The following is a 45,010-nucleotide window of genomic DNA, read 5'->3' as shown; positions in this document are numbered from 1 at the left end:
TCGCTGACAGCCCTCAGTCATTTAGAAAGCAACTTTATTGCTTCTGCATAAAAAAATTACTGGGGATCCCTCAGCCCCGTGGGAGAGGGTCAGGGTGAGGGCATCAGCCTGCACGAGACGGCAGAGATCACTTACTCTTAATATCGAAAATATCCGTCCCCAGATGGTTATAGTCAACTTTCTGTAACGTAAAGTTGGTAATGTAAACTGGTGGGCCCTTCTTCCCGGAGATAAACGGGTAATCATTTTTTATCTCTTTCGCCTTAATCCCCGTCCACTGTGAGAAGAATTTCAGGAAATCGTTCGCGGAACGGCGCGCTTTGATGATGCGATGCGTTTTGTCATCACTCGACAGCACCATAAACGGTACCTGGAAGTTCTGCTGAAACTTGTCATCGTGGGCCAGATACTGCACCTCTTTACCGCGCTCCTTAAACGCCAGACCGTGGTCAGAGAAATAGACCATCGAGAAGCTATCGCCGCTGTTGCGCAGCTGCGCGTACAGCTTGCTGAGCAGATCGTCGGTTTGCGTCATGGTGTACAGATAACACGAGGTCTCTTTGGATTGCACAAACTCCGCATATTTTCCCCCGGTACGATCGCATGCCTGCGGGTGTGACCCCATCAGGTGCAGGACGATCAGCTGCGGCTGGGTGCGCTGAGTGGCAAAGACCTGCGCGGTCATTTTTAGCAACGCTTCATCTTTTGTGTTTTTATCGGCTTCGAAATCACCGCTTTTCAGGAACTGTACCTCGTCGGCACGCTTCGCGATGCTGGCAATGGCGGTATCATACTCGCCGATCTGCCCCTGGTTGGAGAACCACCACGTCTGAAAACCTGCCCGGTTGGCCAGGGTGACAAAATTATCCTGAAACTGCGGTTTTCCATCCACGACACGGTTGAGCGTCAGACCGAGAGATTTCTGCGTCGAGCCGCTGGCCGCCACGTAATCGGTAAACAGCGTACCGTTGACGGAGCTGGCAAACGGCGTGTTATCCCAGTGACCGCCAAACGCGCCGAGCGCATCGCGACGCGCGCTTTCACCGATCACCACCACATAGGTGTGATACTTCGGTTTCACCGCCAGCACGTTCCAGGTATCTTTCATGGTGGAAAGCTCGGCCATACGCGCCTGCTCGTCGAGCACTTCCTCGTTATTCACTACCACGTCTTTAACGAAGCGAAACACCGGATACCCGGTATCTTTAAGCTTAAACACGCCGCCCCAGGCCAGATTTTGTACCGGCGCAACAAAAAACGTCACTACGCTAAAGGCCAGGCACAGGCTTTCAATTTTACCCCATGTTTTTTTCCCGACCTGCTTACGGCGAACCGCAATCACGCCGAGAGCAAAAATGAAAAGGCCAACCACGTAGTTGTACCACGGGAAGATCGTCAGGATCTCTGTAGACTCTTCCATATTGGTGGAGTGGAGCGCCAGCAGGGTATTAAAGTTCGGCGCGCCATAGGCCTGGCCGAACGGGAAATAGGCGGCAGCCACCAGAGAACAGATCCCGATAAGCACTTTCTGCATGCGCGGTGCGCTTCGCCATAGCAGGTGAAGAATGCAGGTGAACCCGACGGCATAAAGCAGGCTAAAGGGGTAGCCAAGAGCAAAGTTAATCAACAGCGATTGCAAAAAATAGAATCCCGTCCACGGGCTTAGGGCCCGGCTGCGGGTAACAAGTGTATCAATCAGGGTTACGTTCATAGATCACTATCACGAAAACGCCATGTGCTCACCCTGGCGTCAAGGGTCAAAGCCTGCCGGACAGTGCGTGGAAAGGGAATGGAGGTCCGCTTCAGCGAGCCGCAAATTGTGCAGGGCTGCAAGAAGATAGTGCGAGCGTGAATCAAGGTCAACAGTTGCTAAACAGATGTTTTGCGAAGGGGGCTGCAAATCCGCAAAAATAATCAGGAAAAAGCGAGTTTACAACGAAAGTGTGACAGGAAAATGAAGCGGCGTGCCGCGACGCCGCTTAGTGAGAAGATTTGTCGTCCTGATGCGGTTTGGCGTTAAACATATCGCACAGCATGTTCAACAGCATTAGACGCACTTTAAAAGGAGAGTGGGTAAACACGTTCATACACCTCTTGAATTCATTCATAAGACCTCCTGATTCATGATCCCTTCGATCCGTGAAGGGTGACTGCATTACATACAGATATAGCACAGGCTATATTGTATAGCTATGGCTAATTCGTTAATTTTTTGTGCTTGTAGAGCTATGGTTTACAATGTGCGCTCCGTTACAGGGCGCTGGAAGCGTCAACCCATTGAGGAAGCACAATGAACCGTCGCGCAGGTAAGCCAACAACAAAAAAAACGACGCAACTGGTGAACGTTGAAGAGCATGTGGAAGGCTTCCGCCAGGTGCGTGAGGCGCACCGCCGGGAGCTGATTGATGATTATGTCGAACTGATCTCCGATCTGATTCGTGAAGTTGGAGAAGCGCGCCAGGTGGATATGGCCGCACGCCTGGGGGTGTCGCAGCCAACCGTTGCCAAAATGTTAAAACGTCTGGCGTCGGTCGGGCTGATCGAGATGATCCCCTGGCGCGGGGTGTTTCTCACCGCTGAAGGCGAAAAGCTGGCGCAGGAGAGCCGCGAGCGCCATCAGATCGTCGAGAATTTTTTACTGGTGCTGGGCGTCAGCCCGGAAATCGCCCGTCGGGATGCCGAAGGTATGGAACACCACGTCAGCGAAGAGACGCTGGTGAAGTTCCGCGAATTTACGCTCAAATATGGCCCCGCCGCTGAATGAACATCCCCGGCTTGCAGGCCCTGAAACGCGATCGTTTTTTCCATCTTTTACTTATCACTGGCGTTGGGCTCAGCGTCTTTGTGCCCTTCACGCCGCACACCTGGCCGGCGGCCATAGACTGGCGCACCATTATTACCCTGAGCGGTTTGATGATGCTCACCAAAGGCGTAGAGCTGAGCGGCTATTTTGACGTGCTGGGGCGCAAAATGGTGCGCCGCTTCGCCACCGAGCGCAAATTAGCTCTGTTCATGGTCTTTTCGGCGGCGCTGCTGTCGACGTTCCTCACTAATGACGTAGCGCTGTTTATCGTGGTGCCGCTTACGCTCACGCTGCGTAAGCTGTGCGAAATACCGGTTACCCGTCTGATTATCTTTGAAGCGCTGGCCGTCAATGCAGGCTCGCTGCTCACGCCGATCGGTAACCCGCAGAACATTCTGCTGTGGGGACGCTCCGGCCTGTCGTTTACCGCATTTACCTGGCAGATGGCGCCGCTGGCGCTGGCGATCGTGGCGACGCTGCTGGTGGTGGGCTGGTTTGCTTTCCCGAATAAATCGTTGCAGTACCAAAGCGGTACCACCGGCCCCCAGTGGCAGCCGCGTCTCGTCTGGAGCTGCCTGGGACTGTATATCGTTTTCATTACCGCGCTGGAGTTAAACCAGGCGCTGGCGGGCGCGCTGCTGGTGGCGTGTGGCTTCCTGTTCCTCGCCCGGCGGGTGCTGGTGAGCGTTGACTGGACGCTGCTGCTGGTGTTTATGGCGATGTTTATTGACGTGCATCTGCTGATCCAGCTCCCGGTATTGCAGACCGTTCTCCATAGCGTCAGCGGTCTGTCGCAACCGGGACTATGGCTGACGGCGATTGGTCTCTCGCAGGTGATCAGTAACGTGCCGTCCACCATTTTGCTGCTTAACTATGTTCCCCCAACGGTACTGCTGGCGTGGGCGGTCAACGTCGGCGGCTTTGGGCTGCTGCCCGGCTCGCTGGCCAACCTCATCGCCCTGCGGATGGCCAACGATCGCCGCATCTGGTGGCGCTTCCATTTATGGTCAATCCCAATGCTGCTCTGGTCTGCGGCGGTCGGTTTCGGACTATTCCTTCTCATATAGTGCGCAATTTGTCAGTTTTTCCTGGCAAATGTATAGCAACGTCCTAGCTTTAGTGAACGGCATAGTGTGATGCCGCTCACTGACAGGACCGTTGCTGAACTATGGCAGAAGATCAAAATCCACCTGCTGACGGGCAGGATCAAAACAATAACGAGCGCAAGCGCCCGGGCAAAAAACCGTTAATTATCCTTGGCATCGTGGTCATCGTGATGGTGATTGTGGCGCTGGTCTGGTGGTTTTTGACCCGTAACGAAGAGACCACCGACGACGCCTTCACCGACGGCGACGTAGTGACCATTGCCCCAAAAACGGCAGGCTACGTTACCGAACTTCGCGTGCGGGATAACCAGCGTGTAAAGAAAGGGGATGTGCTGGTGGTGATCGATCCGCGTGATACCACCGCCCAGCGCGATCAGGCTCAGGCCCAGCTTGGGCTGGCGGTTGCGCAGTTGCATCAGGCGCAGGCGCAGCTGGCGCTCTCGAAGGTGCAATATCCCGCCCAGCGCGATGAAGCCAAAGCCCAGGTACTGAAAGCCCAGGCGGATATGGCCAACGCTCAGGCGGAGTACCGCCGTCAGCGCGGCGTTGACCCCCGCGCGACCACACAACAAAGCATCGATGCCGCGAACGCTCAACTGCGGAGTGCACAGGCGGGTCTGGCCAGCGCGCAGGCGCAGCTGGAGGTGGCGGAGCAGGTCCAGCTGCAAATCCGCCAGCAGGAGACTAACGTCGAAGCCCGCGAACGGCAGGTCGATCAGGCCAGAGCGCAGTTGGAAACCGCCAACCTGAACCTCTCTTATACCGAAGTCCGCGCCCCGTTCGACGGTTTTGTCACCAAACGCAACGTCCAGCCTGGTACGCTGGTGCAGGCAGGCACGGCACTGTTCTCGCTGGTTTCCCCGAACGTGTGGGTGGTGGCGAACTTCAAGGAGTCGCAGCTTGAACGTATGAAGCCGGGCGACAAAGTGACCGTGTCCGTCGATGCCTGGCCGGATATGGCGCTCGAAGGCCATATTGACAGCATCCAGCAGGGCAGCGGCTCGCGCTTCTCCGCCTTCCCGTCGGAAAACGCCACCGGTAACTTTGTGAAGATCGTTCAGCGCGTGCCGGTGAAAATCGTCATTGATAAGGGGCTGGATCCGAACAAACCGCTGCCGCTGGGGCTGTCGGTTGAACCGAAGGTCACCGTGGAATGACGGACAGCAGCCACGAAAACTGGAAGCCCGCCAGTAACCCGTGGGCGGTGGCGATTGTGGTCACCCTGGCGGTGTTTATGGAAATTCTGGACACCACCATCGTCAACGTGGCGCTGCCCCACGTCGCGGGGTCGCTCTCGGCCAGCTATGACGAATCCACCTGGGTGCTCACCAGCTACCTGGTGGCGAACGGCATCGTGCTGCCGATCTCGGCCTTCCTGAGCCGGCTGTTTGGCCGCAAGCAGTTCTTCCTGATCTGCATTGTGATGTTCACCATCTGCTCGTTCCTGTGCGGCATCGCCACCGAGCTTTGGCAAATCATCCTGTTCCGTGTGATGCAGGGCTTTTTTGGCGGCGGGTTGCAGCCCACGCAGCAATCGGTGCTGCTCGATTACTTCAAGCCGGAGGACAGGGGCAAAGCCTTTGGCCTTTCATCCATTGCCATTATCGTCGCGCCGGTACTTGGCCCGACGCTGGGAGGCTGGATCACCGATAACTACTCCTGGCGCTGGGTGTTCTTTATCAATATTCCAGTAGGGATTGTGACGGTGCTGGCCATCTATCAGCTGCTGGAAGATCCGCCGTGGGAGAAAAAGTCGGAAGAGAAGCTCACCGTCGACTGGACGGGGATCGGCCTGATCGCTCTCGGACTTGGCTGTTTGCAGGTGATGCTCGACCGGGGCGAAGATGATGACTGGTTCTATTCGAACTTTATCCGCACCTTCGCGGTACTGACGCTGGTCGGCATTATCGGCGCGATCTACTGGCTGATGTATGCCAAAAAGCCGGTGGTGGATCTGCACTGTATGAAGGATCGCAACTTTGCGATCTCCAGCCTGCTGATGGCGGGGATGGCGTTGATCCTCTACGGCAGTTCGGTGGTTATTCCGCAACTGGCGCAGCAGGATTTGGGCTATACCGCCACCTGGTCCGGGCTGGTGCTCTCGCCCGGCGCGGTGCTGATTGTGCTGACTATTCCGCTGGTACTGAAGCTGATGCCGGTGGTGCAGACGCGCTGGATCATCGCCTTCGGCTTTACCTGCCTGGCGGTGTCGTTCTTCTGGTCCCGGACGCTGACGCCGGATATCGATTTCGAAACGCTGGTGCTGTTCCGCAGCGCCCAGTCGATTGGACTCGGGTTCCTGTTTGTGCCCCTCACCACCATCGCCTTTATCTCGATCCCGAGGCGGCTTAACGCCGACGCGGCGGCGCTGTTTACCATGTTCCGCAACGTGGCCGGCTCGATTGGGATTTCGCTCTCGACGGCGGCGATCACCGAGCGCTCGCAGGCGCACAGCGCGCATCTGGCTTACCACGCTTCGCCGTTTAATGAGCAGTTCCAGCTGGCGATACGCGAAAGCGCCCAGGCGATCCAGAACTTCACCACTCAGGTGGGCGATCCGACCGGCATTGCCACCGGGCGGATGTACCAGACCATGATCGAGCAGTCGCGCTTTCTGGCCTACATCGACGTCTTCACCATTCTGAGCGCGGTGGCCTTCTTACTGATTCCGTTTTGTTTGTTGCTCTCGCCGGTTAAGAGCGAGGGGAGTGCAGGAGCACACTGATGATACACAGACGTTTACACCCCCTGATGATAATGACGCTGCTGGTGGGCTGCGCCGTCGGGCCGGACTACCAACAGCCTGCACCGCCCGCCACCACGCACTGGAACGATAAGGGCGACGGCGCGGTGAAATCGCAAACGTCCTCCGCCGCCACCAACCCGCGCTGGTGGAAAACCTTCGGCTCGCCGCAGCTCGACAGCCTGATTGAACGCGCCATCGCCGGAAATCTGACGCTACAGCAAACGGTATTGCGCATTGCCGGCGCGCGCGAACAGATTAACCAGGCCGGCGGGGCATTTTTCCCGTCGGTGAATGGCAATGTGCAGGCGACGCGCCAGCAGCTTGGGCTGGAAGGGGAGCTGAAATCCCACGGCGTGTATGACCAGTTGAATAATGTCGATCCGCAGCTGCGAAGCGCGTTAGGCCCGCTGACGCAGCCGATTAACCTCTATCAGGGCAGCTTCGACGCTCAGTGGGAAATCGACCTGTGGGGCAAGGTGCGCCGTCAGGTAGAAGCGGCCGAGGCGCAGCAGCGGGCGGCGATCGAGCAGCGTAACGATGCGCTGGTCTCGCTGGAAGCCGAAGTGGCGCGGGCGTGGCTACAGCTGCGAGGAGCGCAGAGCATCATTGCCACGCTTAATACGCAAATTGAAAGCGCGCAGCAGACGCTGGATCTGACCGAAAGCCGCCAGCGGGGCGGGCTGTCACCGCAGATGGACGTAGAAAACGCCCGGGCGCAGCTGGGCAATCTTGAAGCCCAATTGCCGCAGTATCAGGCGCAGGAACGCCAGGCGATGAACGGGCTGGCCATCCTGCTCGGCAAACCGCCGGGGGCGCTGGATGCCGAATTACAATCCGTGCAGCCGATGCCAGCGTTGCCGGATATTGTGCAAACCGGCATTCCGTCAACGCTGGCGCGTCGGCGCCCGGACGTGCGCGAAGCTGAGGCGAACCTCCATGCCGCCACGGCGCAAATTGGCGTCTCGGTAGCCGAACTGTTCCCAAGCTTCACCCTCTCCGGGCAGTTTGGCCTGCGTAACAGCGAATCCGGCTGGCTGACCGACTGGAGCAGCCACTTTTACAGCTTCGGTCCGCAGGTCTCCATCCCCATCTTCCAGGGCGATCGGCTGGTCTCCAGCGTCAAGGTGGCCCGCGCACAGCAAGGGGCGGCGGTGCTGGACTACCGTCAGACGGTGCTGACGGCGCTCGGCGACGTTGAAAACGCGCTGGTGAGCTATCGCACTGACCAGCAGCGTGAGGCGGGCCTGGCGAAAACCATCGACGCGCTGCAAAACGCTTTTGATCTCGCCAGCGACAGCTACCGGCAGGGGATCGCCAGTTTTATTGACGTGCTGGACGCCCAGCGTCAGCTCGCTCAGGCCGAACAGCAGCGGGCGCAGGCGCAGGTGCAGAGCGCGCTTGACCTGGTGGCGCTCTACAAAGCCCTCGGCGGCGGCTGGGAGCCGTATCAGCAGGTTCAGCTGCCAGACTACAGCGTCTTTGGCGATGCCCCGCGCGGATAGATTCAGAGGATTGGGCAAGAAACGGACAGGAACGCCACATTCGCGATGGCTGGGGGGCGGGTATAACTAACAGACACCCAATCGACATGCGAGGAAAGCGTTATGCGTTATCAAAAACTGGGCAATACCGGACTGTTTGTTTCTGAACTCTGCCTCGGCACCATGACCTTCGGCGGCGAGGGCGGCATGTGGGGCAAGATTGGCCAGCTTAGGCAAAACGAAGCCGAGCAGCTGGTGGGCCGCGCGCTGGACGCGGGCATCAACTTTATCGACACTGCCGACGTCTATTCGGAAGGACGCTCGGAGGAGATCCTCGGGCAGGCGCTGAAAAACCTGAACGTTCCACGTGAAAACGTGGTGGTCGCCACAAAGGTGTTTGGTGAAACGGGCACGGCGGGAGTGAACTCACGCGGCGGCTCGCGCTATCACATTATCGACAGCGTAAAGAACAGCCTGCGCCGCCTGCAGCTCGATCATATCGATCTCTATCAGCTGCACGGTTTCGACCCCGCGACCCCCATTGAGGAGACGCTTTACGCACTGGATAACCTTGTGCAGCACGGTCACGTGCGATACATCGGCGTCTCGAACTGGACTGCGTGGCAGATTGCCAAAGCGCTCGGTATTTCTGAACGTCTTGGGCTGGCGCGTTTCGCATCGTTGCAGGCGTATTACACCATTGCCGGACGTGACCTGGAGCGCGAGCTGGTGCCGATGATGCAGAGCGAAGGCGTCGGATTGATGGTCTGGAGCCCGCTGGCGGGCGGCCTGCTGAGCGGAAAATACGGTCGTGACGGGCAGAGCGAAACCGGAGGCCGCCGTCTGGAATTTGACTTCCCGCCGGTGAATAAAGATCGCGCCTTCGACTGCGTGGATGTAATGCGCGTCATTGCCGAGCGTAAGGGCGTCTCCGTGGCGCAAATCGCGCTGGCATGGCTGCTGCATCAAAAAGCGGTGACCAGCGTCATTATTGGTGCGAAACGCGTCGATCAGCTGGACGATAATATTGCCGCCACCGGGATCTGCTTAAGCGAAGACGAGCTTAAACAGCTTGATGCCGTCAGCGCGCTGCCGCGCGAATATCCAGGCTGGATGCTGGAGCGGCAGGGGGAATACCGTCGTAGTCAGCTCGCGCAGCAGTAACCTTCCTTTTCCCCGGTGGCGCTTCGCTTACCGGGGCTACTATCTCTGGTCTTTATTTCAACCCACCTCACAAAAAATGCTCCTTCTCTTTGCCTGATGTTTCATCTCGATCTATATGACTAGTCATGAAATTTAAATGACTAGTCATATAGGGAGAGACCATGAACAAATCACTGCAAGCCAACTTTTTATGGGGCAACTCGGTATCCAGCATGCAGACGGAAGGGGCATGGAATGAGGGCGGGAAGGGGATGTCGGTATATGACATTCGGGAAGCAGGAGAAAACATCTCCGACTGGAAAGTGGCGACCGACTCCTACCACCGCTACCGGGAAGATTTCGATCTGATGCAGGATCTGGGCATGAACTGCTACCGCTTCCAGATCTCCTGGAGCCGCGTCTGCCCGCAGGGTGACGGCGAGTTCAACGCCGAAGGTATCGCGTTTTACGACAGCTTTATTAACGATCTGCTCGCCCGCGGTATTGAGCCGATGGTCTGCCTCTACCACTTCGATATGCCGCTGGCGCTGGCGCAGGAGTACAACGGCTTCAACGACCGCCGGGTGATGGAGGCCTTTATCCGCTACGGCAAGAATATGATCGACTGCTACGGCGATCGCGTGAAGTACTGGCTGACCTTCAACGAGCAGAACATTTTCCATATGCCGGAAGCTTTTCGCATTTCCGGTTACATGAAAGGCGAGCAAACCCTGCGCGAGCTGTATGAGCTTCAGCACCATGCGATGGTGGCGCACATGACTCTGACCGAATACCTGCACCAGACTAAGCCAGGCAAGCTGATGGGCGGCATGCTGGCGCACCAGTTGATTTATCCAGCCACCTGCAAACCGCGCGATATCTTCTGCGCCCAGCAGTACGACGAATTCCTCAACCAGAACCTGCTGCGCGTCTTCGCGGGACAGGGCTACAGCCCGGCGGTGATGGCGGTGGTGGAGCAGGAGGGCTTCGGTGATATCTACCGCGCAGACGATCTCGCGCTGTTTGCGCGCACGAAGAACGACTTTATGGCCTTCAGCTATTACGCCAGCAAAACGCTGGACAGCGATGCCATCCCGGAAGGCACGCCGGTGAACCATTACCTGCTGCATGGCGAGAAAAATAACCCGTACCTGAATGCCACCGAGTGGAACTGGCAGATCGACCCGCTGGGCTTTCGCACCATCATCACCCGCTATGCCAACGACTGGCGGATGCCGGTATTCCCGATTGAAAACGGCATCGGCGTGATCGAGTCCTGGGACGGGGTAAACCCGATCGAGGACACCTACCGCATCGACTACCACCGGGCGCACATCGAGGCGATGAAAGCGGCAATATTCGAGGACGGGGCAGAGGTAATGGGCTACCTCGGCTGGGGCTTAATCGACATTCTCAGCTCGCAGGGTGACATGCGTAAGCGCTACGGCGTGGTCTACGTCAACCGTGAAAATCACGACCTGAAAGACCTTAAGCGCGTGCCGAAGAAGAGCTACGCGTGGTTAAAACAGGTTATCCATACTAACGGACGCGAGATGTAAGCCGTACGCTGCCGGGCCGTTTTTGTGACTGATTGATGGGAATACTCCGCTATGTCTGAAACAAAAATAACACCGCACATGCAGTCTTTTGTCGATAAATTTGTTGAGTTCTCGGCGCGCCTGGCAAACCAGGTACACCTGCGATCCCTGCGGGACGCTTTCGCCACGGTGATGCCGATTTTCATCCTCGCCGGTCTGGCGGTGCTGGTGAACAACGTCGTGTTTCCATGGGTGCTGAAAGGCGACACGCTCACGCAGTTTAAGGTGTGGGGCGAGGCGATTATCAACGGCACGCTGAACATCGCCGCGCTGCTGCTGGCGCCGATGATCGCCTGGTCGCTGGCGCGCAACAAAGATTTCGACAATCCGGTCTCGGCAGTGGTTATCGCCGTCAGCAGCTTCATCATCATGATGCCGATGCGCTTACAGATTACGCCTGTCGGCAGCGACGCCACGGTGAACGTCACCCAGGTGCTGACGTTCGCCAATATCGGCTCGACCGGGATTTTCGCCGGGGTGCTGATTGGGCTGCTCTCAACCGAGCTGTTTATCGCCATTTCACGGCTGAAGGCGCTGCACATTTCGCTGGGGGAGAACGTGCCTCCGGCGGTGAGCAAATCCTTTACCGCGCTGATCCCGACGATCCTCACGCTCTCCCTGTTTGCGGTGCTGGCGGCCATACTGGCGAACGTGCTGCATACGGATCTGATCCATCTCATTACGACATTCATTCAGCAGCCGCTGCGGCTGATCAACACCAGTCTGCCCGGGACGATCTTCATTTACAGCTTCGGTAACTTCCTGTTCACGCTCGGTATTCATCAGTCGGTAGTCAACAGCGTGGTGCTGGAGCCGTTTCTGCTGATCAACACCAACGAGAACATGCTGGCCTTTGCCAACGGCCAGCCGATCCCACACATCATCAACAACATTTTTGTGCCGACCTTTGGCATGGTGGGCGGGACGGGCAGCACTATCTCATTGCTGATCGCTATCTTCATCTTCTCAAGACAGAAATCAGCGAAGCAGGTGGCGCGTCTGTCACTGGCGCCGGGTCTGTTCAACATCAACGAGCCGGTGATTTTCGGCCTGCCGATTGTCTTTAACCTGCCGCTGATGATCCCGTTTGTGCTGCTGCCCGCCATCGGGATTTACTTTGCGTGGCTCTGTACCACGCTGGGTCTGATGTCGCGCTGCGTGGTGATGATCCCGTGGACCACGCCGCCGATCCTCAGCGCCTGGCTGGCGACGGCGGGAGACTGGCGGGCGGTGGTGGTGCAGTTGGCAATCATCGTATTTGGTGTATTCTTCTACCTGCCTTTCCTCAAGGTGGCCGAGCGAGTGGCCGTGAAAAACAGCGGGACAGAAAACTAATTTAAGGAAGGAAGATGGCGGCGAAGTACATCACCATAGCGCGGGAAATTAAGAAACGCATTATTACCCAGCAGTACGCCGCCAATGAACCGCTGCCGGACCAGTTCGCGCTGGCGGCGGAATTCAGCACCAGCCGGATGACCATTCAGCAGGCGATGCGTCAGCTGATCGTAGAAGGGCTGGTCTATACCCGGCAGGGACAGGGCACGTTCATCCGCAAAAATTTCCTCCAGCTTTCCCAGTGGGATCTCTCCGGCAGCGACTACTTTGGGGCGACCAAAACCTGGGAACATTTAGGCACGGTGACGAGCCAGGTGGTGCACTTCGAACTTCGCTTCCCGAACGAGAAAGAGCAGGCCTCGCTGATGATAAATCCGGATACGCCGATCTATGACTTCATCCGTCTGCGTTTACTCAACGGTGAGCCGATGTCCCTGGATGCCACGGTGATGCCGCTCAATCTGGTGCCCGGGCTGAACAAAACCCATCTTGAAAGTTCGGTATTCCGGTATGTGCAGGAGACGCTGGGGCTGAAGATCATGGGATCGTATCGTGTGGTGCGGGCGCTGAAGCCCAGTGCGCTGGATATGCAGCATCTGGTCTGTGAGCCAACCGACCCGGTGCTGGAGGTCGAGCAGGTGATCTATCTGGAAGATGGTACGCCGCTGGAGTACGCCCATTGTCACTATCGCTATGACCATGGCGGCATCGTTATTGTGAATAACGGATAAAAAAAAGCGGGCCTCGAGGCCCGCTTTGTTCGTGCTCGCGATTAGTTCAAACGCACCGGCATACCGGAACGGTTCTGAATCGCCTGGTCAACGATGGTCGTGTCAATATCCGCCTGAGAGGTAACGGACTGCACCGCGCTGGTCAGCTTAATCGGTACGATTTCGTTGTTGTTGATCTGATCTTCGCTGGTGGACAGCGGGTTATGCACTTCAATGTAACGGCTGCCGTCCGGCTCTGACGTCGCTTTCACCGGTTCGTTAATGAACTGCACGCGCGTACCGACCGGCACGTTATCGAACAGGAATTTGATGTCTTCATTACGCAGACGTACGCAGCCGTGGCTTACGCGCAGGCCGATACCGAAGTTGGCGTTAGTACCGTGGATGGCATACAGACGACCAATGTACAGCGCGTACAGACCCATCGGGTTATCCGGGCCAGCAGGCACAACGGCCGGCAGCGGTTCACCGGCAGCAATGTACTCAGCGTGCATTTTGGCGGTTGGCGTCCAGGTTGGGCCCGCTTTCTTACGCTCCACTTTGGTGGTCCAGTTCAGCGGGGTGTCTTTACCCAGCTGACCGATACCGATAGGCAGAACGATCACGGTGTTGGTGCCTTTCGGGTAGTAATACAGACGCATTTCGGCGCTGTTAATCACGATACCTTCGTGCACGGTATCCGGCAGGATTAGCTGCTGTGGAATGTTGAGTACGGTACCCGCTTTCGGCAGATACGGGTCAACGCCCGGGTTCGCTTCCAGCATGTTAGACAGGCCGAGCTGATACTGCGCCGCGAAGTATTCCAGCGGCTGAGTGTTACCTTCCGGAACCGTCACCACCTGGTTTTCACCCACCAGACGGCTTCCGTCTGTCGGCAGGGGATACGTCACCGCAGACGCGGTCTTACAAAAACCTACTACGGCTAACGCCGCCGCAAAAAGCGTTGTTAATTTCATGTTCATGTTATGCGAGGTATCTAAGCCATTCTGGCGATGAGTTGAGAAGTCTGAATCTGTAATGGGAGCGCATTATATGTGCATTCCCGTTAACTGGGAATTCAGATGTGTACGAAATCACATTTTTTTCGATTTTGTTAAAGTTTAGTGGATTGCCGCAACACAGGATCTCAATTCGGAATTGTGGCATAATGCCGCGTTTATCACACTTTTCGCAGGAATCTCTCCGTGTTAGTTACCAGCAACGTCACTATGCAGTTTGGCAGTAAGCCGCTGTTCGAAAATATTTCCGTCAAATTTGGCGGCGGCAACCGTTACGGCCTGATTGGTGCCAACGGTAGCGGAAAATCCACCTTTATGAAGATCCTCGGCGGTGACCTGGAGCCGACGCTGGGCAACGTGTCGCTCGACCCGAACGAGCGTATCGGTAAGCTGCGTCAGGATCAGTTCGCCTTCGAAGAGTTCACCGTGCTCGACACCGTGATCATGGGGCATGCGGAGCTGTGGGAAGTGAAGCAGGAGCGCGATCGTATCTACGGTCTCGCTGAGATGAGCGAAGAAGACGGTTACAAAGTGGCCGACCTGGAAACGCAGTACGGCGAAATGGACGGTTATTCTGCGGAAGCGCGTGCGGGCGAACTGCTGCTGGGCGTCGGCATTCCTGTTGAACAGCACTATGGTCCGATGAGCGAAGTTGCGCCAGGCTGGAAGCTGCGTGTGCTGCTGGCGCAGGCGCTGTTCTCTAATCCAGACATCCTGCTGCTCGACGAACCGACCAACAACCTGGACATCGACACCATCCGCTGGCTGGAGCAGACGCTGAACGATCGCGACAGCACCATGATCATCATCTCGCACGACCGTCACTTCCTGAACATGGTGTGTACCCACATGGCGGATCTGGATTACGGCGAGCTGCGCGTTTATCCGGGCAACTACGATGAGTACATGACGGCGGCAACCCAGGCGCGTGAACGTCTGCTTGCCGACAACGCCAAGAAGAAAGCGCAGATTGCGGACCTGCAATCCTTCGTGAGCCGCTTCAGCGCCAACGCCTCTAAATCGCGCCAGGCAACGTCGCGTGCCCGTCAGATCGACAAAATCAAGCTCGAAGAGGTAAAAGCCTCCAGCCGTCAGAACCCGTTCATCCGCTTCGAGCAGGACAAGAAGCTGTTCCGTAACGCGCTGGAAGTGGAAGCCCTCACCAAAGGCTTCGATGAAGGCCCGCTGTTCAAAAACTTCAACCTGCTGCTGGAAGTGGGCGAGAAGATTGCTATCCTGGGCGCCAACGGCGTGGGTAAATCTACCCTGCTGAAAACTCTGGTGGGCGAAATGCAACCGGATAACGGTACCGTGAAATGGTCTGAAAACGCGCAGATTGGTTACTACGCGCAGGACCATGAATATGAGTTCGAAAACGATCTGACCGTCTTCGACTGGATGAGCCAGTGGAAGCAGGAAGGCGACGACGAGCAGGCGGTACGCAGCATTCTGGGGCGTCTGCTGTTCAGCCAGGACGACATCAAAAAGCCCGCCAAAGTGCTCTCCGGTGGTGAAAAGGGCCGTATGCTGTTCGGCAAGCTGATGATGGAAAAACCGAATATCCTGGTGATGGACGAACCAACCAACCACCTGGATATGGAATCGATCGAATCCCTGAACATGGCGCTGGAGATGTATCAGGGCACCCTGATCTTCGTCTCTCACGACCGTGAGTTCGTCAGTTCGCTGGCGACCCGCGTGATCGAAATCACGCCAGAGCGCGTGGTGGACTTCACCGGTAACTACGAAGATTACCTGCGCAGTAAAGGTATCGAGAGTTAAAAAATCGCCGGGTGGCGGCTTCGCCTTACCCGGCCTACGTTCTATCCCCTTTCCCTGTGGGAGAGGGTTAGGGTGAGGGCATCAGGCCGCACTAAACCACCCACTCGCCCCCTTCAACCCCGTTCACCCGCAGCGTACGTTTTTCCCCCGTCGGTAATGACACCTTCAGCGCCTTCCATGCCGGACGATAGTCGCCGCGCGCATTCACCTTCAGGTTGATACTTGCGCCGTCGCACACCATCTCCCATTCCACCCACAGCGCATTGCCGTTCAGGTAGCCCCAGCTTTCGCCGTCATCCTCAAACAGCAGCCCGGAGGTGGTGCCGACGCCTTTCACCGGGAACAGTTTTAGCTCACGGGTAACGTCTTTATCGGCGCTCACGTGACGGATGCGTTCGCTGAGCGGCAAACCGGCCCCTGCGCGCACCAGAAGCGGCAGCTTTTCCAGCGGCGCATCAAGGACGATCGATTGCCCGCCCGCATACCACGTGTGGGTGTAAAAATCGTACCAGCCAGTTTCGTTATCCGGCAGCCAGACGCGGCGCTCGCGCTGCCCGGCTTCGACGACGCTGGCCACCAGCAGGTCACGGCCCAGCAGGAAGTCGTCGCACTCTTCAAAGGTCTGCGCATCGTGTTCATGATCGAGGAAGGTCGGGCGCAGCATCGGCTCGTCGTTGGCGTGCGCCTGCCAGAGCAGGGTGTAGAGATACGGCAGCAGGCGATAGCGCAGTTCAATGGCGCTACGAATCGCAGGGGTCACGCCCGGGTACATCCACGGTTCGTTCACGGTGCGATCGTCATTCCACGAGTGGATGGTAAAGCGCGGATGCATCACGCCGTTCTGTACCCAGCGCACGAACAGCTCGGCATCCGGCTTGTCGCCGGAGAAACCGCCGACGTCGTGACCGACGTTGAACAGTCCGGACAGGCTCATGCCCAGGCCCATGCGGATGTTGTAGCGCAGGGTGTCCCAGTTGGTACGGTTGTCGCCGCTCCAGGTCTGAACGTAGCGCTGCATTCCGGCACAGCCGGAGCGGGAGATCAGATACGGACGTTTATCCGGCGCAAAGCGCTGCTGTGCTTCCAGCGAGGCGCGCATCATCAGCAGCGGCATCACCGGGCGAATATGCTTAATGGCGATCTCCTGGCCGAAGCCATAGCAGCGCGCTTCCCCGTCCCACACTTCATACTCGTTGTTGTCGTTCCAGGTGGAGTCGATGCCCATCTCCAGCAGCTGCGTGGTCACGCCGTTCTGCCACCACTGCACCGTCTGCGGGTTGGTGAAATCGAGATGCGATCCTTCGTCATCCCAGAAGCTGGAACGTTCAGGCGCATCGGTTTCTGAATCGCGAATGAACAGGCCGCGTTCCGCTACTTCGCCGTAGCGGGGATGATCCTGCAACAGACACGGCTTGATGTTTGCCGCAAGCCGCAGCCCCGCGTCGTGGAACGCCTGGCTCATCACCTTCGGCTGCGGCACTTTGTCGTAATTCCAGTTAAAGACGTAGCGCTTGCCGTTAATCGAGGTATAGCCGGAGGAGAGCTGGAACGAGTCGCACGGAATGGCATGCTCATCGCACAGGCGGATGAAGTTCATCAGCTGGTCCTGCGCGTCCGGCGCGTCGGTGTAGTGCATGGTTGAGCCGCTGTAGCCCAGGCTCCACTTCGGTCCGAACAGCGTTTTCCCCGTCAGGCGCACGAAGGCTTTCGTCACGTCCAGCACGCGCTTGCCGGTGAAGAGGTAGTAGTCAATATCGCCCGCTTCCGCCTGCCAGCGGCGGTAGGCGGTGTGATAGTTGTCGATCTCGTTACCCAGATCCAGCCAGCAGCTGCTCAGGTTATCGTAGAACAGGCCGTAGCTCACGTCATCGCGACGGGTGAGGGTGAACGGGATGTGCTTGTACAGCGGATCGGTGCTGGCGGCGTTATAGCCCATCGCGTCCAGGTTACGCATCTCATAGCGTTTGCCGTTGCGCTGTAAATCCCCCGCTTTCTCACCCAGACCGTAAAAACGTTCATCATTGCGACGGCTGAGATAGTGCGCCACGCCGTCACCGTGGGCGTTCAGCAGGTAGGCGCTGGTCGGGCGGTCATTGACCAACGGCTGCCACTCGCCCGCTTCATTGCGGTAGTGCCACTCCAGCCACAGGGGCTGGTGGACGGTGACGCGCAGCTGTTCGGTCGCTGCGGTTAACGCATCGCCCTGCTGCGTCAGTGTCCAGGCCGGGCAGGTGAAGCCGCTGACATCGTCACGACGGCGGCCTTCCCACGGTACGTCTTGTTCCGGCGCGATGCTCCAGGTGCGGTCCAGCGCCAGCTGGCCTTTACGCTTGATCAGCACGCGGAACAGATTCTCTTCCAGCACATACAGGCACAGACGGTGCTGGTTATCCACCAGCAGTTCCAGATGATTCGCTGACTGCGTATCGATGGTCCAGTTTTTCAGGGTTTTCATATGCAATACATCCACTATCAGGCGCGCTTGGCGCGACGTTCAGCAATAAATGCCACCAGGAAGAAAGCGCCAATCAGGTCAAAGAAGCCCATGGCGATAAAGAGCGGGTTGAAGCCGATTTTGTCGGCGGTCACCCCAATCAAAAGGGAGAACAGGAAGCTGGCGATCCACGCCGCCGAGCCGCGCATGCCGTTAACCGTCGCCATCTGGCCCTTGTCGAACGACTCCACGACCAGCGCGCTCAGCATGCAGGAGATAATCTGGTGGCCGAAACCGCCGATGGAGATCAGCACGATGGTGATATACGGGTCGCGGGTCACGGCCACAACGGCCAGAGAAATCATCAGAAACGCGCCGGTCACTGAACTTGCCACCACCGAGTTGACGCGGGTGCAGCCGAACCAGCGGGTGTAAAGCCGGGTGAGGTAGCCGCTCGCCACGCTGCCGAGGTCGGCGGCGAGGAACGGCAGCCAGGCGAACATCGCGATCTGTTTCAAATCCATGCCGTGCTCTTTGGCGAGGTACAGCGGCACCCAGAAGCTCAGCACCGCCCAGGCGGGTTCCGCCATAAAGGCCGGAATGGCGATACCGTAGAACCGTTTGTTCTTCGAGACGGTTTTCAGCGCGGTCAGAAAGGGCAGCCTGACCGGTGCGGGTTCGTTATCCTGTTTGATAAACGCCAGCTCGTCGCGGCTCAGGTTCGGGTGCTGCTCCGGGTTGTGATAGAAGATCCACCACAGGATCACCCACAGCAGCGCCAGTACGCCGGTAAACATAAACGCACCCTGCCAGCCGAACGACGCATGAGCGAAGTAAATGATTGGCGGAGCCAGCATCGCACCGATGGAGAAGCCCACGCCCGCCCAACCGGCGGCAACAGGACGCTCTGATTTCGGGAACCATTCACCGATGGTTTTGGCGTTCGCTGGCGTGGCGGCGGCTTCGGACGCGCCCATAAAGAAGCGCAGGATCGCGAGATGCAGCCAGCTCCCGGCACCTGCGTGGAAGATACACATCAGCGCCCAAATCCCGGCGCAGACCATAAAGCCAATCTTGAGGCCGATAACGTCAATCAGCCAGCCGCAAAGGGGCTGGAAAATGGTATAGGCGATCTGGAACGCGCCGACGATCCACGAGTATTGCTCGGTGGTGATACCAAGGCTCTCTTTCAGCTCGGGGGCGAGAATACCTAACGAGTTACGGGTGATGTAGTTTACGGTCACGCCAAGAAGAAACAGCACCAGTACGTACCAGCGCAGATTCTTAATGACGCGACGGGTTTTGCTTGTCGCAACGGTGTTGTTGATGTCCTGACTCATTTTCTTCTCCACAAGACGGACGGTAAGGGACAAAGGTTCAGATGTCACACAGCGTCAGGCGTTTGAAAGTTATCTGTTTTAGAGTGCTAAGCTGCTATACAACTAGTATGGAAGTTGTGTGACAGGTTCACCTTAAGAGAGAAATTGAGCAGGAAATAGTGGATTTTGTGCAAACTTTCTCATAACCGAGGTTTAATTTTCGGCATTATGGCCTTCTCGCAAGTTATTACCTGATAAAGATGTTGTGAAAATTTTTTCATTTCACATCCGGAGCCAGATCACAAAATGGATAAAAGGCTTAAAATCACCGAAATCGCCGCCCGTACCCGGCTCTCCATCAGCACCGTTTCCCGCGTGCTGGCGGGGAAGGCAAACACCAGCGAAAAAGCACGGGCAACGGTGCTGGCATGCGCGCGGGAGCTGGGGGTAATAGAGGGCATGGCGGCGGGGCGTCTGCTGCTTAACAGCCTGATGGTGTTTGCCCCGCAGCGGGCGTTTGACGAGCGGTCTGACATCTTTTACTACCGTGTCATCCAGAGCGTGAGCAAAGGGCTGGCCTCGCACGAGGTTCGCCTGCGTTACTGTGCGCTGGAGGAGAACGACAGCGATGCCCAGCTGTTTCTGGCCCGCATGAACGAAGCGGACACCCAGGCGGCGATCCTTCTCGGTATCGACGATCCGCATATCCACGATCTGGCGGTAGACGTGGGCAAATCCTGCATGCTGATTAACTGCCGGGACCGCCACATGCGCCTGCCCGCCGTCGCGCCGGATCACCGCGCCATTGGCGAGCGGGCGGCGGAGTACCTGTTCGAGATGGGGCACCGGGAGGTGATGAATGTGCTGTGTTTGCGTCGCTATACCATGGAGCTGCGCCTGTCGGGGATCCGCGACGCGTGGTACGGCCATAACCTCAGGTTTAGCGACCGGCGCGATCTGCTGATGGTGCCAAGCTTCAGCGCCAAAGAGACGGAGCAACTGGTGAGTGAGTGGCTTCACCAGCAAAAAGGGAAAGATCTGCCGACGGCGTTCCTGGTGGGTGGCGACTTTATGGCGGCGGGGACCATCAGCGCCCTGCAAAAACACGGTCTGCGCGTGCCGCAGGATGTCTCGGTGATGAGCATCGACGGCTTTAATCTCGCGGCGATTCAGGATGTGCCTCTGACGGCGGTGCATGTCCCGCGCGATGAGCTGGGAACAGAAGCGGTATATATGCTCCAGCAGCGGCTGATGCGCCCGGACGCGCCGGTCGGAACATTGCTGCTGAACGGCACGCTGGCCGTGCGGGAATCGGTACGGCGGATACGTCAGGGAAAACGACGCACCGCCGTTGAGCGGGAAGGGCTTTACGACAGTTAAGCCATGCCCAGCGCGCGCTTGCCGTGGATGTTCAGATCGTTCACGGTGAAACGGTCCTGCCAGCTTTTCTCATAATCCTCGCGCGGGAAATCTCCCGGTGACGCGCCGGTTTCCAGCGCTTCCTTGACCTTTTTCGCGTAGGCGAGGTTTTTCTCGCACATCGGCGCGGCAGGAATATACATCACGTTGCCCCAGCCCTGTTGGTTTTCCACCGGCGCGACCGAGTGGATCACATCGCAGTGCCACCAGACAGAATCACCGGCTTCCAGCGCGGGAATGCTGGTCAACGCTTCGATGAGCAGCGGATGCCACTTCTCAGAAATCGGCAGCACGCGCCCCGGCGCCACGCCGCACAGTTCGTCTTCCGGCACGTCGTCCAGCAGCGGACGCAGCAGAATGTAAGCCATCGCTTCCGGGATCGGCACCACGTGCAGCAGCCCCTGGCCGGGGATCATGTCCGACAGTGCCGTCCAGCCCTGGAAGGTGCGGAACACGGAGCATTTGGTGGTGTTATCCACTGTGTACTCTTCCACCTCGGTACGGTGCGCAGCATTCCACGGATCGTATTTCTCAACGTTGCCGTCAAACACGCGGGCAAAGACCTGCTGATAAGCGGGCAGCAGCCAGCGCTCCAGCGCGCCGGAATCGGTGTGTGCGCCAAGTCCTTTCGAGGTTGTTCCTGGTGGGCGGCGGCGAATGCGGTCCGGATAAATTACGCTCACGTCCGGGTCGAACCACTGCTTACTGTTGCTCTCAAATGTCCATAAACGGTTCAGGAACGACTGTACCTGTGCCATCTCTTCACTCTGGCGCGCCTGCATTTGCGCCTGAGACCAGTAGATCGGATAAATCTCCGGGCGAGAGGCCGTTAAGGTGCCGAAGAAGTTATCGCCGGGTCCTTTGTAAACCTCGTCAAACTTATTCAGATCGAGGTAGTCGAGCATCGATTGATCCCATGCCAGCGCCTGCTCGCGCGGGAAGTGGCTTTTGATCACCGCGCAGCCGCGACGTTTAACCGCTTCGCGCTGTTCGGCGGTGATCGTACCGTTTTTCACATCCGTAAAGGGGATTACCGGCCATACGGATTCACCTTTATTTTTAAGGGCGTTAATTTCCGCCACGCGGGCGGCGATTTTGTCGCTAAGCCGGTCGAACACTGCCTGCACGTCACCGATCTGGGCCCGTAGCGCGCGTTTCATCTGACGAATTGCCGCTTTGTGGTCCGCTGGCAACGTTTCGCTGGTAAAGGTCATAACTGCCTCGCATCTTTCATTCGAAAGTAAAAGTGTCTACAAGTGATACTTTAAGTTAAAAATAAGTTAATGCAAGTTTAAAACCTTGACGGGCGCCACAGGATGGAAAAAGAGTGAAGGGGCCGGAGCGAGGCTCCGGCAGGTAGGGGATCAGACGTCGAACGGGGAGTGGGCGTTGAGCACGGCCTGAATCACATTCAGCGCGCCCTGATGGTTGTTATCGTCGGTAGTGTAACGGCTGACCGCTTTAATGCTTTCTGCCGCATTGCCCATCGCAAATGAATATTTCACCAGCTTCAGCATTTCCGCATCGTTGCCACTGTCGCCAATGCCCACGCACGCCTGCGGGGAGACTTTCCAGCGTTTCAGCAGACGACTGATGCCGTTGGCTTTGTGCAGGCCCGGGATAATCAAATCGACAAAACCGAAGCCGCTGGTAACCGGCTTCATGATGCCGTCCAGGGAGACATGCAGTTTATTGACCAGGTTCGGGATATCGCTGTCCGGCAGGTTCAGGGAGAATTTAAACAGCACGTCGTCAATGTCGCGGTAATCGCTGATGGGTTTTAAGCGATGGTAGTGTTTCGACATCAGCTTCACGAACGCTTCTGGAGCCTTATCGCTGACGTACGCGCTCTCCAGCCCGCAGGCCACAAAGTTCAGCCCTTTGTCTTTCAGCAACTCGCCAATGACGATCTGCGACTCATGACGCGTTAGCTCACCGTGGAAAATCTGTTCGCCGTGGTCGAACACCAGCGCGCCGTTTTCCGCGACGAAGGAGATCTGATCTTTCAGCTCCGGGAAAAAGGAGATGAGCTGGTAATACTGGTTGCCGCTGGCGACAACAAATTCGATGTTACGGGCTTTAAGCTGCTCAAACTGTGCCTGGAAGCGGTCACGATCGTACTGCTTGGCATCATCAAGGAAAGTTCCGTCCATATCGGTGACGATAACTTTTACGGTCATACTGTGCTCCTGGGTCACTGCGTTTTGAAACATTCTAATAACAAGGTGACGGGGAGCACAAATTTAATTTCGAATGAAAGTTAGAAAGCCGGGTGGCGGCTTCGCCTTACCCGGCCTACGGGGAGACAATGTAGGCCCGGTAAGCGAAGCGCCACCGGGCGTTTTTTTACAGTGTATGCTCGGTACGGGCAATAATATCGTCCTGCGCATCCGGTGACAGGGCGGTGAAGAACGCCGAGTAACCCGCGACGCGCACCACCAGGTCACGATACTGATCAGGGTGTTTCTTCGCTTCCAGCAGCGTTTCGCGCGAGACAATGTTGTACTGAATATGCCAGCCCTTATGCACCTCGAAGAAGGTGCGCAGCAGCACCATCAGCTTCTGGCGATCGCTGTCGTTTTCCAGCGTCGACGGATTCAGCTTCTGGTTAAGCAGCACGCCGCCGAGGATCGCTTCCGTCGGCAGTTTACCCACGGAGCCAATCACCGCCGTCGGGCCGAGGTGGTCGGTACCGGAGGCCGGGCTTGCCCCTTCCGCCAGCGGGGTGTGCGCTTTACGTCCGTCCGGCGTCGCCATGGTTGCTGCGCCAAACGGCACGTTTGCGGAGATAGACGACGTGCCCGCGTAGTAGTTACCCCCAATCGGGCCACGGCCGTAGCGTGGGTTGTGATACTGCTTCAGCTCTTCAATGTAGGTTTCGTAGGCACGGGTCAGCAGCAGGTCCACGCTGTCGTCGTCGTTGCCGTACTTCGGCGCGCCGTTGATCAGGCGCTGGCGCAGCTGCTCTTGGGTCAGCCCCTCGAAGTCATCCGCCAGCGCCGCCGCCAGCTGTTGCTGACCGATAACGCCCTGGTCAAACACCAGCTTCTTCACCGCGGCCAGGCTGTTACCGAGGTTGGCGATCCCCACCTGAAGGCCGGAAACCCAGTCATACTTCGCGCCGCCCTGCTTAATGCTTTTCGCGCGTTCGATGCAGTCATCCACCAGCGCCGAGCAGAGAATGTCGTGGACGTTCTCTTCCAGCATGGTGTCCACCACGTACTCGATCTCAATGGATTTGCGGGTGTAGTAGCGGATCTGGTTATCCCACGCCGCCATCACTTCGTCGAAATTGCCGAAATTACCGGCCGAAAGCGCTTTTTCCTGCGGCAGGAATACCTGGCCGCTGGTGGCATCGCGACCGCCTTCCAGCGCTGCCAGCATCACGCGGGCGAAGTTGATAAAGCTCATGCCGGTGCAGCGATAGCCCCACTTTCCGCCGACGGCGGTTTCGATGCAGCCAATCGCCGCATAGTCATAGGCATCGTCCCGTTCCACGCCGAGCTTGATAAATTCCGGGATGACGATTTCATCGTTGTTAAACGCCGGCATCCCGAAGCCGCAGCGGATCACCTGCACGCAGGCGTCGAGGAAGTCGTTGCTCATGCCAGCGTGGTAGCGCACGCTCAGGTTTGGCTGGGTGGAGCGCAGACGGCCGCAGGATTCCAGAATTGCGTAGGAGAGCGGGTTGACCGCGTCCATTGGCTCGCCGTTGACCAGCTTCTGGCCGCCAATGGTGACGTTCTGATACAGCGGGCTGCCCGCAGAGGCTTTGGAGTGCGAGCCGGAGCGGATTTTGTTCACTTCCAGCAGCTTCAGCCAGCAGCTGTGCAGTAGCTCGATGGCGTGCTCGCGATCCAGGCTCTGGTCCAGCTCCACGTCGCGGCGATAGTACGGGTAAAGGTACTGGTCCATACGGGCAAAGGAGACGGAGTGACCGTTGGACTCAATTTGCAGGATCAGCTGAATGAAGTAGCACAGCTGTAGCGCCTGCCAGAAGCTTTTTGGCGGCTGGTGGGCGATGATGTCGCAGTTTTCCGCCATCGCCAGCAGCTCGTCGCGGCGGCTGTCGCGGGTTTCGCTGGCGGCCATCTCACGTGCCAGATCGGCGAAGCGCCTGATGTGCAGGCTTACGGCTTCCAGCACGATATCAATGGCTTTCAGGAACTGATCGCCGTGCAGATCGTCCAGTACCGTCAGGTTGATGCGCGAGCGGCGCTCGGCTACTTTCGCGCGCAGGCCGTCGAGCCCTTTCTCCAGCACCAGCGGGAAATTCACCGCCAGGTGTGCGTCACCGGAGGTCATGTTGCCTTCCGCTTTGATGATGCCGGTTTCCAGCAGGCCCTTCTGCTCGTCGGTAAACATACCGTAGCAGCGATCCTGTACCGTCTGGCCGCGCCACCACGGGCAGATTTCATGCAGAACGCGTTTATTCTCTTCGCTCACCGCAAAGCCTGCACCTGGACGGTCCGCCAGATCGTCAATCTCTTTCTCAATCCAGGAGACGGTATATTCCGGGAAGATCGGCGCGGCACGCACTTCGCTGGCCTGGTTACCGATAATCAGCTCGTCGTGCTTGATCCAGATGGTACGTTTTGCCAGGTGGTGGGCGAGGGCCAGCGCGCGACGTACCGGGATCGGCTTGTCCAGATGCTGCTGATACATTTCGGTATAGTGCTGCGCGCGTTCGGTACAAACCGGCGGCTTAACGATATGCACCAGAGCCGTTTTGTGCGCCTTGATGCGCTCGCTGAGGGTGTTGAGATTCAGGGTGGTCATAAGTTTATCCTCGTAAGGTCGCGGTTAACCCTTTCTGGCAGGCATACTGCTGCGCGAAGTCCAGCAGGGCAGGGTTATCCAGCGGTTTGTCAGGGGCAGAGTAGGGTTGGCCGAGCAGGGTGTATTTGTTCATGCCCAGCGTGTGATACGGCAGAAAATGAATATCATCGACGCCGAGTTCATCGGCGGCGAAGTTGGTAATGGCGGTAACCGACGCTTCATCGGCGTTAAAGCCCTGGATCAGCGGCACGCGGATGGTGATCTTCTTCCCGACGGTAGCCAGGCGCTTCAGGTTGTCCAGGATCCGCTTAGCAGAGCCATCGGTCCACTGCTTGAACACCTCGCCGTCGACATGTTTCAGGTCCGCCAGGAACAGATCGACATACGGCAGTGAAGGCTCGATATAATGCCAGGGCACGTGAAGGCAGGTTTCAACCGCAGTATGAATGCCTTGTTCATGGCTGGCTTTAAACAGGGCGTGCGCCAGGTCAGGATTCATAAACGGCTCGCCGCCGGAAAGGGTGATCCCGCCGCCGCTGCGGTCGTAGAAGGGCTTGTCGCGTAGCACGGTGGCCATAATCTCCTCCACCTGCTTCTCTTCACCGCAGACGGTAAGCGCCTGCGTCGGGCAGCAGTCGGTGAGGGCAGTGAGCGTCTTTTCACTTAATTTTTCACGATGGATGATCAACCCGTTCAGCGCACGTTCAACACACCCTGGCGCGGCCTGCTGACACAGGTCACAGCCGTCCAGACACAGACGGGCGTCAAACAGGACGTCCCGCGTGCGGGAGCGGCTTTCCGGGTTCTGGCACCAGCGACAGCCCAGCGAGCAGCCTTTCAGGAACACCACGGTTCGAATACCGGGGCCGTCGTGGGTGGAGTAACGCTGTATGTTGAAGATCATTTTTTTGCCCTCTGATTACATATGAAGATTAAATTACTTTCGAATGAAAGTTATCTTGATATGGGTCAATTCATGAGCAGGTTTTCTCGTGATAGGGTAAATGCAGGCTAATTTTGAGGGTGACATCATGGAACTTTATCTCGACACATCTGACGTTGCGGCAGTCAAAAAGCTGGCGCGTATCTTCCCGCTGGCGGGCGTGACCACTAACCCAAGCATTGTGGCGGCGGGTAAAACCCCCCTGGAAGAGTTGCTGCCCGCGCTGCACGACGCGCTGGGCGGCAAGGGCCGGCTGTTCGCCCAGGTGATGGCGAAGACCGCCGAGGGGATGGTGGAAGACGCACGTAAGCTGCGCGCGATAATCGATGACCTGGTGGTGAAAGTGCCCGTGACCGCTGAAGGGCTGGCGGCGATCAAGATGCTGAAAGCAGAAGGGATCCCGACGCTGGGTACCGCGGTATACGGCGCAGCGCAGGGGATGCTCTCCGCGCTGGCGGGTGCTGAGTATGTGGCCCCTTACGTGAACCGCGTGGACGCGCAGGGCGGGGACGGGATCCAGACGGTGATTGAACTGCAACAATTGCTGACGCTGCACGCACCGCAGTCAAAAGTGCTCGCCGCGAGCTTTAAAACGCCGCGCCAGGCGCTGGACTGCCTGCTGGCAGGGTGCGAGTCCATCACGCTGCCGCTGGACGTGGCGCAGCAGTTTATTACCTCTCCGGCAGTAGATGCGGCAATTGTGAAGTTTGAGCAGGACTGGCAGGGGGCGTTTGGGCGGACGTCTATTTGATGCTGTTGCCGGGTGGCGCTGACGCTTACCCGGCCTACGATTTTCTCCCTCTCCCTGTGGGAGAGGGCCGGGGTGAGGGCATCAGGCCGCAGCAGGGTTTAACCTCCGCACACCTCACACCCCGGATTACGCATCAGCTTCATCTCGCGGAACTGACAGGTCATCGCGTCATACATCACGATTTTGCCCGCTGCGGGCGTGCCGTAATGCGCCAGCACCTTAATCGCCTCCATCGCCTGCAAGGAACCAATCACCCCAACCAGCGGCGCCATCACGCCCGCCTCGACGCAGGTCAGCGCATTCTCGCCAAACAGACGGCTCAGGCAACGGTAGCAGGGCTCTCCCTCAGCGTAGGTGAAAACGCTGATTTGCCCCTCCATGCGGATGGCCGCGCCGGAAATTAGCGGCGTTTTATGGGCAAAGCAGCCCGCATTGAGCTGGTTACGAATGGCGACGTTATCGGTGCAGTCCAGCACCAGGTCATGCCGAGCAATCTGCGCAAACAGCGCGTCGTCATCCAGCATCGCGTCAATCAGGGTGAACTGAACGTTGGGGTTAATTCGCGCCAGCGCCGTGCGCGCAGATTCCACTTTCGGCTGACCAACCGTCGCGTCGCTGTGGAGCGTCTGGCGTTGCAGGTTCGACACCGACACGGTATCGAAATCCAGCAGCGTCATACGGCCGACGCCCGCCGCAGCCAGATATTGCGCCGCCGCGCAGCCCAGCCCGCCAAGGCCGACAACCAGCACGCTGGCCGCCTTGAGCGCTTCCTGACCCTCGAAATCAAACCCGCGCAGCACGATCTGGCGGTTGTAGCGCATCATCTCCGGGTCGCTCAGTTCCACCGTCATGTCAGCCTCCGAACAGGTGGTTAAAGCGTTCCACTTCAACCCATTCGCCCGCCTCAACGTGGCCGCGATCGCGCTCCAGCACGATAAAGCAGTTACCCTGGCTGAAGGAGCTAAAGATGTGCGAACCCTGATGCCCGGTGGTGCTCACCTCCAGCTCGCCATCGGCGTTGCGTGCCAGAATGCCGCGCTGGAAATCGAGACGGCCCGGAGATTTTTTGAGGCGCGTTGCCGCCCGCACGCGCACACGTTCCGGCAGCGGGTCGGCATTGTTGCCTGAGAGCTTCGCCAGCAGCGGGATCACCAGCTGGTAGAAGGTCAGCGCGGCAGAGACCGGGTTACCCGGCAGGCCACAGAACCAGCTGTGCGGAAGTTTGCCAAACGCGAACGGTTTGCCCGGTTTAATCGCCAGCTTCCAGAAGGCGATTTCACCCAGCTCTTCAAGCAGGGTTTTGGTGTAATCCGCTTCGCCAACCGATACGCCGCCAGAGCTGATCACCACGTCGGCAGAGGCGTCCGCGTCGATAAATGCCGTGCGCAGTTTCTCCGGATCGTCAGGAATGATGCCGAGGTTAATCACCTCGCAGCCCAGTTGCTCAAGCATCAGGTGCACCGCCAGACGGTTGGTGTCGTAAATCTGCCCCTCGTTCAGCGGCTGACCCGGAAGCTGTAGCTCGTCTCCCGTGGAGAACACCGCCACGCGTACCTTGCGGACAACGTCAATCTCCGCGATGCCAAGCGATGCCAGCACCGGCAGTTCGGCGACCGTCAGTTTTTGCCCGGCGGCAAAGACCGTTGCGCCGAGGGTAATGTCTTCCCCGATGTGGCGGATATTCTGTCCCGCTTTGACGCTGGCGGTAAAACGCACGCCGTCGTCCGTTAGTTCGGTCTCTTCCTGCATCACCACGGCTTCACAGCCCTTTGGCACCGGCGCGCCGGTCATAATGCGCACGCAGGTGCCCGCTGGCCACTCACCGTTGAACGGCTGCCCGGCAAAGGCTTTACCTGCCACCGGCAGCGGCTGACCCGTTTGCAAATCCGCCAGACGTACGGCATAGCCGTCCATCGCCGCGTTATCGAACCCCGGCACGTTCAGCGGCGAGACGATATCGCGCGCGGCAATACGGCCAAAACAGCGCACAAGCGGCAGCGTCTCAACGTCGTGCAGGGGAGTAATACGATCAAGCATCTGCGAGAGTGCCGTCTCAAGCGGCATCAGTCCGGCGGTAAAATCCATGGTGGGCTCCTGCGGAGTAACAACGAAAGCGCTCATTATGGCAGAAAAGTGCGGCTAACTGTATGACCCGATGGGTGTAAGCTTTACATCACAGTTGCGTCTTTCTATATTCAAAAATCATCTGAAGATTCGTCGACGATAATGATATTTATAGAAAAAGCAGCCAGCCAGGCTGATGGGTGATGCGAAATGAGTAAAGCGGTTATCGCAATTCATGGCGGTGCCGGGGCAATCACCCGTGCACAGCTCAGTCCCGAGCAGGAGAAGCGTTATATTGATGCGCTGAACGCCATTGTGGAAACAGGCCAGCGCATGCTGGAAGCGGGCAAAAGCGCGCTGGACGTGGTGACCGAAGCGGTGCGCCTGCTGGAGGAGTGTCCGCTGTTTAATGCCGGTATTGGCTCGGTCTTTACGCGCGATGAAACGCATGAACTGGATGCCTGCGTGATGGACGGTATCACCCTGAAAGCGGGGGCGGTGGCGGGCGTCAGCCGACTGCGCAATCCCGTGCTGGCCGCGCGTCTGGTGATGGATCAAAGCCCGCATGTGCTGCTGACCGGGGCGGGGGCGGAGAAATTTGCCGTCGAGCACGGGATGGATACGGTCTCGCCCGATCTTTTTTCCACCGAGGAGCGTTACCGGCAGTTGCTGGAGGCCCGTACAGCGGGGATGACGCAACTGGACCATGCCGCGCCGCTCGATGAACGCAGCAAAATGGGCACGGTAGGCGCGGTGGCGCTGGATAAAGCCGGTAACCTCGCCGCCGCGACGTCGACAGGCGGTATGACCAACAAGCTTCCCGGACGCGTCGGCGACAGTCCGCTGCCGGGGGCCGGGTGTTACGCTAATAACGCCACGGCGGCGGTGTCATGCACCGGAACCGGCGAAGTGTTTATCCGCGCGCTGGCGGCCTACGACATTACCGCGCTAATGGATTACGGCGGATTAAGCCTGAGTGAGGCCTGCGAGCGGGTGGTAATGGAGAAACTGCCAGCCCTGGGCGGAGAAGGTGGCTTAATAGCGGTGGATCGGGAGGGCAACGTGGCGCTGCCGTTCAACAGTGAAGGGATGTACCGGGCGTGGGGGTATGCCGGCGATGCGCCCAGCACAGGCATTTATCGTGAATAAGGGGGCATTGCGTGCCGCACAGTGAAGAGCTGGACAACTGCGAAGTGCTGGCTGTCCACCAACTGAATATTGCCTTTCAGGAAGAGCGGCAGTTCATCCCTGCAGTACAGAATTTATCGTTTTCGCTCAGGCGCGGCGAGACGCTGGCGATTGTCGGCGAGTCCGGATCCGGTAAATCGGTTACCGCGCTGGCGCTGATGCGTCTGCTTGAGCAGACGGGCGGGCAGGTCACCAGCGAGCGGATGCTGTTGCGCCGTCGCAACCGTCAGGTTATCGATCTCAACGAGCTGAGCGCGTCCCGGATGCAGGGGGTGCGCGGGGCGGATATTGCGATGATTTTTCAGGAGCCGATGACCTCCCTGAACCCGGTTTTTCCGGTGGGCGAGCAGATTGCCGAATCTATCCGCCTGCATCAGGGATTGAGCGGTGATGAGGCGCTCAACGAAGCTAAACGGATGCTGGAGCTGGTACGTATCCCTGAGGCGCACGCGATTTTGTCCCGCTATCCGCATCAGCTTTCCGGTGGCATGCGCCAGCGGGTGATGATTGCGATGGCGCTGTCGTGCCGTCCGGCGGTGCTCATTGCGGACGAACCCACCACGGCGCTGGATGTCACCATTCAGGCCCAGATCCTGCAACTGATTAAGGTGTTGCAGCAGGAGATGGAGATGGGGGTGATATTCATCACCCACGATATGGGGGTGGTGGCGGATATTGCCGATCGGGTGCTGGTTATGCATCAGGGCAATGCCGTGGAAACCGGCTCGGTGGAGCAGGTCTTTCATACGCCGGTGCATCCTTATACTAAAGCGCTGCTGGCGGCGGTCCCGCGTCTGGGCGCCATGAATGGCAGTGATTTTCCGCGCCGTTTTCCGCTGTTCTCTCAGACCGAACAGGGCCAGCAGGAAGACGAAACCGAGCAGAACACGGTGGTTTCCGGCAGGCCGATCCTTGAAGTGCGTGAACTGGTGACCCGTTTCCCGCTGCGCAGCGGGATCCTTAACCGCGTGAAGCGCGAAGTGCATGCGGTTGAATACGTCAGTTTTGATCTCTGGCCGGGCGAAACGCTGGCGCTGGTGGGGGAGTCCGGCTGCGGTAAATCCACCACCGGGCGGGCGCTGCTCAGGCTGGTTGAGTCGCAGGAGGGGAGCATCACCTTCAACGGTGAGCGCATCGATACACTCCCCAATGGTAAATTGCAGGCGGTACGCCGGGATATTCAGTTTATTTTTCAGGATCCTTATGCGTCGCTCGATCCGCGCCATACGGTGGGGTACTCGATTATGGAGCCGCTGCGGGTGCACAACCTGCTCGACGGTGAAGCCGCGCAGCGCCGCGTCGCGTGGCTGCTGGAGCGCGTGGGCCTGAAACCGGAGCATGCCTGGCGTTATCCGCACGAATTTTCTGGCGGTCAGCGACAGCGTATCTGCATAGCCCGGGCATTGGCCCTGAATCCGAAAGTGGTGATTGCGGATGAGTCCGTGTCAGCGCTGGATGTCTCCATCCGCGCGCAAATCATCAATCTCCTGCTCGATTTACAGCGGGATTTGGGCATTGCGTTTCTGTTTATCTCTCACGATATGGCGGTGGTTGAGCGGATCAGCCATCGCGTGGCGGTGATGTACATGGGGCAAATTGTTGAAATTGGCCCCCGTCGGGCGGTATTTGAAAACCCGCACCATCCGTACACCCGCAAGCTGATGGCCGCCGTACCGGTTGCCGATCCTGAACATCGTCACGCCCAGCGCGTGCTGTTGCAGGACGAAATGCCGAGCAATATTCGTAAACGGGGCGAAACTCTGGAGCGCGTGGCGCTGCGTGAAGTCGGTCCCGATCATTTTGTCGCACCCCCGCGTCAGGGCAATGCATTCTCGCGGTTATAACTTACAACAGGCAGGAGAACACAATGGTTCCTTTTGTTGCTCGTCAATGGCTGCTTGCCGCGAGCGTGACGGCTGCGCTGGCCGCCGCCCCCGCGATCGCGGCGAAAGACGTGGTGGTGGCTGTGGGGTCTAACTTCACGACGCTGGATCCGTATGATGCTAACGACACCCTTTCTCAGGCGGTGGCAAAATCCTTCTACCAGGGGCTGTTCGGCCTGGACCGCGAGATGAAGCTGAAAAACGTGCTGGCGGAAGGCTATACCGTGTCGGACGACGGGCTGGTCTATACCGTTAAGCTCCGTACCGGCGTGAAGTTCCAGGACGGCACCGACTTCAACGCCGAGGCGGTTAAGGTCAACCTGGACCGAGCCAGCAATCCGGAAAACGGTCTTAAGCGCTACAACCTGTATAAAAATATCGCCCAAACCGAGGCGGTTGATCCGGCGACGGTGAAGATCACCCTCAAAGAGCCGTTCTCGGCGTTTATCAATATCCTGGCGCATCCCGCGACGGTGATGATTTCCCCTGCGGCGTTGAAGAAATACGGCAAAGAGATTGGCTTCCACCCGGTGGGGACCGGACCGTACGAACTGCTTACCTGGAACCAGACCGATTATGTGAAGGTGAAGAAATTCGCCGGATACTGGCAGCCGGGGCTGCCGAAGCTGGATACCCTCACCTGGCGGCCGGTCGTGGACAACAATACCCGCGCCGCGATGCTGCAAACCGGCGAAGCGCAGTTTGCCTTCCCGATCCCCTACGAACAGGCAGCGCTGCTGGCGAAAAACAGCAAGCTGGAGCTGGTGGCCAGCCCGTCGATTATGCAGCGCTACATCAGCATGAACGTCACGCAAAAACCGTTTGATAACCCGAAGGTGCGCGAAGCCATCAACTACGCCATTAACCGCCAGGCACTGGTGAAGGTGGCCTTTGCCGGCTACGCCACCCCGGCGACGGGCGTGATGCCGCCAACCATTGAGTACGCGCAGAGCTATCAGCCGTGGCCGTACGATCCGGCGAAAGCGCGGGAACTGCTGAAAGAGGCGGGCTATCCGAACGGCTTTAGCACCACGCTGTGGTCGTCGCATAACCACAGTACCGCGCAGAAGGTGCTGCAATTTACACAGCAGCAGCTGGCGCAGGTGGGCATTAAAGCCAGGGTCACGGCGATGGATGCCGGACAGCGCGCGGCGGAAGTGGAAGGCAAAGGACAGAAAGAGAGCGGCGTGCGGATGTTCTACACCGGCTGGACGGCTTCAACCGGTGAAGCGGACTGGTCCCTGTCGCCGCTGTTTGCTTCCCAGAACTGGCCGCCAACGCTGTTCAATACCGCGTTCTACAGTAATCCGCAGGTGGATAAGGATCTGGCCGATGCCCTGAAAACCACCAAACCGGAAGAGAAAGCGCGCCTGTACAAAGAGGCGCAGGACATTATCTGGAAAGAGTCGCCGTGGGTGCCGCTGGTGGTGGAAAAACTGGTCTCAGCCCACAACAAAGCGCTGACCGGTTTTTACATCATGCCGGATACGGGCTTTAGCTTTGATGACGCGGATTTGAAATAATACTCATGCTGAATTATGTGTGTAAACGCCTGCTGGGGCTTATCCCGACGCTGCTGATTGTGGCCGTGCTGGTGTTTTTGTTTGTCCACATGCTGCCCGGCGATCCGGCGCGTTTGATTGCCGGACCGGAAGCGGATGCCACGGTTATCGAACTGGTGCGTAAACAGCTCGGTCTTGACCAGCCGCTGTATCGGCAATTTCTGCGCTACATTGGCAATGTCCTTCAGGGCGATTTCGGCATCTCGATGGTGTCGCGTCGTCCGGTGTCGGAGGAGATTGCCAGCCGCTTTATGCCCACCTTCTGGTTAACGATTGCCAGTATGAGCTGGGCGGTTGTGTTTGGCCTGGGCGCGGGGATTGTCGCCGCCGTCTGGCGCAACCGCTGGCCGGATAAGCTCGGTATGGCGCTGGCAGTCACCGGTATCTCTTTCCCGGCGTTTGCGCTGGGTATGCTGCTGATGCAGATTTTCTCCGTCGAGCTGGGCTGGTTGCCCACCGTCGGGGCCGACACCTGGAAGCACTACATTCTGCCCTCTATGACGCTTGGCGCAGCCGTTGCGGCAGTGATGGCCCGCTTCACCCGCGCCTCCTTTGTCGACGTGCTGAGCGAAGATTACATTCGCACCGCGCGGGCAAAAGGGGTGAGTGAGAAATGGGTCATTCTGAAGCATGGTTTTCGTAATGCGATGATCCCGGTGGTCACGATGATGGGGCTACAGTTCGGCTTCCTGCTGGGCGGCTCTATCGTGGTTGAGAAGGTCTTTAACTGGCCGGGGCTGGGGCGCCTGCTGGTCGACTCGGTCGATATGCGTGACTATCCGGTTATTCAGGCTGAAGTTCTGCTTTTCTCGCTGGAGTTTATTCTTATCAACTTAGTGGTGGATGTGCTGTACGCCGCCATTAACCCGGCCATCAGGTATAAGTAAGATGCGATTACTGAACTGGCGTCGCCAGGCCATTTTAAACGCTATGCCGGGGATCAGGCCGGACCATATTCGCACCCCGTGGGTTGAGTTCTGGCGTCGATTCCGTCGTCAGCCCGTCGCTATGGTCGCCGGGTTGTTTGTGTTACTGCTGATCCTGGTGGCGATTATAGCCCCCTGGATAGCCCCGTTTGATGCGGAAAATTACTTCGATTACGACCGGCTGAACGATGGACCGTCGATGATGCACTGGTTTGGCGTGGACTCGCTCGGGCGCGATATTTTCAGCCGCGTGCTGGTAGGGGCGCAGATCTCGCTGGCGGCCGGGGTCTTTGCGGTGCTGATGGGCGCAGCGATTGGCACCGTGTTTGGGCTGGTGGCCGGGTACTATGAAGGCTGGTGGGACCGCATCATCATGCGTATCTGCGACGTGCTGTTTGCCTTTCCCGGTATTCTGCTGGCGATTGCCGTGGTGGCGGTGATGGGCAGCGGCATGGCGAACGTCATCATCGCCGTGGCGGTATTCACGATTCCCGCTTTCGCGCGCCTGGTACGTGGCAACACGCTGGTGCTGAAGCAGCAGACCTTTATCGAGTCGGCCCGCAGCATGGGAGCCAGCGATGCCACAATCCTGTTCAGCCATATTCTGCCGGGAACGGTCTCGTCTATCGTGGTCTATTTCACCATGCGCATAGGCGTGTCGATTATCTCGGCGGCCAGCCTGTCGTTTCTGGGGTTAGGCGCACAGCCGCCGACGCCGGAGTGGGGCGCGATGCTGAACGAGGCGCGGGCGGATATGGTGATCGCCCCGCACGTGGCGATCTTCCCGAGCCTGGCGATTTTCCTGACCGTGCTGGCGTTTAACCTGCTGGGGGATGGGCTGCGCGACGCGCTGGATCCGAGGATTAAGGGGTAGGTTTTTGCAGGAACTTACCCCTCACCCTAACCCTCTCCCCTGAGGGGAGAGGGGACTGCTCGGTGCGGTCTGTTCCCCCTCGCCCCTTTGGGGAGAGGGCCGGGGTGAGGGGTTAAAGATTAAACCCGGCTGCCCCACAAATCATACTCGTCGGCGTTTTCGACCTTCACGCGAATAATATCGCCCGGCTTGACGTTGGTTTCCCCGTTCAGGTACACCGCGCCGTCGATTTCAGGCGCATCCGCCATGCTGCGGCCAATCGCGCCTTCTTCGTCCACTTCGTCGATAATGACCAGAATTTCGCGGCCCACTTTCTCCTGCAAGCGTTCAGCAGAGATCTGCTGTTGCAGCTGCATAAAGCGGTTCCAGCGTTCCTCTTTGACCTCTTCCGGTACCTGGTCCGCCAACTCGTTGGCCGTTGCGCCTTCAACCGGGCTGTACTTGAAGCAGCCCACGCGATCCAGACGCGCTTCTTTCAGGAAGTCGAGCAGCATCTGGAAATCTTCTTCGGTTTCACCCGGGAAGCCAACGATGAAGGTGGAGCGCAGGGTCAGTTCAGGGCAGATCTCGCGCCACTGCTTGATGCGCGCCAGCTGGCGGTCAACGGATCCAGGACGCTTCATCAGCTTCAGAATGCGCGGGCTGGCGTGCTGTAACGGGATATCCAGATACGGCAGTATTTTGCCTTCCGCCATCAGCGGAATCACGTCGTCAACGTGCGGGTAAGGGTAGACGTAGTGCAGACGCGTCCAGATCCCGAGCTTAGCAAGCTGCTCGCACAGGCCAACCATGCTGGTTTTTACCGGCTCGCCGTTATGGAAGCCGGAGCGGTGTTTGACGTCCACGCCGTAGGCGGAGGTGTCCTGGGAGATGACCAGTAACTCCTTCACGCCCGCGTCGGCCAGGCGTTTGGCTTCTGCCAGCACCTCGCCAATCGGACGGCTCACCAAATCGCCACGCATCGACGGGATGATGCAGAAGGTGCAGCGATGGTTGCAGCCTTCGGAAATTTTCAGGTAAGCATAGTGGCGCGGCGTCAGCTTCACGCCCTGTTCCGGCACCAGGCTCAGGAACGGGTTGTGCTTTGGCTTTGGTACGTAGTGATGAACATGTTCCAGCACCTGCTCGTAGCTGTGCGGGCCGGTGATCTCCAGTACCTTCGGGTGCACTTCGCGGATCTGATCCACCTTCGCGCCCAGGCAGCCGGTGACAATCACTTTGCCATTTTCCGTCAGGGCTTCACCAATGGCTTCCAGTGACTCCTGGACCGCGCTGTCGATGAACCCACAGGTGTTGACGATCACCATGTCGGCGTTGTCGTAGCTTGGCACCACGTCATAGCCTTCAGTGCGAAGTTCAGTCAGGATGCGTTCGGAATCCACCAGGTTCTTCGGGCAGCCCAGGGAGACAAAGCCGATTTTCGGCGGGTGCGTAACATTGCTCATAGGTTAAAAATTCATCAATTATGGAGTTATCAGGGCGGGATTTTACAGCGTATCGCGGGGGATTTATACACTCTTGATGGCGCAGTTGAGGCGGGCAATCGTTGTAACATTGTAAAGAATGTTAATCAGTTATCGTTTATTGATCTCAGGCATCACATTGTACAAAAAATGACCTTATTATTAATAGGGTAACATGGCTGACAGAGGAGGAAATAGCATGTCCGTTGACAGACTGAAACGCGATCTGCTTAACAAGCTGATCAACGCCCGAATCGACCTGGCTGCATATCTGCAACTCCGCAAGGCGAAAGGGTATATGTCAGTCAGCGAAAGCGAAAATCTGCGTGAAAATTTCTTTGAACTTTGCAATTTCATGCGTGAAAAAGCACCCATCCTGAAAGCGCACTGCGCTGAAAACGAATTAGTGGCGCTGCGCCGCGCCGCCGAGGTGCTTTCCATCGCAGGGGTCTGTTTGATGAACGGACGTCACGACTGCCCGAATTTTATTGCCGTTAACGCGGAGAAGCTTGAAAACTGCCTGACCACGCTCGCGCTTTGCATCATGTGTCTGAACAAGCCGGAAACGCTTGCCCGACACTGAACCCGGGGGAGGCAACTCCCCCTTTTGATTAAGCTTTTGTAAAAGTGTTAACGCACCCGGGAACAGTGGCTAATCTTTAAGCCATATGCCGATAAAGGAGTGCGTTATGCCTCGATCCTCGCTGCTTTTCCTCCCTGTACTGTTATTCCCGCTTTCGCTGCTTGCGGCGCCCGAGACGGTTAAGGTCGACGTGCTACAGACAAAACTGGAACACCCCTGGTCGCTGGCGTTTCTGCCTGATAATAAGGGGCTGCTGATCACGCTAAAAGACGGGCAGCTTAAGCACTGGCAGGCAGGGAAAGGGCTCTCCGATCCGATTGTCGGCGTGCCGAAGGTCTGGGCGAGCGGCCAGGGCGGATTGCTGGACGTGGTGCTGGCCCCGGATTTTGAACAATCACGGCGGATCTGGCTCAGCTTCGCCGAGGCGGGTGATGATGGAAAAGCGGGCACCGCGGTGGGCTACGGGCGGTTGAGCGATGACCTCTCGCGCATTGAGGGCTTCCAGGTGGTATTCCGACAGATGCCGAAGCTCTCTACTGGCAACCACTTTGGTGGACGGCTGGTGTTCGACGGCAAAGGCCATCTCTTTATTGGCTTAGGTGAAAACAACCAGCGCCCGACGGCGCAGGATCTGGATAAGCTTCAGGGCAAGGTGGTGCGCCTGACGGAGGACGGGAAAGTGCCGCCGGATAACCCGTTTGTGAACACCGCCGGTGCACGGCCTGAAATCTGGTCTTACGGCATTCGCAACCCGCAGGGGATGGCGATGAACCCGTGGAGCGACGCGCTGTGGCTTAATGAACACGGCCCTCGCGGCGGGGATGAGATCAACATTCCTGAAAAAGGCAAAAACTACGGCTGGCCGATGGCGACGCACGGGATCAACTACAGCGGCCTGAAAATCCCGGAAGCGAAAGGCGAGCACGTTGAGGGCACTGAAAAACCGCTGTTTGTCTGGAAAGTGTCGCCCGCCGTCAGCGGCATGGCGTTCTACAACAGCGACGTCTTCCCGCAGTGGAAAAACAAGCTGTTTATCGGCGCGCTGAAGGAGAAAGACGTCATCGTGCTGAGCGTGAAGGGCAATACCGTGACGGAGGACGGGCGCATTCTTGGGGATAAAGATCAGCGAATTCGCGATGTGCGCGTCGGGCCGGATGGTTATCTGTACGTGCTGACCGACGAGACGGACGGGCAGCTTTGGAAAGTCAGCCCGTCCGGGTCGTAATCAGGTCACCGGGATCATCACCACGTTGCGATACGCCGGGCGCTCGCTGAGCTGCTGGATCCAGCGCTCAAGGTGAGGGCGCGGGGTCCAGCTGAGACCCATGTTAGTGAGGTTCCAGACGAAAGGGGCGACGGCGATATCGCCCACGCCGAACGTGTCGCCGGAGAACCAGGTATGCTTCGCCAGTTCGTCGTCCATCATTGCAAACAGCGACTCGCACGCGTCCTGGGCGGCATGAATGGCGGGATAATCACGATCGGCTTCCGGCGTACGGATAAGCCCCATCAGGATCACGCGGTGCGTTGGGGAAAGCGTCTGGTTTGCCCAGTCCATCCATTTTTCGCCCTGCGCGCGCTGGGCTGGATTTTCTACCCACAGCCGACCCTGGCCGTACTGCGCGGCGAGGTATCGCACGATGGTGTTAGACTCCCACAGCGTGGCGTCTGTCTCGTCATCGCGCAGTAGCGGCACCAGTCCGTTTGGGTTCATCGCCAGGTAGTCCGCGTCTTTATTCACGCCAAACTCCAGGCCCGCCATAACCTGCTTAAACGGTAAATCCAGCTCTTCCAGCGTCCAGAGCACTTTTTTCACGTTGGTCGAATTGTTCCTGCCCCACAGCGTAATCATATTTACTCCCGATGAGATGTGAATCCGAGTCAGCTTTTCGCCATGGTGAGATAAACCTAACAATTACGCAACAGATGCTAAAAAAAACACCGCAATCAAAGCGTATCTGAATGTTATTGCATAAACTTTAAAAACTTTACCTGGAACAGGTTTCTTTGAAGGCTGTAGTGCGCTATTACTCATCGCTTCTTGCGACACGGTGATTGTGACGTGATTTTTAGAATGGACACTCGGGTGGCATTTATGACGCAAAAAACTTCCTCTCTGCGCAGCCTGGCGGCAGGCTCGGCGCTGCTTTTCCTTTTTGCCCCAACGCTCCATGCGGCGGAACAGACAGCGCCCGAAGCGCCGCCTGTTGATGCGCGCGCCTGGATCCTGATGGATTACGCCAGCGGGAAAGTGCTGGCGGAAGGTAACGCCGACGAAAAACTCGACCCGGCGAGCCTGACGAAAATTATGACCAGCTATGTGGTCGGCCAGGCGTTGAAAGCGGGCAAGATCAAGCTGAATGACATGGTCACCGTCGGGAAAGATGCCTGGGCGACCGGTAACCCGGCGCTGCGCGGCTCGTCCGTGATGTTCCTGAAGCCTGGCGACCAGGTCTCCGTGTCCGATCTGAATAAAGGGGTTATTATTCAGTCGGGAAATGATGCCTGTATTGCGCTGGCCGATTACGTCGCGGGCAGTCAGGACTCATTTATTGGGCTGATGAATGGCTACGCGAAAAAACTGGGTCTGACCAATACCACTTTTAAAACTGTTCACGGCCTGGATGCGCCGGGTCAGTTCAGTACCGCGCGCGATATGGCGCTGCTGGGCAAAGCGCTGATCCATGACGTACCGGATGAGTACGCTATCCATAAAGAGAAAGAGTTTACCTTCAACAATATCCGCCAGCCTAACCGTAACCGTCTGCTGTGGAGCAGTAACGTTAACGTGGACGGCATGAAAACCGGTACAACTGCCGGGGCCGGATACAACCTGGTGGCTTCTGCGACGCAGGGCGATATGCGCCTGATCTCAGTGGTGCTGGGAACGAAAACCGACCGTATTCGTTTTAACGAATCCGAAAAACTGCTGACCTGGGGTTTCCGCTTCTTTGAAACCGTCACGCCGATTAAGCCGGACGCTACCTTCGTGAGTCAGCGCGTCTGGTTTGGTGATAAAAGTGAAGTGAACCTGGGAGCGGGTGAAGCGGGTTCCGTCACCATTCCACGCGGTCAGCTGAAAAACCTGAAAGCCAGCTATACCCTGACCGAGCCACAGCTCACCGCACCGCTGAAAAAAGGTCAGGTGGTCGGGACGATAGATTTCCAGCTTAACGGCAAATCTATTGAGCAGCGTCCGCTGGTGGTAATGGAAGCGGTGGAAGAGGGCGGCTTCTTCAGCCGGATGTGGGACTTTGTGTTAATGAAATTCCACGGCTGGTTTGGCAGCTGGTTCAGCTAAGTTTTTGCCGGGTGGCGGCTTCGCCTTACCCGGCCTACAACGGCTCGAACGTAGGCCGGGTAAGCGCAGCGCCACCCGGCATAACCTCAATACATCAACTTCACCTGCTGCGCTTTCGCGTATGCCACCAGCTCGTCATCCGGGCGGCAATCACTGACGATGGCGTCAAAGCGCGACAGTTCTCCCATCCTTGCCGGACGGACCTTGCCAAATTTACTGTGATCAACCACCAGCACATGCTGCTGCGCGGCGTTGAGCGCCCACTGTTTCACCGGTAACTCTTCAAGATTAAAACAGGTTGCCCCCTGTTTCACATTCACGCCCGCCGCAGAGTAAAAGGCGATATCAGGGCATACATTGCTCAGCGTGTCCTGAATATTCAGCGGCTTGAAGATGGCGTTGCTGGCATGAAACTCGCCGCCACACAAAATCACCCGGCATGCTGGTTTCTCCTGCAAAGCCAGGAAGGTATTTAGCGAATAACAGACGGCGGTAAAGGGAACGGTGCTGTCGATGGCCTCGATGATCCACGGGGTTGTCGTACCGCAGTCAAAAAACAGCGTTTGATGCGGCTGCACCAGCGAGGCGGCGAGCCGCGCGGCTTTGCGCTTCTCTTCCACCAGGCGTGTTTTTTGATCGCTTAACAGATAATGGCTGGCGCTACGCGGCTCCAGAACAATATACCCGCCAAGCAGCACAACGGGGGCGCTGTCGCTGTTCAGATCGCGACGAATGGTCATTTCAGACACGCCAAGCAGGGAAGCGGCTTCCTTAAGATGCAGCTTATCGCTGCGCTTCAGCGCCTGAAGCAGCTGAGCAATGCGGTCATCGCGACGTGTTTCCATAGATCCTCGGGCTAAAAAAGTGAGCCCCCGCAGGGCGGGGGCTCAAGTGTAACCTGACGGGCCGGGGTTAGTCACGTATCCAGCCTTTGCGGATCGGAAGAGCAAACAGAACGCGATAGGCCTGTGATAATGCACGATAAAGCGCCGGGCCAAAGAGGCTCCACAGGATGGCTGCGCTGACGCAGCCCATCAGCCCCACCAGGAAACCGCCGATCATATCCAGCGGCCAGTGCACCCCCAGGTAGACGCGGGACCAGGCGATGGCGACTGCCACGCCCATCAGCACTACGCCGGACCACAGGCGATGCCAGAACAGGAAGGCCAGCGCAAAGGTGAAGATCACCGTGCCGTGATCGCTCGGGAACGAGTCATCCGGCGCATGGTGCAGGAAGTTGTAGCCGACGCGATCGACAAAAGGACGATCGTGCGGGAAGGCGTGACCCAGCACGTAGCTTGCCAGCACGCTCACGCCAATTGCCATTGCCATTTTGATCACCAGATGGCGCTGGGCGATGACCTGTGTACGAGGTCCCCATAACCAGAGGATCACCGCCAGCGCCGGTACAATGCTAATCAAATCTTTCGCAATGAAGGTGGCGAGATCGATCATCCATTCCGGTGACGACGGCGTGGCGTTGAGCAGGTAAAACAGTTCGTAGTTCAGATTTTCTAACATAATCTCGTTACTCTTTAGCAAACCGGGCGGAAACCAGCCCGTAAACCAGCACCTGGGAAAACCAGACCCACCACCCGGCCCACAGGTTGTGAGAGAAAAAATGCGCGCCGCGCATGACCTGCCCGAAGCCCATCACCAGCCCCATAACAACGCCTGACGCGACAAAGGACCATGCCAGGCGCGGACGTTCACGCCAGAAGGCAAAAAACAGCCCCATCACCATAAACCCGCTGGAGGCGTGGCCGCCGGGAAAGCAGCGTCCCGGTCCGCTGTCTGCCGGAACGGCGCTGAACAGGGGATACGAAACGGACCTGCCGCCATATTCCACCAGATCCCACGGACAGCTGTGGTGGCTTATGCTTTTCAGCACCCCTACTACCAGCGCACCCAGCCCCATCAGAATCGCGGCCGTTACCAGTCGGGCATTGCGTTTGTAAGCGCCGTAAATCAGCGATGCGGCAGCGATAACAATGGTCACATATTTCGCCAGCCGATGGTTCAGCAGATCCAGCAACGGGTTTTGCTGTAGCGGAAAATGATGCGCCGCTGCGTCATACCAGAAACCGGTTATCCATCGGTCAAGCGATTCATCGCGCGAAAGCCAGGTAAAAAGCACCGCAAGGGCAATAAGCACGAAAAGTTGATAACCATAAAAGCGGGCAGGCAAACGGTAAAGACGTTTTGTCTTATTTGTCGGTAACTTAGATAATTCTGAAGGGCTGACGGCGTGTGTCATAGTTTCGGTCAATAACGTGAAATAGCACTATCATAGGGAGGGCAACTTAAGGAAACCTTAAACAACAACGATAAGTGCGTTATTTCTGTTTTTTCACGTTAATTTGCTATCTCAGACAGCGGCAATTCATTACACTCATCGCGATTTTTTCATACTAAAGAGATTGCATGATAAACCGTTCTTCTTCCGGTAATCGTCTGGGTCGTCAGGCGTTACTTTTTCCTCTGTGTCTGGTGCTTTACGAATTCTCTACCTACATCGGCAACGACATGATCCAGCCCGGCATGCTGGCTGTGGTTGAGCAGTACAACGCAGGTATTGAGTGGGTACCGACATCCATGACCGCCTATCTGGCGGGCGGCATGTTTTTACAGTGGCTGTTAGGGCCGCTGTCGGATCGTATTGGCCGCCGTCCGGTGATGCTGACGGGCGTAGTGTGGTTTATCGTCACCTGTCTCGCCACGCTGCTGGCGCAGAGTATTGAGCAGTTCACGCTGCTGCGTTTCCTTCAGGGCGTGAGCCTGTGCTTTATTGGCGCCGTGGGCTATGCCGCTATTCAGGAGTCGTTTGAGGAGGCGGTGTGTATCAAAATTACCGCGCTGATGGCAAACGTGGCACTGATTGCACCGCTTCTTGGGCCGCTGGTGGGAGCCGCATGGGTTCACGTCGCGCCGTGGGAGGGGATGTTCGTCCTCTTTGCCGCGCTTGCGGCTATCTCTTTCTTTGGCCTGCACCGTGCGATGCCGGAAACCGCCACCCGCCTGGGCGAAAAGCTCTCGCTTAAAGAGCTGGGGCGGGATTATAAGGCAGTGCTGAAAAATGGCCGTTTTGTCGCGGGCGCATTGGCGACGGGCTTTGTCAGCCTGCCACTGCTGGCGTGGATTGCCCAGTCGCCGGTCATTATCATCAGCGGCGAACAGCTTAGCAGCTATGAGTATGGCCTGTTACAGGTGCCGATTTTTGGCGCGCTGATTATCGGTAACCTGGTGCTGGCGCGTCTGACGTCACGCCGTACCGTGCGTTCGCTGATTATTTTGGGCGGTTGGCCCATAGCGGCAGGGCTGATTATCGCGGCGGTGGCGACCGTAGCCTCGTCTCATGCGTACCTGTGGATGACGGCGGGGCTGAGTGTTTACGCGTTTGGTATCGGCGTGGCGAATGCTGGCCTGGTGCGCCTGACGCTGTTCGCCAGTGAAATGAGTAAAGGCACGGTGTCTGCCGCGATGGGGATGCTGCAAATGCTGATTTTCACTGTCGGTATTGAGGTGAGCAAACATGCCTATGCTTTCGGCGGTAACGGGCTGTTCAGCCTGTTCAACCTCGCAAACGGTGTGCTGTGGGTAGGGCTGATGGTGGTGTTCCTGAAGGACAAACGCGTCGGAAGCGCACTGCAACCGTAATCCTTATTCCCTCTCCCTGCTGGGCGAGCTCGGGACAGTTCCCTCTCCCTGTGGGCTGAGGGATCCCAGTAATTTGAAAGCAAAAGCGATAACGTTGCCTCAGAATAACTGAGGGCTTTCAGCGATGCCTCGGTCCGGCTG

General features: G+C 57.7%; 37 protein-coding genes. 21 read left to right on the top strand and 16 right to left on the bottom strand.

The features are described from left to right. Positions 1-127: 127 nt before the first annotated feature. Together IM282_RS20735 and mntS are read right to left on the bottom strand one after the other, a co-directional pair. Positions 128-1,711, bottom strand: a complete 1,584-nt coding sequence (locus IM282_RS20735) for a phosphoethanolamine transferase (protein ID WP_154051664.1) — start codon at positions 1,709-1,711, stop codon at positions 128-130. 268 nt (positions 1,712-1,979) lie between these two features. Further along, positions 1,980-2,108, bottom strand: a complete 129-nt coding sequence (gene mntS, locus IM282_RS20730; protein WP_022647525.1) for a manganase accumulation protein MntS — start codon at positions 2,106-2,108, stop codon at positions 1,980-1,982. A 182-nt stretch (positions 2,109-2,290) separates the two neighbouring features. Here mntS and mntR point away from each other — a divergent pair, with 182 nt between their 5' ends. From mntR to IM282_RS20685, 9 genes are all read left to right on the top strand, one after another. Then, positions 2,291-2,764 (top strand): manganese-binding transcriptional regulator MntR, encoded by a 474-nt coding sequence (gene mntR, locus IM282_RS20725; protein WP_022647526.1) that lies wholly within the window; start codon positions 2,291-2,293, stop codon positions 2,762-2,764. Further along, on the top strand, positions 2,761-3,870 hold the full coding sequence (locus IM282_RS20720; RefSeq protein WP_192970788.1) for an anion transporter: 1,110 nt from the start codon (positions 2,761-2,763) through the stop codon (positions 3,868-3,870). The genes mntR and IM282_RS20720 overlap by 4 nt, the downstream gene beginning before the upstream one ends. 101 nt (positions 3,871-3,971) lie before the next feature. Beyond that, entirely contained in the window at positions 3,972-5,066 is a 1,095-nt protein-coding gene (locus tag IM282_RS20715; RefSeq protein WP_045621943.1) for an HlyD family secretion protein, read from the top strand. Continuing rightward, on the top strand, positions 5,063-6,634 hold the full coding sequence (locus IM282_RS20710; protein ID WP_192970787.1) for a DHA2 family efflux MFS transporter permease subunit: 1,572 nt from the start codon (positions 5,063-5,065) through the stop codon (positions 6,632-6,634). The genes IM282_RS20715 and IM282_RS20710 overlap by 4 nt, the downstream gene beginning before the upstream one ends. Further along, entirely contained in the window at positions 6,634-8,157 is a 1,524-nt protein-coding gene (locus IM282_RS20705; protein WP_192970786.1) for an efflux transporter outer membrane subunit, read from the top strand. Before IM282_RS20710 ends, IM282_RS20705 begins: the two co-directional genes overlap by 1 nt. Positions 8,158-8,259: 102 nt before the next feature. Continuing rightward, the gene (locus IM282_RS20700) at positions 8,260-9,300 is read left to right on the top strand and encodes an aldo/keto reductase (protein ID WP_192970785.1); all 1,041 of its coding nucleotides are present in this window, start codon (positions 8,260-8,262) and stop codon (positions 9,298-9,300) included. A 161-nt stretch (positions 9,301-9,461) separates the two neighbouring features. Continuing rightward, complete coding sequence (locus IM282_RS20695) at positions 9,462-10,838, top strand: glycoside hydrolase family 1 protein (protein WP_192970784.1); 1,377 nt, start codon at positions 9,462-9,464, stop codon at positions 10,836-10,838. A gap of 51 nt (positions 10,839-10,889) precedes the next feature. Further along, positions 10,890-12,212 carry a PTS sugar transporter subunit IIC gene (locus IM282_RS20690; RefSeq protein WP_046618569.1) on the top strand — a complete coding sequence of 441 codons (1,323 nt, stop codon included), beginning with the start codon at positions 10,890-10,892 and terminating at the stop codon, positions 12,210-12,212. Positions 12,213-12,226: 14 nt separating this feature from the next. Then, positions 12,227-12,943, top strand: coding sequence for a GntR family transcriptional regulator (locus tag IM282_RS20685; RefSeq protein ID WP_015571043.1), 717 nt, complete (start codon positions 12,227-12,229; stop codon positions 12,941-12,943). Positions 12,944-12,984: 41 nt separating this feature from the next. Here the strand turns inward: IM282_RS20685 and ldtB are convergent, their stop codons facing one another. After that, complete coding sequence (gene ldtB / locus IM282_RS20680) at positions 12,985-13,905, bottom strand: L,D-transpeptidase (protein ID WP_063199631.1); 921 nt, start codon at positions 13,903-13,905, stop codon at positions 12,985-12,987. A 222-nt stretch (positions 13,906-14,127) separates the two neighbouring features. On the opposite strand from ldtB, the gene IM282_RS20675 reads away from it, so the two are divergent. Next, positions 14,128-15,723, top strand: coding sequence for an ABC-F family ATPase (locus IM282_RS20675; RefSeq protein ID WP_023299657.1), 1,596 nt, complete (start codon positions 14,128-14,130; stop codon positions 15,721-15,723). Positions 15,724-15,814: 91 nt separating this feature from the next. On the opposite strand, the gene IM282_RS20670 is transcribed toward IM282_RS20675, so the two are convergent. Both IM282_RS20670 and IM282_RS20665 read right to left on the bottom strand, forming a co-directional pair. Then, positions 15,815-18,178 carry a TIM-barrel domain-containing protein gene (locus IM282_RS20670; protein ID WP_192970783.1) on the bottom strand — a complete coding sequence of 788 codons (2,364 nt, stop codon included), beginning with the start codon at positions 18,176-18,178 and terminating at the stop codon, positions 15,815-15,817. Positions 18,179-18,195: 17 nt separating this feature from the next. After that, on the bottom strand, positions 18,196-19,497 hold the full coding sequence (locus IM282_RS20665; RefSeq protein WP_023299659.1) for an MFS transporter: 1,302 nt from the start codon (positions 19,495-19,497) through the stop codon (positions 18,196-18,198). 285 nt (positions 19,498-19,782) lie between these two features. On the opposite strand from IM282_RS20665, the gene IM282_RS20660 reads away from it, so the two are divergent. After that, positions 19,783-20,856 (top strand): LacI family DNA-binding transcriptional regulator, encoded by a 1,074-nt coding sequence (locus IM282_RS20660; protein WP_192970782.1) that lies wholly within the window; start codon positions 19,783-19,785, stop codon positions 20,854-20,856. Here the strand turns inward: IM282_RS20660 and IM282_RS20655 are convergent. From IM282_RS20655 to IM282_RS20640, 4 genes are all read right to left on the bottom strand, one after another. Further along, positions 20,853-22,109, bottom strand: coding sequence for a DUF1479 domain-containing protein (locus IM282_RS20655; RefSeq protein WP_192970781.1), 1,257 nt, complete (start codon positions 22,107-22,109; stop codon positions 20,853-20,855). The genes IM282_RS20660 and IM282_RS20655 overlap by 4 nt on opposite strands. Positions 22,110-22,259: 150 nt before the next feature. Beyond that, complete coding sequence (locus IM282_RS20650) at positions 22,260-23,075, bottom strand: Cof-type HAD-IIB family hydrolase (RefSeq protein ID WP_192970780.1); 816 nt, start codon at positions 23,073-23,075, stop codon at positions 22,260-22,262. A gap of 166 nt (positions 23,076-23,241) precedes the next feature. Then, on the bottom strand, positions 23,242-25,674 hold the full coding sequence (locus IM282_RS20645; protein WP_192970779.1) for a formate C-acetyltransferase/glycerol dehydratase family glycyl radical enzyme: 2,433 nt from the start codon (positions 25,672-25,674) through the stop codon (positions 23,242-23,244). A 4-nt stretch (positions 25,675-25,678) separates the two neighbouring features. Continuing rightward, positions 25,679-26,578 (bottom strand): glycyl-radical enzyme activating protein, encoded by a 900-nt coding sequence (locus IM282_RS20640; protein WP_023299664.1) that lies wholly within the window; start codon positions 26,576-26,578, stop codon positions 25,679-25,681. A gap of 127 nt (positions 26,579-26,705) precedes the next feature. On the opposite strand from IM282_RS20640, the gene fsa reads away from it, so the two are divergent. Further along, the gene (fsa, locus tag IM282_RS20635; RefSeq protein WP_022647542.1) at positions 26,706-27,368 is read left to right on the top strand and encodes a fructose-6-phosphate aldolase; all 663 of its coding nucleotides are present in this window, start codon (positions 26,706-26,708) and stop codon (positions 27,366-27,368) included. Between the two features lie 98 nt (positions 27,369-27,466). On the opposite strand, the gene moeB is transcribed toward fsa, so the two are convergent. Together moeB and moeA are read right to left on the bottom strand one after the other, a co-directional pair. Beyond that, positions 27,467-28,219 carry a molybdopterin-synthase adenylyltransferase MoeB gene (gene moeB / locus IM282_RS20630; RefSeq protein WP_038415730.1) on the bottom strand — a complete coding sequence of 251 codons (753 nt, stop codon included), beginning with the start codon at positions 28,217-28,219 and terminating at the stop codon, positions 27,467-27,469. A gap of 1 nt (position 28,220) precedes the next feature. Beyond that, positions 28,221-29,453: a molybdopterin molybdotransferase MoeA gene (gene moeA, locus IM282_RS20625; RefSeq protein WP_023305756.1), complete on the bottom strand. Its 1,233-nt coding sequence runs from the start codon at positions 29,451-29,453 to the stop codon at positions 28,221-28,223. Positions 29,454-29,642: 189 nt separating this feature from the next. Between moeA and iaaA the strand changes: the two genes are divergently transcribed. The 5 genes from iaaA to gsiD are packed head-to-tail and all read left to right on the top strand — an operon-like array spanning position 29,643 to position 35,865. After that, positions 29,643-30,581: a beta-aspartyl-peptidase gene (gene iaaA / locus IM282_RS20620; RefSeq protein WP_038415732.1), complete on the top strand. Its 939-nt coding sequence runs from the start codon at positions 29,643-29,645 to the stop codon at positions 30,579-30,581. 11 nt (positions 30,582-30,592) lie between these two features. Continuing rightward, entirely contained in the window at positions 30,593-32,464 is a 1,872-nt protein-coding gene (gene gsiA / locus IM282_RS20615; protein WP_192970778.1) for a glutathione ABC transporter ATP-binding protein GsiA, read from the top strand. A 23-nt stretch (positions 32,465-32,487) separates the two neighbouring features. Then, positions 32,488-34,026 (top strand): glutathione ABC transporter substrate-binding protein GsiB, encoded by a 1,539-nt coding sequence (gene gsiB / locus IM282_RS20610; RefSeq protein ID WP_022647547.1) that lies wholly within the window; start codon positions 32,488-32,490, stop codon positions 34,024-34,026. Positions 34,027-34,031: 5 nt separating this feature from the next. Then, entirely contained in the window at positions 34,032-34,952 is a 921-nt protein-coding gene (gene gsiC / locus IM282_RS20605) for a glutathione ABC transporter permease GsiC (RefSeq protein WP_006809475.1), read from the top strand. Position 34,953: 1 nt separating this feature from the next. Beyond that, positions 34,954-35,865: a glutathione ABC transporter permease GsiD gene (gene gsiD, locus IM282_RS20600; RefSeq protein ID WP_048966435.1), complete on the top strand. Its 912-nt coding sequence runs from the start codon at positions 34,954-34,956 to the stop codon at positions 35,863-35,865. Positions 35,866-35,984: 119 nt separating this feature from the next. On the opposite strand, the gene rimO is transcribed toward gsiD, so the two are convergent. Continuing rightward, complete coding sequence (rimO, locus tag IM282_RS20595) at positions 35,985-37,310, bottom strand: 30S ribosomal protein S12 methylthiotransferase RimO (protein WP_023299671.1); 1,326 nt, start codon at positions 37,308-37,310, stop codon at positions 35,985-35,987. Between the two features lie 217 nt (positions 37,311-37,527). On the opposite strand from rimO, the gene bssR reads away from it, so the two are divergent. Beyond that, positions 37,528-37,911 carry a biofilm formation regulator BssR gene (bssR, locus tag IM282_RS20590; RefSeq protein WP_038415734.1) on the top strand — a complete coding sequence of 128 codons (384 nt, stop codon included), beginning with the start codon at positions 37,528-37,530 and terminating at the stop codon, positions 37,909-37,911. A gap of 106 nt (positions 37,912-38,017) precedes the next feature. After that, positions 38,018-39,136: a PQQ-dependent sugar dehydrogenase gene (locus IM282_RS20585; RefSeq protein ID WP_192970777.1), complete on the top strand. Its 1,119-nt coding sequence runs from the start codon at positions 38,018-38,020 to the stop codon at positions 39,134-39,136. Here the strand turns inward: IM282_RS20585 and IM282_RS20580 are convergent, their stop codons facing one another. Then, entirely contained in the window at positions 39,137-39,763 is a 627-nt protein-coding gene (locus IM282_RS20580; protein ID WP_063138193.1) for a glutathione S-transferase family protein, read from the bottom strand. Between the two features lie 243 nt (positions 39,764-40,006). On the opposite strand from IM282_RS20580, the gene dacC reads away from it, so the two are divergent. Continuing rightward, positions 40,007-41,212: a serine-type D-Ala-D-Ala carboxypeptidase gene (gene dacC, locus IM282_RS20575; protein ID WP_023299674.1), complete on the top strand. Its 1,206-nt coding sequence runs from the start codon at positions 40,007-40,009 to the stop codon at positions 41,210-41,212. 86 nt (positions 41,213-41,298) lie between these two features. Here dacC and deoR read toward each other — a convergent pair whose 3' ends face one another. The 3 genes from deoR to IM282_RS20560 form a co-directional block, all read right to left on the bottom strand. Further along, the gene (deoR, locus tag IM282_RS20570) at positions 41,299-42,057 is read right to left on the bottom strand and encodes a DNA-binding transcriptional repressor DeoR (RefSeq protein ID WP_022647554.1); all 759 of its coding nucleotides are present in this window, start codon (positions 42,055-42,057) and stop codon (positions 41,299-41,301) included. A gap of 67 nt (positions 42,058-42,124) precedes the next feature. Further along, positions 42,125-42,733, bottom strand: coding sequence for an undecaprenyl-diphosphate phosphatase (gene ybjG / locus IM282_RS20565; RefSeq protein WP_192970776.1), 609 nt, complete (start codon positions 42,731-42,733; stop codon positions 42,125-42,127). 7 nt (positions 42,734-42,740) lie between these two features. Further along, positions 42,741-43,469: a phosphatase PAP2 family protein gene (locus IM282_RS20560; RefSeq protein WP_022647556.1), complete on the bottom strand. Its 729-nt coding sequence runs from the start codon at positions 43,467-43,469 to the stop codon at positions 42,741-42,743. Positions 43,470-43,636: 167 nt separating this feature from the next. On the opposite strand from IM282_RS20560, the gene IM282_RS20555 reads away from it, so the two are divergent. Further along, entirely contained in the window at positions 43,637-44,869 is a 1,233-nt protein-coding gene (locus IM282_RS20555; protein ID WP_022647557.1) for an MFS transporter, read from the top strand. The last annotated feature ends 141 nt before the right edge of the window (positions 44,870-45,010 follow it).

This window comes from Enterobacter cloacae complex sp. P29RS (assembly GCF_014893445.1).
GTDB lineage: Bacteria > Pseudomonadota > Gammaproteobacteria > Enterobacterales > Enterobacteriaceae > Enterobacter > Enterobacter intestinihominis.
Note: the sequence above shows the minus strand (reverse complement) of the source record. Positions and strands in the feature narration are given on the sequence as shown.

Bases quoted from the DNA above. Each gene is read 5' to 3' on its own strand.
- IM282_RS20580 (WP_063138193.1), bottom strand. From the start codon at position 39,763: ATGATTACGCTGTGGGGCAGGAACAATTCGACCAACGTGAAAAAAGTG.
- bssR (WP_038415734.1), top strand. From the start codon at position 37,528: ATGTCCGTTGACAGACTGAAACGCGATCTGCTTAACAAGCTGATCAAC.
- gsiD (WP_048966435.1), top strand. From the start codon at position 34,954: ATGCGATTACTGAACTGGCGTCGCCAGGCCATTTTAAACGCTATGCCG.
- mntR (WP_022647526.1), top strand. From the start codon at position 2,291: ATGAACCGTCGCGCAGGTAAGCCAACAACAAAAAAAACGACGCAACTG.
- IM282_RS20685 (WP_015571043.1), top strand. From the start codon at position 12,227: ATGGCGGCGAAGTACATCACCATAGCGCGGGAAATTAAGAAACGCATT.
- gsiB (WP_022647547.1), top strand. From the start codon at position 32,488: ATGGTTCCTTTTGTTGCTCGTCAATGGCTGCTTGCCGCGAGCGTGACG.
- IM282_RS20555 (WP_022647557.1), top strand. From the start codon at position 43,637: ATGATAAACCGTTCTTCTTCCGGTAATCGTCTGGGTCGTCAGGCGTTA.
- IM282_RS20640 (WP_023299664.1), bottom strand. From the start codon at position 26,578: ATGATCTTCAACATACAGCGTTACTCCACCCACGACGGCCCCGGTATT.
- IM282_RS20670 (WP_192970783.1), bottom strand. From the start codon at position 18,178: ATGAAAACCCTGAAAAACTGGACCATCGATACGCAGTCAGCGAATCAT.
- ybjG (WP_192970776.1), bottom strand. From the start codon at position 42,733: ATGTTAGAAAATCTGAACTACGAACTGTTTTACCTGCTCAACGCCACG.
- fsa (WP_022647542.1), top strand. From the start codon at position 26,706: ATGGAACTTTATCTCGACACATCTGACGTTGCGGCAGTCAAAAAGCTG.
- IM282_RS20720 (WP_192970788.1), top strand. From the start codon at position 2,761: ATGAACATCCCCGGCTTGCAGGCCCTGAAACGCGATCGTTTTTTCCAT.
- rimO (WP_023299671.1), bottom strand. From the start codon at position 37,310: ATGAGCAATGTTACGCACCCGCCGAAAATCGGCTTTGTCTCCCTGGGC.
- moeB (WP_038415730.1), bottom strand. From the start codon at position 28,219: ATGACGGTGGAACTGAGCGACCCGGAGATGATGCGCTACAACCGCCAG.
- gsiC (WP_006809475.1), top strand. From the start codon at position 34,032: ATGCTGAATTATGTGTGTAAACGCCTGCTGGGGCTTATCCCGACGCTG.
- IM282_RS20705 (WP_192970786.1), top strand. From the start codon at position 6,634: ATGATACACAGACGTTTACACCCCCTGATGATAATGACGCTGCTGGTG.
- IM282_RS20650 (WP_192970780.1), bottom strand. From the start codon at position 23,075: ATGACCGTAAAAGTTATCGTCACCGATATGGACGGAACTTTCCTTGAT.
- IM282_RS20700 (WP_192970785.1), top strand. From the start codon at position 8,260: ATGCGTTATCAAAAACTGGGCAATACCGGACTGTTTGTTTCTGAACTC.
- IM282_RS20665 (WP_023299659.1), bottom strand. From the start codon at position 19,497: ATGAGTCAGGACATCAACAACACCGTTGCGACAAGCAAAACCCGTCGC.
- moeA (WP_023305756.1), bottom strand. From the start codon at position 29,453: ATGGATTTTACCGCCGGACTGATGCCGCTTGAGACGGCACTCTCGCAG.
- IM282_RS20690 (WP_046618569.1), top strand. From the start codon at position 10,890: ATGTCTGAAACAAAAATAACACCGCACATGCAGTCTTTTGTCGATAAA.
- deoR (WP_022647554.1), bottom strand. From the start codon at position 42,057: ATGGAAACACGTCGCGATGACCGCATTGCTCAGCTGCTTCAGGCGCTG.
- dacC (WP_023299674.1), top strand. From the start codon at position 40,007: ATGACGCAAAAAACTTCCTCTCTGCGCAGCCTGGCGGCAGGCTCGGCG.
- IM282_RS20645 (WP_192970779.1), bottom strand. From the start codon at position 25,674: ATGACCACCCTGAATCTCAACACCCTCAGCGAGCGCATCAAGGCGCAC.
- IM282_RS20655 (WP_192970781.1), bottom strand. From the start codon at position 22,109: ATGACCTTTACCAGCGAAACGTTGCCAGCGGACCACAAAGCGGCAATT.
- IM282_RS20710 (WP_192970787.1), top strand. From the start codon at position 5,063: ATGACGGACAGCAGCCACGAAAACTGGAAGCCCGCCAGTAACCCGTGG.
- iaaA (WP_038415732.1), top strand. From the start codon at position 29,643: ATGAGTAAAGCGGTTATCGCAATTCATGGCGGTGCCGGGGCAATCACC.
- IM282_RS20560 (WP_022647556.1), bottom strand. From the start codon at position 43,469: ATGACACACGCCGTCAGCCCTTCAGAATTATCTAAGTTACCGACAAAT.
- ldtB (WP_063199631.1), bottom strand. From the start codon at position 13,905: ATGAACATGAAATTAACAACGCTTTTTGCGGCGGCGTTAGCCGTAGTA.
- IM282_RS20695 (WP_192970784.1), top strand. From the start codon at position 9,462: ATGAACAAATCACTGCAAGCCAACTTTTTATGGGGCAACTCGGTATCC.
- IM282_RS20660 (WP_192970782.1), top strand. From the start codon at position 19,783: ATGGATAAAAGGCTTAAAATCACCGAAATCGCCGCCCGTACCCGGCTC.
- IM282_RS20735 (WP_154051664.1), bottom strand. From the start codon at position 1,711: ATGAACGTAACCCTGATTGATACACTTGTTACCCGCAGCCGGGCCCTA.
- mntS (WP_022647525.1), bottom strand. From the start codon at position 2,108: ATGAATGAATTCAAGAGGTGTATGAACGTGTTTACCCACTCTCCTTTT.
- IM282_RS20715 (WP_045621943.1), top strand. From the start codon at position 3,972: ATGGCAGAAGATCAAAATCCACCTGCTGACGGGCAGGATCAAAACAAT.
- IM282_RS20585 (WP_192970777.1), top strand. From the start codon at position 38,018: ATGCCTCGATCCTCGCTGCTTTTCCTCCCTGTACTGTTATTCCCGCTT.